This window comes from Acinetobacter sp. YH12100 (genome assembly GCF_013419135.1).
In the GTDB taxonomy this organism is placed as follows: domain Bacteria; phylum Pseudomonadota; class Gammaproteobacteria; order Pseudomonadales; family Moraxellaceae; genus Acinetobacter; species Acinetobacter pseudolwoffii.
In genome coordinates this window covers 114,498-158,721 of record NZ_VPAQ01000005.1, presented here as the reverse complement: position 1 = coordinate 158,721, position 44,224 = coordinate 114,498, and the positions used below count along the sequence as shown (strand labels likewise).

General features: G+C 42.8%; 45 protein-coding genes and 1 pseudogene (1 of these 46 running past the window's edge). 17 read left to right on the top strand and 29 right to left on the bottom strand.

From position 1 onward, the window contains the following. A pseudogene (locus FTU40_RS05575) lies at positions 1-104 on the top strand (IS982 family transposase); the annotation flags it as partial. Positions 105-124: 20 nt separating this feature from the next. Here FTU40_RS05575 and FTU40_RS05570 read toward each other — a convergent pair. The 5 genes from FTU40_RS05570 to yaaA all read right to left on the bottom strand — a co-directional run bounded on the left by FTU40_RS05570 (position 125) and on the right by yaaA (position 4,914). Beyond that, on the bottom strand, positions 125-469 hold the full coding sequence (locus tag FTU40_RS05570) for a hypothetical protein (protein ID WP_074383303.1): 345 nt from the start codon (positions 467-469) through the stop codon (positions 125-127). A 52-nt stretch (positions 470-521) separates the two neighbouring features. Beyond that, on the bottom strand, positions 522-1,523 hold the full coding sequence (locus FTU40_RS05565) for an adenosine deaminase (RefSeq protein ID WP_180040105.1): 1,002 nt from the start codon (positions 1,521-1,523) through the stop codon (positions 522-524). 76 nt (positions 1,524-1,599) lie between these two features. After that, a complete protein-coding gene (locus FTU40_RS05560) occupies positions 1,600-2,922 on the bottom strand; it encodes an NCS2 family permease (RefSeq protein WP_005097450.1) in 1,323 nt (440 codons plus the stop codon). Positions 2,923-3,358: 436 nt separating this feature from the next. Then, on the bottom strand, positions 3,359-3,520 hold the full coding sequence (locus FTU40_RS15120) for a hypothetical protein (protein ID WP_005097451.1): 162 nt from the start codon (positions 3,518-3,520) through the stop codon (positions 3,359-3,361). A 611-nt stretch (positions 3,521-4,131) separates the two neighbouring features. After that, entirely contained in the window at positions 4,132-4,914 is a 783-nt protein-coding gene (gene yaaA, locus FTU40_RS05555; protein ID WP_180040103.1) for a peroxide stress protein YaaA, read from the bottom strand. Positions 4,915-5,037: 123 nt separating this feature from the next. On the opposite strand from yaaA, the gene FTU40_RS05550 reads away from it, so the two are divergent. Further along, positions 5,038-5,670: an alpha/beta hydrolase gene (locus FTU40_RS05550; RefSeq protein ID WP_005097454.1), complete on the top strand. Its 633-nt coding sequence runs from the start codon at positions 5,038-5,040 to the stop codon at positions 5,668-5,670. A 32-nt stretch (positions 5,671-5,702) separates the two neighbouring features. Here the strand turns inward: FTU40_RS05550 and FTU40_RS05545 are convergent, their stop codons facing one another. From FTU40_RS05545 to pheA, 5 genes are all read right to left on the bottom strand, one after another. Next, entirely contained in the window at positions 5,703-6,122 is a 420-nt protein-coding gene (locus FTU40_RS05545) for a GNAT family N-acetyltransferase (protein WP_257223523.1), read from the bottom strand. A 110-nt stretch (positions 6,123-6,232) separates the two neighbouring features. Then, on the bottom strand, positions 6,233-6,595 hold the full coding sequence (locus FTU40_RS05540; RefSeq protein ID WP_159516052.1) for a hypothetical protein: 363 nt from the start codon (positions 6,593-6,595) through the stop codon (positions 6,233-6,235). 99 nt (positions 6,596-6,694) lie between these two features. Next, positions 6,695-8,941: a bifunctional prephenate dehydrogenase/3-phosphoshikimate 1-carboxyvinyltransferase gene (locus FTU40_RS05535; protein ID WP_159516053.1), complete on the bottom strand. Its 2,247-nt coding sequence runs from the start codon at positions 8,939-8,941 to the stop codon at positions 6,695-6,697. 3 nt (positions 8,942-8,944) lie between these two features. Beyond that, the gene (gene hisC / locus FTU40_RS05530) at positions 8,945-10,036 is read right to left on the bottom strand and encodes a histidinol-phosphate transaminase (protein ID WP_180040101.1); all 1,092 of its coding nucleotides are present in this window, start codon (positions 10,034-10,036) and stop codon (positions 8,945-8,947) included. Positions 10,037-10,102: 66 nt separating this feature from the next. After that, positions 10,103-11,212, bottom strand: a complete 1,110-nt coding sequence (gene pheA, locus FTU40_RS05525; RefSeq protein ID WP_005170229.1) for a prephenate dehydratase — start codon at positions 11,210-11,212, stop codon at positions 10,103-10,105. A 488-nt stretch (positions 11,213-11,700) separates the two neighbouring features. On the opposite strand from pheA, the gene FTU40_RS05520 reads away from it, so the two are divergent. Beyond that, the gene (locus tag FTU40_RS05520) at positions 11,701-12,219 is read left to right on the top strand and encodes a DJ-1/PfpI family protein (protein ID WP_005097462.1); all 519 of its coding nucleotides are present in this window, start codon (positions 11,701-11,703) and stop codon (positions 12,217-12,219) included. Between the two features lie 86 nt (positions 12,220-12,305). On the opposite strand, the gene FTU40_RS05515 is transcribed toward FTU40_RS05520, so the two are convergent. Next, positions 12,306-13,448 carry an acyl-CoA dehydrogenase family protein gene (locus tag FTU40_RS05515; RefSeq protein WP_005097463.1) on the bottom strand — a complete coding sequence of 381 codons (1,143 nt, stop codon included), beginning with the start codon at positions 13,446-13,448 and terminating at the stop codon, positions 12,306-12,308. Positions 13,449-13,600: 152 nt separating this feature from the next. Next, the gene (locus FTU40_RS05510) at positions 13,601-14,944 is read right to left on the bottom strand and encodes a dicarboxylate/amino acid:cation symporter (protein WP_005097464.1); all 1,344 of its coding nucleotides are present in this window, start codon (positions 14,942-14,944) and stop codon (positions 13,601-13,603) included. A 407-nt stretch (positions 14,945-15,351) separates the two neighbouring features. On the opposite strand from FTU40_RS05510, the gene FTU40_RS05505 reads away from it, so the two are divergent. Continuing rightward, complete coding sequence (locus tag FTU40_RS05505; protein WP_180040099.1) at positions 15,352-16,353, top strand: glycosyl transferase family protein; 1,002 nt, start codon at positions 15,352-15,354, stop codon at positions 16,351-16,353. Positions 16,354-16,437: 84 nt separating this feature from the next. On the opposite strand, the gene FTU40_RS05500 is transcribed toward FTU40_RS05505, so the two are convergent. Together FTU40_RS05500 and FTU40_RS05495 are read right to left on the bottom strand one after the other, a co-directional pair. After that, complete coding sequence (locus FTU40_RS05500; protein ID WP_005097466.1) at positions 16,438-16,710, bottom strand: YeaC family protein; 273 nt, start codon at positions 16,708-16,710, stop codon at positions 16,438-16,440. Positions 16,711-16,713: 3 nt separating this feature from the next. Beyond that, a complete protein-coding gene (locus FTU40_RS05495) occupies positions 16,714-17,652 on the bottom strand; it encodes an NAD(+) kinase (protein ID WP_005097467.1) in 939 nt (312 codons plus the stop codon). 192 nt (positions 17,653-17,844) lie between these two features. On the opposite strand from FTU40_RS05495, the gene mrcB reads away from it, so the two are divergent. Both mrcB and FTU40_RS05485 read left to right on the top strand, forming a co-directional pair. Next, positions 17,845-20,238, top strand: coding sequence for a penicillin-binding protein 1B (gene mrcB / locus FTU40_RS05490; RefSeq protein WP_180040097.1), 2,394 nt, complete (start codon positions 17,845-17,847; stop codon positions 20,236-20,238). 14 nt (positions 20,239-20,252) lie between these two features. After that, on the top strand, positions 20,253-20,798 hold the full coding sequence (locus FTU40_RS05485; protein ID WP_180040095.1) for a tetratricopeptide repeat protein: 546 nt from the start codon (positions 20,253-20,255) through the stop codon (positions 20,796-20,798). Positions 20,799-20,835: 37 nt separating this feature from the next. Here FTU40_RS05485 and FTU40_RS05480 read toward each other — a convergent pair whose 3' ends face one another. Beyond that, entirely contained in the window at positions 20,836-21,735 is a 900-nt protein-coding gene (locus tag FTU40_RS05480; protein WP_180040093.1) for an NUDIX domain-containing protein, read from the bottom strand. 139 nt (positions 21,736-21,874) lie between these two features. Between FTU40_RS05480 and hemP the strand changes: the two genes are divergently transcribed. Continuing rightward, positions 21,875-22,045: a hemin uptake protein HemP gene (gene hemP / locus FTU40_RS05475; protein WP_005170213.1), complete on the top strand. Its 171-nt coding sequence runs from the start codon at positions 21,875-21,877 to the stop codon at positions 22,043-22,045. A 76-nt stretch (positions 22,046-22,121) separates the two neighbouring features. On the opposite strand, the gene FTU40_RS05470 is transcribed toward hemP, so the two are convergent. The 4 genes from FTU40_RS05470 to FTU40_RS05455 form a co-directional block, all read right to left on the bottom strand. Continuing rightward, positions 22,122-23,447 carry a HAMP domain-containing sensor histidine kinase gene (locus tag FTU40_RS05470; protein WP_180040091.1) on the bottom strand — a complete coding sequence of 442 codons (1,326 nt, stop codon included), beginning with the start codon at positions 23,445-23,447 and terminating at the stop codon, positions 22,122-22,124. 2 nt (positions 23,448-23,449) lie between these two features. Continuing rightward, on the bottom strand, positions 23,450-24,115 hold the full coding sequence (locus FTU40_RS05465; protein WP_005170211.1) for a response regulator transcription factor: 666 nt from the start codon (positions 24,113-24,115) through the stop codon (positions 23,450-23,452). A gap of 153 nt (positions 24,116-24,268) precedes the next feature. Next, positions 24,269-24,646: a NirD/YgiW/YdeI family stress tolerance protein gene (locus FTU40_RS05460; protein WP_005097478.1), complete on the bottom strand. Its 378-nt coding sequence runs from the start codon at positions 24,644-24,646 to the stop codon at positions 24,269-24,271. A gap of 96 nt (positions 24,647-24,742) precedes the next feature. Continuing rightward, a complete protein-coding gene (locus FTU40_RS05455) occupies positions 24,743-26,500 on the bottom strand; it encodes a GspE/PulE family protein (protein WP_180040089.1) in 1,758 nt (585 codons plus the stop codon). Between the two features lie 210 nt (positions 26,501-26,710). Between FTU40_RS05455 and FTU40_RS05450 the strand changes: the two genes are divergently transcribed. The 4 genes from FTU40_RS05450 to FTU40_RS05435 all read left to right on the top strand — a co-directional run bounded on the left by FTU40_RS05450 (position 26,711) and on the right by FTU40_RS05435 (position 30,071). Next, on the top strand, positions 26,711-27,964 hold the full coding sequence (locus tag FTU40_RS05450; RefSeq protein ID WP_005170208.1) for an MgtC/SapB family protein: 1,254 nt from the start codon (positions 26,711-26,713) through the stop codon (positions 27,962-27,964). A 187-nt stretch (positions 27,965-28,151) separates the two neighbouring features. Further along, entirely contained in the window at positions 28,152-28,553 is a 402-nt protein-coding gene (locus FTU40_RS05445; protein WP_180040087.1) for a hypothetical protein, read from the top strand. A 61-nt stretch (positions 28,554-28,614) separates the two neighbouring features. Further along, complete coding sequence (locus tag FTU40_RS05440; RefSeq protein WP_180040111.1) at positions 28,615-29,484, top strand: IS982 family transposase; 870 nt, start codon at positions 28,615-28,617, stop codon at positions 29,482-29,484. Between the two features lie 95 nt (positions 29,485-29,579). Then, positions 29,580-30,071, top strand: coding sequence for a hypothetical protein (locus FTU40_RS05435; RefSeq protein WP_252357258.1), 492 nt, complete (start codon positions 29,580-29,582; stop codon positions 30,069-30,071). Between the two features lie 55 nt (positions 30,072-30,126). Here FTU40_RS05435 and tsaA read toward each other — a convergent pair whose 3' ends face one another. Beyond that, positions 30,127-30,831, bottom strand: a complete 705-nt coding sequence (gene tsaA, locus FTU40_RS05430; RefSeq protein WP_180040085.1) for a tRNA (N6-threonylcarbamoyladenosine(37)-N6)-methyltransferase TrmO — start codon at positions 30,829-30,831, stop codon at positions 30,127-30,129. A 105-nt stretch (positions 30,832-30,936) separates the two neighbouring features. On the opposite strand from tsaA, the gene FTU40_RS05425 reads away from it, so the two are divergent. Continuing rightward, positions 30,937-31,716: a ferredoxin--NADP reductase gene (locus FTU40_RS05425; RefSeq protein WP_005097483.1), complete on the top strand. Its 780-nt coding sequence runs from the start codon at positions 30,937-30,939 to the stop codon at positions 31,714-31,716. Positions 31,717-31,794: 78 nt separating this feature from the next. Here FTU40_RS05425 and FTU40_RS05420 read toward each other — a convergent pair whose 3' ends face one another. The 3 genes from FTU40_RS05420 to FTU40_RS05410 form a co-directional block, all read right to left on the bottom strand. Then, positions 31,795-31,971: a hypothetical protein gene (locus FTU40_RS05420; protein WP_005097486.1), complete on the bottom strand. Its 177-nt coding sequence runs from the start codon at positions 31,969-31,971 to the stop codon at positions 31,795-31,797. An 18-nt stretch (positions 31,972-31,989) separates the two neighbouring features. Next, on the bottom strand, positions 31,990-32,241 hold the full coding sequence (locus tag FTU40_RS05415; RefSeq protein ID WP_005097487.1) for a hypothetical protein: 252 nt from the start codon (positions 32,239-32,241) through the stop codon (positions 31,990-31,992). Between the two features lie 187 nt (positions 32,242-32,428). After that, complete coding sequence (locus tag FTU40_RS05410) at positions 32,429-33,052, bottom strand: cation transporter (RefSeq protein ID WP_100329024.1); 624 nt, start codon at positions 33,050-33,052, stop codon at positions 32,429-32,431. An 85-nt stretch (positions 33,053-33,137) separates the two neighbouring features. Between FTU40_RS05410 and FTU40_RS05405 the strand changes: the two genes are divergently transcribed. The 3 genes from FTU40_RS05405 (at position 33,138) to FTU40_RS05395 (ending at position 35,346) form a co-directional block, all read left to right on the top strand. Continuing rightward, entirely contained in the window at positions 33,138-33,548 is a 411-nt protein-coding gene (locus FTU40_RS05405) for a Cd(II)/Pb(II)-responsive transcriptional regulator (RefSeq protein ID WP_180040083.1), read from the top strand. A 131-nt stretch (positions 33,549-33,679) separates the two neighbouring features. Next, positions 33,680-35,089 carry a tRNA 5-hydroxyuridine modification protein YegQ gene (yegQ, locus tag FTU40_RS05400; protein WP_005097493.1) on the top strand — a complete coding sequence of 470 codons (1,410 nt, stop codon included), beginning with the start codon at positions 33,680-33,682 and terminating at the stop codon, positions 35,087-35,089. 2 nt (positions 35,090-35,091) lie between these two features. Then, positions 35,092-35,346, top strand: a complete 255-nt coding sequence (locus FTU40_RS05395) for a YfhL family 4Fe-4S dicluster ferredoxin (RefSeq protein ID WP_005097495.1) — start codon at positions 35,092-35,094, stop codon at positions 35,344-35,346. Between the two features lie 265 nt (positions 35,347-35,611). On the opposite strand, the gene ahpF is transcribed toward FTU40_RS05395, so the two are convergent. From ahpF to glyA, 6 genes are all read right to left on the bottom strand, one after another. Next, positions 35,612-37,177, bottom strand: coding sequence for an alkyl hydroperoxide reductase subunit F (gene ahpF, locus FTU40_RS05390; protein ID WP_180040081.1), 1,566 nt, complete (start codon positions 37,175-37,177; stop codon positions 35,612-35,614). 206 nt (positions 37,178-37,383) lie between these two features. Then, positions 37,384-38,301: a hypothetical protein gene (locus FTU40_RS05385; RefSeq protein ID WP_180040078.1), complete on the bottom strand. Its 918-nt coding sequence runs from the start codon at positions 38,299-38,301 to the stop codon at positions 37,384-37,386. Positions 38,302-38,334: 33 nt separating this feature from the next. Next, positions 38,335-39,468: a toxic anion resistance protein gene (locus FTU40_RS05380; RefSeq protein ID WP_180040076.1), complete on the bottom strand. Its 1,134-nt coding sequence runs from the start codon at positions 39,466-39,468 to the stop codon at positions 38,335-38,337. A 16-nt stretch (positions 39,469-39,484) separates the two neighbouring features. Further along, complete coding sequence (locus tag FTU40_RS05375) at positions 39,485-40,276, bottom strand: hypothetical protein (protein ID WP_005097500.1); 792 nt, start codon at positions 40,274-40,276, stop codon at positions 39,485-39,487. Positions 40,277-40,567: 291 nt separating this feature from the next. Further along, on the bottom strand, positions 40,568-40,972 hold the full coding sequence (gene rnk, locus FTU40_RS05370; protein ID WP_005097501.1) for a nucleoside diphosphate kinase regulator: 405 nt from the start codon (positions 40,970-40,972) through the stop codon (positions 40,568-40,570). A gap of 503 nt (positions 40,973-41,475) precedes the next feature. Beyond that, complete coding sequence (gene glyA / locus FTU40_RS05365; protein ID WP_005097502.1) at positions 41,476-42,726, bottom strand: serine hydroxymethyltransferase; 1,251 nt, start codon at positions 42,724-42,726, stop codon at positions 41,476-41,478. A 538-nt stretch (positions 42,727-43,264) separates the two neighbouring features. Here glyA and FTU40_RS05360 point away from each other — a divergent pair. Continuing rightward, the gene (locus tag FTU40_RS05360; protein WP_005097503.1) at positions 43,265-43,963 is read left to right on the top strand and encodes a DNA polymerase III subunit epsilon; all 699 of its coding nucleotides are present in this window, start codon (positions 43,265-43,267) and stop codon (positions 43,961-43,963) included. A gap of 100 nt (positions 43,964-44,063) precedes the next feature. Continuing rightward, positions 44,064-44,224 carry the beginning of a hypothetical protein gene (locus tag FTU40_RS05355; RefSeq protein WP_180040074.1) on the top strand. It continues 487 nt past the right edge of the window, so only the first 161 of its 648 coding nucleotides appear in the window; it begins with the start codon at positions 44,064-44,066; its stop codon lies off the right edge, out of view.

The window sequence follows — 44,224 nt, the reverse complement described above, 5'->3', positions numbered from 1 at the left end:
GTCATCGTTCGGTGAATAACTTTATGGTGAATATTATGGCTGCTATAGTGGCTTATTGCTTAAATCCAAATAAGCCAACTTTCCAAAACTTGCTAAAAAGCTAAAATATTTCATCGAACTCAGGTTAAATAAATTCCTTGAGACAACTTCTGAGACTGTTTGCAATCGCTTTTTGCGTCAGTTCTTTTTTGGCTGCTTCATCAACTGTGGCTTTTAACAAAGTTTTGGCAGGCACATCTTTTAACGCATGCTCACCTACACATGAACACACATTTTTCTCAAGTTCAACTTTACTGGTGTCCTGCATTAAGTAGGTCGAAACTTTCCAAACTTTGGAATTTTGCAGCTCTTTACTGCATTGATATTCAATCAAAGGTTTTAAAGTACGTTGTGTCAATGTCATATCCGCACTAGAACAGGCAGAAATCAACAATATGCTGAGGAGCAGAATTAAACTTTTCAATTTCATATTGGCCTATAAAAATGATAAAGGCAGAGCGAACTCTGCCTTTTGTAAAAACTTAAATCAAGGCACGGATCTGGTTGATCCATTTCTCTTTTTCAGCCTCTGGAATAAACGACGCTTCAAAGGAGTGCGTTGCCAACTGCTTTAATTCCTCGTTACTCAAGTCTAGCGCTTCAGCAATGGCAATAAAGTTGTCATTCATATAGCCACCAAAATAGGATGGATCATCTGAGTTGACTGTAACATGGACACCCTGCTGCAAGAGACGACGGATATTATGCTGCTGCATATCCTCGACCACACAAAGCTTCAGATTTGACAGCGGGCACACCGTTAAGGGCATTTTTTCGCGAATCAACCGTTGCATTAACTCAGAATCTTCTTCTGAACGCACCCCATGATCAATACGATTAACTTTCAGTAAATCCAGAGCTTCCCAGACATATTCTGCCGGGCCTTCTTCGCCCGCATGTGCTACGACCAAAAACCCTACTTCACGCGCTTTGGCAAAGACACGTTCAAATTTAGAAGGTGGATGCCCGACTTCACTTGAATCCAGACCAATCGCAATAATCTGGTCTTTATAGGGCAATGCCTGCTCCAGCGTTTCAAAGGCCGCCTCTTCACTTAAATGACGCAGGAAACACATGATCAAATGTGAGCTGATTCCAAGCTTGGCCTTGGCATCATCGCAGGCTTTTTGCAGGCCATTGATGACGGTCGCAAAAGCAATTCCACGGTCGGTATGCGTTTGCGGATCGAAGAACATTTCTGTATGCACCACACTGTCTTCGGCACATTTTTCAAAATAGGCCCAAGCCAGGTCATAAAAGTCCTGTTCATGGATCAGTACATTGGCCCCGGCATAATAAATATCCAGGAAGGACTGAAGATTATGGAAATTATAAGCCTGCTTAACTTCCTCGACAGATTTATACGGGATGGCAATCTGATTACGCTGAGCGATTGCAAACATTAGCTCAGGCTCAAAAGTGCCTTCAATATGAACATGAAGCTCGGCTTTTGGCAAAGCGCGAATCAACTCAAGACGGTTCATCACTTCTCCTCGTGAAACCTTTAAATAATAAAAAAGGGCGCAAACTCAGTTTACACCCTTTCTGAATGTAGAAAAATTAGCCACCAAACAGTGCGAATTTAAGCGTCCATAGAACAGCAATAATCCAGACCATATACGGTACAGTCGCAGCCTTACCAGTCAACAACTTGATCAGTGCATAGCTGATAAAGCCCATCGCAATACCATCCGCAATCGAATAGGTAAATGGCATAAATACGATGGTTAAAAATGCCGGTACTGCCTCAGTAATATCTTCCCAGTCAATATGGACGATACCCTGAATCATCAACACACCAACAAATAACAATGCTGGCGCAGTGGCAAAACTCGGAACTGATTGTGCAAGCGGTGCCAGGAATAAACAGGCAATAAATAGTAATCCAACCACCACGGCGGTTAGACCGGTACGACCACCTGCTGCCACACCCGCAGAAGATTCAATATAAGGCGTAGTTGAAGAAGTACCCAGTGCCGCACCAGCAACAATCGCTGATGAGTCAGCAAATAAGGCTTTCTTCAAACGTGGTAATTTCCCGTCTTTTAACAGACCTGCACGATGCGAAACACCGACCAACGTCCCGGTAGAGTCAAACAGATCGACCAGGAAGAAAACAAAAATCACCCCAATTAAACTGGCAGTAAAGAGGCCTTCAAAATCCATTTGCATGAATGTTGGAGCCAGCGATGGAATATGACCCACTACACCTTGGAATTCGTTATAACCTAGTGCCGTTGCAATGGCAGTCACCACCAGAATACTGATGATAATCGCACCACGGACTTTAAACTGGTGCATTACCACAACCAACAAAAAGCCAAAAAGTGCTAATAATACAGAAGGTTGTTTCAGATCACCCAAGCCTACCAGTGTGGCTGGATTATCCACAATAATTCCGGCATTTTTCAGTGCCACCAATGCCAGGAACAAGCCAATACCACCACCAATCGCGAGCTTGAGCGACATTGGAATTGCATTGACAATGGCTTCACGTATTTTAAACAGGCTAATGGCAATAAAGACCAGACCTGAAACAAAAACTGCACCCAAGGCGGTTTGCCAAGGCACCCCCATTCCCAGACATACAGAATAGGTAAAGAAGGCATTTAAGCCCATGCCTGGCGCCAGCGCAATTGGATAATTCGCAATCAGGCCCATGACTAAACAGCCAATCGCAGCTGCAAGACAGGTTGCTACAAAGACAGCCCCATGATCCATCCCTGTTTCGGACAAGATCATTGGATTGACAATAATGATGTAACACATGGTTAAGAATGTAGTTACACCAGCCAGAACTTCTGTACGGAAACTGGTTTTGTTTTCACTCAGTTTAAACAGACGTTCAAGCATATTTTCTGAAGATGGATTAGGAGTCGTCATGACCTAGCCCCTATTGAGTAAACTTTATGCTTCAAGCACGCCGTCAAATAAATGAAATTTCACAAAAAATTCATTTATTTTGAGGATGTGTTAGCAACGAATATGCCAGTATAGCCATTTGACGGGTTCAAATGTTTGAACAGCTTACAGCCCCAGGGCTATGCTATAAAAACCCCAAAAAATCTAAACAAAAAAGCTGCATAACTTTTATGCAGCTCTATTTAATGATATAAATCAAATGCTTAGAAAGATGAAGTTTGCTTCATCTTTATAGGTGGCAAATTATAACACATTGATTTCTGATTGCTTCTTTGATTTTATACTTTATTTAAAATCAATCTATTTAATTCGAATATTTTTAATATTTTATTATATTTATTATTGAGTTAATTTTATTAATTACGCTAAATTGAAAAAAAGAAAATTGATGCATGTGTTAATGTCGATGCCGATTAGAGTCTAACAATTTGCTGGAGTCACGCGCTTCATTCAAGACATGACGGATTTTTTCGTATTTTCTGATTTCTGCCTGTTTATGCACGCAGAATCCTAATACGCTGACCATTAACACAAAAACAGGAATAGCATGTATTTTCATTTTTATTATTCTGCTTTGTAACACTGTGCAATTATGCTAACAAAAAACCTAATAAACTTGTGACTTACTTTACATTTAACCCGATAGAATGCACTTCTTGAACCGTTTAGCGATATTTTTCTATCGCTTTATTTATTATTACTTAATTAATTTTTCATTCTTTCTCAAAAATCTCTTGCGCTAAATACTCCCCAAAGTTAATAAATTAAATATTTGAATATTAAATACTTATTTGTTTAAATAAAAATTTCTATTGGAAAGAAAAATATATAAATTAATGAAAATTCCCTGATTTAAAATATATTAACTTGAGCTATTTTATTCAGCTTTTCCCATAAATATCAGTTTCAATTTTCTGTAAAAAACAACTCAATAGATGAGATTTTACGCATTATTTCAATGAGTTCAGCGATAATTCTAATTTTTTATCTAACTTAAAATTTGCGAAAGACGCTAAAAACCACATTTGTACCGAAGTGCAGCCAATCAACTCCCCCGTGACACTCAATATTTAAAAAACGATTAAAGCTGGATAAATAACATTTCAATACTCATAGCTCCCAATACCGCCTAGAAACCAATTATTCTATGCGGTAGCGGAATAACGTTATTTATGCACTGATTTGTTCATCACGTTTAAATACCAATTCACCTTTAAGTGAACTATCGGCATCAAAATAATAGCCATCGGTATTGAATGCTTTGAGTTCTTCGGCACGTTCAATTCTATTTTCAACAATAAAACGTGCTATCAAACCACGTGCTTTTTTAGCATAGAAACTAATCACTTTATATTTGCCATTTTTCTGATCCAGAAATACTGGCTTGATAATCTCTGCCTGAATTTTGCGCTCGTTCACCGATTTATAATATTCATCAGAAGCAATATTCACCAAGATCTCAGACTGGGCTGCGGCTAAATCTTGATTGATCAGATCAGTGATGTGATGTGCCCAGAACTCGTATAAGTTATGCCCGCGAGAATTGGCCAATTTGGTTCCCATTTCCAGACGATATGGCATCATCAGATCCAAGGGACGCAAAAGCCCATATAAACCAGACAACATACGCAAACGCTGTTGTGCAAAGTGCAGATCTTCCTGCTTGAAGCTATAAGCATCCAGACCGGTATAGACATCTCCTTTAAAGGCAAAAATAGCCTGACGTGCATTGGCTAAATTAAAATCTGGTTGCCAGTCCTGAAAACGTGCTGTATTTAAATTGGCAATTTTTTCACTGACACTCATCAAACTGGAAATTTCTGTTGCAGAAAGTGTGCGACAAGCTTTGATCAAATCCTGCGAATGTTCTAATAATCTGGCTTGAGTAAATTGGTCAGTCGGTAATGGGGTATCGTAATCGAGCGTTTTGGCTGGAGAAATTAAAGCGAGCATGGCAACCTGGTCAAAAAATGATTAATCAAACTATATCAGTCTGCTTATTTTAATTCCAATTCATGTTTTTATTCACCATAATCGTTAAAATGCGCGATTCTCCTGTTAATCATCGGTATTTATATGTCCGAGCAAATTTTCCTTCAAGGACCTGCGGGTCAGATTGAAGTTTTTGTGGATTATCCTCAGGGTGAAGTGAAAGGATTCGCGGTAGTTTGTCACCCCCATCCCTTGCAAGGTGGTACGCCCCAGCACAAGGTTCCCGTTCTATTGGCACAAATGTATATGGAACGTGGCTGTGTTGTGTATCGTCCGAGTTTTCGCGGTTCTGGTCAAAGTGAAGGTATACACGACGAGGGCTTCGGTGAGACGGATGATGTATTAGAAATCATTCGGTTTGCTCGCAGTCAGCATATTGGGCTGTCTTTTTATGCGGGCGGTTTTAGTTTTGGTGCGCATGTCATGGCAAAGAGCTATGCAGCCTTACCTGTAGAACTGCAACCCAAACAAACTATTTTATGTGGCCTGCCAACTGCAACCGTTGCCGGTATTCGCCATTATGTTACGCCAGCAATTAAAGGTGATATTCTGTTCATTCATGGTGAGGGTGATGAAGTAACCCTGCTGTCGGATATGATTGAATGGGCAAAACCACAGCGTCATTTAGTGACCGTATTGCCTGGTGCCAATCATTTCTTTACCGGCTATTTAAAGCAATTGCGGATTGCAATGACTCGCTACTTAGCGCTTGGCTAGATAATACAACCCATCAGATGATGGGTTTTTTATTAAAAGACAAAATCGTCTGCAAAAATTTCATACATCACAGCCCGATATTTAGGCTTATCGATGTAACGGATAATTTTTCCGCCCAAGCGGTCTGCAATTTTACGGCTAGCCCAGTTTTCTTCTGCTACCGGATAGCTTAAGACTTGAAGCCCTAATGTATTGAAAGCATAGGCCACAATACAATGCACTGCTTCATGTCCATAATGATGACCATGCGCATTTTTACGGATCCAAATACCGACTTCAGGTATTTCATCATGAAGTCGATGTAAACCACATAGTCCAATAAATTCTTGTGTTTCAATATGACGGATCACAAATACATATTCTTCATGAGCTGCCATATTCTCTAGCCATTTTTGCCATCCTGTTGCAAATGCTTGTTCAGATTCTGGCAGACCCCATGTCATAAAATGCATCAGACTTGGGATAATCGCGGCATAAGCTTCTCATGCATCTGATGCACGAAACTAGCTGAGTATTAGACACTCACTTTGGCGTTGAGATCAAATTATAGTGGAGTTATGAATTAGTTCTTCCATTCAAACTCGCTAAAGCTTTCCTGCTCTTTGAGCGAGCTTTCTACTGCTTGTGCAAGCTGATTGAGCAGACTTCGTTCGGTAATACGATCGAGCCAATCTTGTTCTTCTTCAGGATATGAGGCAATTTCACAGACCAGATGCCCCTGCTCATCTCTGGTTTCACAACTCACAGATAAGGGCAATGCATGTTCATCCACGCTCACCGCAACCTGAGCACCACTTTGACTTAAGGTCTGAAAGCCATGTTTACCTAATGTTTCGGCAAGAAAATGCGCTACATATTCCTGGGTTTCCTGACCATCCCGGGGTTGCTGGCTTTGTGTATTGGCCATGAATTTTAATTTTCGCATCGCTACATCCTAATGGCTTTTTTCTTGTATGGGTTTAGCATAAGCAATATAAACAAAACAGCCAAGCAAAAGCTTGGCTGTTTCACATAATTTTAAAAATTATTCTGAAACTTGAATAGGCAAACCTGCAATTGAGGTCAGTTCTGTAAAGGTCGGGAAACTGGTGGCTACCGTTTCCGTACCGACAATCTTGATCTGCTCCGAATTACGTAAACCGGCAATCGAAAAACTCATCGCGATACGGTGATCATGATGCGATTCAATTTCACCACCGGTAAAGATTGGCGACCAGTCACCTGATTTGCCCTTCCCTTCGATAATAATGCCATCTTCAGTTGGGGTACAGTCAATGCCCATGGTTTGCAGGCCATCTGCCATCACCTGAATACGGTCCGATTCTTTTACGCGAAGCTCGGCAGCACCGGTCAAAATCGTCTGACCTTCGGCACACGCAGCAGCAATAAACAGCGCCGGGAATTCATCAATCGCCAATGGCACCTGATCTTCAGGCATATGAATGCCTTTAAGCGTACGCGTACCACGAATACGGATGTCTGCAATCGGTTCACCGCCAGCAATGCGTTCATTTTCAACGGTAATGTCCGCACCCATCTGTTTCAGGATTTCGATCACGCCAGTACGGGTCGGGTTGATACCAACAGCCTCTAAGGTCACATCCGAATTTTCAGTAATCGCAGCGCCGACCATAAAGAAGGCCGCAGAAGAAATATCAGATGGCACCTGGATATTGGTTCCGACCAGCTTTCCACCACCTTGTAATGAAATACGATTGCCTTCGGTTTTCACCTCATAACCAAATGCACGCAACATACGCTCAGTATGGTCGCGGGTTGGTTCAGGTTCAGTCACTGCGGTTTCGCCATTTGCCCATAGGCCCGCCAGCAAAATACCTGATTTTACCTGCGCTGATGCCATTGGCAAATCGTACTGAATGCCTTGTAGTTGCTGGTTACCTGTAATCGAGACAGGCGGAGTTCCACGTTCACCCGTGGTCTGAATCAGTGCACCCATTTCACGTAAAGGCTTGGCAATACGTTCCATTGGGCGTTTAGATAGGGATGCATCACCGGTCATCACTGAATCAAATTTCTGCGCTGCCAGCATACCGGACAGTAAACGCATTGAAGTACCTGAGTTGCCCATATAAATGGCAGACTGTGGCGCTTTAAGACCATGCATACCGACGCCATGAATGGTGACTTCACCATTTTTAGGGCCTTCGATGCTGACGCCCATGTCACGAAAAGCCTGCAAAGTTGCCAGTGCATCTTCACCTTCAAGGAAACCAGTCACATGTGTTGTACCTTCAGCGATGGCACCAAACATGATCGAGCGATGTGACACAGATTTGTCACCTGGCACGGTAAATTTACCTTGAAATGTCTTGGCACCCGGCTGAATGGTAAATTGTTGTGTCACTTTATTTTTCTCCATGAAAGGTTTCTTGGCGAGCATATGGTTGAAATGCTGGCGAGCTGCCTGCGCATGACCCAATAAGCCCATCAATGCTTGGGAATCTTCATCTTCGATCAATTTGCGAATCATCGCGAGCTGCTGTTCAAAGCCATCTACGGCATTCAGAACTGCTTTTTTGTTGGCAAAAAAGATATCATGCCACATTTGTGGATCACTGGCGGCAATCCGCGAGAAATCACGGAAGCCACCGGCAGCATAACGAAATATGTCTAAGTTGTCTTCACGTTTGGCCAGTTGTTCGACCAGATTAAACGCCATTAAATGCGGAAGATGACTGGTATGTGCCAGCACTTCATCGTGCTTGTCCACATCCATGCAAATCACTTCGGCTTTGGCCGCTTGCCACAGTTGAATCAGCTTCTCCACGGCCCAATCGCTACTGCTTGGCAGTGGCGTCAAAATTACCTTGTGATTGGCAAATAGATCGACTTTTCCTGCATGTACACCGGTATGCTCTGCACCTGCAATCGGATGACCCGGCACAAAACCTGCTGGAAGCTGGTCACCAAAGACCGCTTTAGCCGCATCGACCACATTACCTTTGGTACTTCCCACATCAGTAATAATGACATTTTCCGTCAAATACGGCTGAATCAGCTCAAGTACTTTTTGTGTGGCACGTACCGGCAAAGCCAGAACAATCAGATCTGCACCTTTGACTGCATCTACAGGATCGGCATAGCCTTCAGAAATCAGACCAAGTGCCTTGGCATCTTCCAAAGTCTTGGACGAACGTGTCGATGCCACAATGTCATTGGCCAAGTGCTCGGCTTGAATGACACGCGCCAGACTTGAACCAATCAGTCCAAGCCCGATAAATGCAACTTTTTCAAACAATGGCTGCGACATGAATTAAGCTTTTGCCTCTAAACCCAATACTGTAGCAAGCGCGCTTAAGAATTTCGCGTTTTCTGCTTCAGTACCAATCGATACACGAATGTGGCTGGAAATACCGACCGGACGTACAATCACCCCTTGTTTCAGCAAACCGTTGAAGGTTGCTGCGGGGTCTGCCTGTACATCAACCAGAATAAAGTTAGCACGAGAAGGCACATAGTCCAGACCCAAAGCCTTAAAACCTGCTTCAAGTTGCGCCATACCGGCTTTATTTACTTCGCGAGAACGCGCGATAAAGTCTTCATCTTTCAGTGCAGCCACCGCAGCGACCATGGCCAAATGATTGACGTTAAATGGCTGACGAATACGGTTTAAATAATCGGTCACTTCAACCGATGCCAAGGCAAAACCGACACGCAGTGCAGCCAGACCATAGCACTTCGATAAAGTACGGCTGACAATCAGATTTGGATATTGTTGCAGGAATTTCAGGCTATTGAAATTTTCCGGGAAATATTCCACATACGCTTCGTCTAGCACCACAATTACATTTGCAGGGACTTTTTGCATGAAAGCTTCAAATTCGGCTTCTTCGAACCAGGTTCCGGTCGGATTGTTCGGATTGGCAATGAAGACGAGTTTGGTATTGTCCTGAATTGCTGCTGCCATCGCTTCAAGGTCATGTGAAAAACCTTTGGCAGGTACTTCAATCGCTTGTGCATTAATGGCTTGAGTGACCAGTGCATAAACCGCAAATGCGTGCTGGCTATATACCACAGAATCGCTTGAAGAAACGAAGGCACGGGCAAACATTTCTAGCAAGTCGTTTGAACCATTGCCCAGCGTAATCTGATCATGATTAAAACCAAACTGAGTTTTAATCTGATCTTTCAGGATAAAGCCACCTCCATCTGGATAACGGCCAATTTCAGCAATTTCCGAAGCGACTGCTTCTTTGACTTTATCTGAACAACCCAGCGGGTTTTCATTGGATGCCAGCTTGACGATATCGGTAAGACCCAACTCACGCTCAAGCTCACTGATCGGTTTACCTGGCTGATATGGCTTTAATTTTGAGATGCCTGAATTGGCTGGAACAAACGACATTTTAGACTTCCAATTTTAGGTATAAAACAGTGGTCAGCACCCTCGCCCTGACCACGGATAGCTGACTTAAAGTACAGCTGCAGGATATGAACCGAGCACGCGAACTTCTTTAACTAAAGGACGAATTTCTGCAATTGCAGCTTTGACATGTTCCTGCTCAATATGACCTTCAAGATCAATGAAGAACACATAAGCCCATTTTTCCGGAAGTGCTGGACGCGTTTCAATACTGGTCAAGCTGATATTGTGCTTGGCAAATGGCGCCAGAATTTCCAGCAATGCACCAGCACGGTCATGTGCAGAAATCAGTAATGAGGTTTTATCATTGCCACTTTGAGGCACTTTTTCACGGCCAATCACCAAGAAACGTGTGGTATTTTCCGGATTGTCCTCAATATTGCCATGCATAATTTCAAGATTATAAATACTTGATGCAATTTCAGAAGCAATCGCAGCAGAATGCCATTCATTTTGAATACGGCGCGCAGCCTCAGCATTAGAATTTAAAGCCACACGTTCTACACCCGGATAATGCGCGTCTAGCCATTTACGACATTGCGCCAAAGTCTGCTGATGTGCATAAATCTGTTTAATACTATCTTTACGGGTATTTTCAGAAATCAGAAATTGATGATGAATCGGCAATTCAACTTCGCCAATCACATTCAGGTTCGAAGTTTTAAAACAGTCCAGGGTATGATTGACTACACCTTCAGAGGAATTTTCCACCGGCACCAAACCATAATGGGCACTGCCCGCCTCGACTTCACGGAAGACTTCATCAATTGTCGGTAAAGGTCGAACCACCGCATCATGACCAAAGTGCTTGAGTACCGCAGAATGGGTATAGGTTCCGACTGGCCCTAGAAACGCAATACTTTGCGGAGCTTCAAGCGCAAGACAAGCGGACATGATTTCACGGAACAGACGTGCCATGGTGGTGTCGGACAATGGCCCTTCATTACGCTCCATGACATTGCGCAACACCTGTGCTTCACGTTCTGGGCGGTAAAACAGCGGACTTTCTTCTGAAGCAAACTTTGCTTTTGCAACTGCTTCAGCCAAACGTGCCCGGCGGTTAATCAATTGCTGGATTTGCTGATCAACAGAATCGATATCCTCACGAATTTTTGCCAAATCAAGAGAAGTCGTGGTGTTTTGATCGTCGTTGATCATTGTTATGTCGCCCTTCATAAACCTTATCTGTTCAGTATAACAATAGTGAGCTTTAAAATGTTACGCAATATGACATTGCTAGATTAAGTCTTAAAAACAGACAGTTGGTTTTAACCACTCATCGCTTTTAGTCATATCTGGTAACATTTAGTTCAGCATTTTGGCTTGATTTACATTATCAAATTGTAAACTTAGCCTGTCCATCTTAACTGATTTTAATGAATATGAAATATCATTATTTCTTAATCTATATAGCGGTTTTAAGCATAAGAAAATTAAAATAATAGCTTTGTACTTGTCTTTTTTGACCTATTAAAATCTGAGATATCTTTCACAATAAAATGCACGCTCCTCACGCTCATTTCTCTTATTTAATATTGATTTTCCTAATTTTTTTACATGAAATTACTACTCTGTTACAAAGCAGAGACGTTTTTTCAACCTTTAACAGCTAGTCTAATTTAAATCATGAGTTGGGGGGATCAATCATGCCAAAAAGAATAGCAGTACTTATAACAAATAATTTTGAAGACCAAGAATACCTGGAGCCAGTGGCTGCCTTGCTGGCTGCCCATCATAGCGTCTGCAATATCGAACTTAACGCAGGCAAAGTGGTCTATGGGCTGCATGGCTGTTCTGCCGTGACCATCGACCGTGGCATCGAACAAATCAGTATTGATGACTTTGATGCCTTGCTGATTCCAGGGGGCGAATCTGCGGTTTCTCTCTCTACCGATGTTCGGGTGCTACAGTTCATCCATGCCTTCAATCAGGCCAAAAAAGCTATTTTCAGTTTATGTGATGCATCCTTATTACTGTGTGAAGCAGATGTGCTGAAAAATCGGATTATTACCAGTATCCGGGCGCATGCGAGTCGCGTACAGCATGCGGGTGGAACCTATTATGATGTAGAACTGGTAAATGATAATAACCAGTTGATCTCATCGCGCCTGCCCAACGATCTGCCCATTTTTATTCATGAATGTTTGAATGTCTTAAAATCATAAAATTTAAAATAGAATCACTGTCTCTTTGCTATAGCTTGCCTGTAAAAAAAAGAGTCCTTAAAAAGGACTCTTTTTTCATTAATCGATTAACGTCCTAATAGACCACGGGCTACAATTTCTTTCATGATTTCATTGGTACCGCCATAAATCCGTTGAATACGGGCATCGACAAAGAAGCGTGAAATTGGATATTCAGTCATGTAGCCATAACCACCAAAGAGCTGAAGCAGATTGTCAGCAATCTTCATCTGCATATCGGTAGAAAAACTTTTCAATGCCGCTGCAGTTTCGACATCCAGTTTCCCTTGCATATAAAGCTCAAGATTCTGGTTATAAAAAGCTGCGGTCGCCAATTCATCAATTTTCGCTTGTGCCAAAACAAAACGAGTATTCTGGAATTGACCGATGGCCTGACCAAAAGCCTGACGCTCTTTCACATATTGCGTGGTCACATCAATAGAACCACGAATTGCACCCAAGGCTGTTGCTGCGATGGCGGTACGCTCACGCGGTAATTCCTGCATCAAATAAGTAAAACCCTGCCCCGGTTGACCGAGTAACTGGTCTTTCGGCACCTTGACATTGTCAAAGAACAGTTCCGAAGTATCTTGCGCATGCAGGCCAATCTTGTCCAGATTAGTGCCTTTTTTAAAGCCTTCCAGATGCGTGTCGGCCAGTAACAAAGAAACGCCTTTGGCACGCGCTTGCGGATCGGTTTTGACTGCCAGTACCACCAGGTCGGCATGCTGACCATTGGAAATAAAGGTTTTTGAGCCATTTAATACATAGTAATCATCCTGCAAGATGGCACTGGTACGCATGGCTTGCAAGTCTGAGCCGGCACCTGGCTCGGTCATACCAATCGCACCGACCACTTCACCGCTCACCATTTTCGGCAACCAGTGTTTCTTCTGCTCTTCAGTTCCAATGTGCAAGATATAGGGTGCAGCAATATCCGAATGACAGGACAATCCTGTAGAAATGGCACTGTATCCGGCACGTGCAGACTCTTCAATCAGCATCAATGAATAATCGGTTGGCACCCCATAGCCGCCATATTCCTCCGGAACATCGACACACAAGAAACCATTTTCACCAAGTGCATTCCAGACTGAACGTGGCATCAGGCCTTCGTGCTCCCATTGTTGATAATACGGTGCGACATGTTCATTCATAAAGCGTTTAAAATTGTCGCGGAATAATTCTAGATCGGCATCGTAGGCAAGCATTCTGTTGTCCTTATACTGTTTATCGTTTTATTTCCTGTTTTACAGACTATCTACTTTCAGCTTTACTGTCATGTACTGGCATCTATCTTTTACTAACTTTGCAGTCAATAAAAAAGGAAGCCGAAGCTTCCTTTTTCTTTCAAACATTAGAATTAATGGGCGTTATTGCCTTCTTGCGCCATTTTTTCATCAATTTCTGATGGATTTGCCAATGCATAGTTCAGCTTGTCCATATCGAGCTGGCCTACCCATTTTGCAACAACCAAAGTCGCCAAAGAGTTACCCACCAGATTGGTCAAGGCACGCGCTTCAGACATGAAACGGTCAATACCGAGAATCAAGGCCAGACCTGCAACAGGAATATTACCCACAGCAGCCAAGGTTGCTGCCATCACAATAAAGCCAGAACCCGTGACACCTGCCGCACCTTTAGATGAAATCAACAGTACCAGAAGAAGGGTAATCTGATGAGACAAATCAAGTTGTGTATTGGTCGCCTGCGCAATAAAGATCGCAGCCATGGTCAAATAGATTGAAGTTCCATCTAGGTTAAATGAATAACCGGTTGGAATCACCAGACCTACCACTGATTTTTCAGCACCAGCAAGTTCCAGTTTTTTCAACATACGTGGCAATACTGATTCTGAAGAAGAAGTACCCAGTACAATCAGCAGTTCTTCACGGATCAGACGAATCATCTTCATGATACTGAAACCCGCAAAACGCGCAATTGAACCCAGTACGATGAAAATAAACAGTACGCAGGTGATATAGAAACAAATGATCAACTGTGCCAGCTGAGCAAGCGAACCAATACCATATTTACCAATGGTAAAGGCCATCGCACCAAATGCACCGATTGGCGCCAGTTTCATTATCATGTTCACAATATTGAAGAATACATGTGAAATCTGGTCGATGAGTTTCAGGACTGGCTTGCCTTGATCACCCAGCTTATGCAGCGCGAAACCAAAAATGATCGCGAACAACAGAACCTGTAGAATTTCGCCTTCCGCAAATGCGCCTACCACCGTATTTGGAATGATATTCATCAGGAAGTCGATCGTCGACTGTGACTCACCTGTAGCGACATATTTGCTGATGCCCGTGGTATCCAGTGATGCAGGATCAACGTTCATGCCTACACCTGGCTTGACGATGTTAATCACCACCAGACCGATGACCAACGCAATCGTGGAGACGATTTCGAAGTAAAGTAAAGCAACACCACCAGTTTTACCCACTGATTTCATGCTTTCCATACCCGCAATACCGCTGACCACGGTACAGAAAATCACCGGTGCGATGATCATTTTGATCAGGCGGATAAATGCATCACCCAGCGGTTTAAGCTGTTCACCCAAGCCAGGAACATACTGTTCTACACCATTGATAATTTGCGTACCACTCGGCGAGAAATGCCCGACCAGAATACCTGCAATAATAGCCACAATCACCTGAAAATACAGTGACTTATAAATCGGTTTTTTCGCCATAATAAATCTACTTGAACGATATCTGAAAATAAAAAGACCATTTTGAGAAATGCACTGATCTGTTCATCTGCTCTGAAGATGAACTGGATCAAGTCTCAATAGGCTCAAGAGAATGTTCAAAATGAAAATCAGCCACGCATTCAATCTGACGCGCAGCATCAGACCAAAGTATTAAATGGGAGAAAGAGATTAAGAAAACTTAAACAAACTCTAAAAATTGTCTGAATTTTACTGAAAAATCCCATTAAATGTGCATAAAGTCTTATGCAATTGCCTGCTTTTTGCTCGCATTGAATTAGACATTAGTCGATAATCAGATTTAAATGCCTGTTTTCCGTATACTGAAAGCTTTGTTAATTTTAGACCCTCCTCATTGACCCCAATATTTGCTGCAAGCTGTATAAGTTATGAATACCAAAAGAAATATTTATAAAGATTTCGAACATCCCTTTGCCCAATATGTACGCATCGTGGGGAAAGGAAAAAATGGCGCCCGCTCCCTCAGCTATGATGAAGCCTATCAAGCCTTTAGCATGATTCTGAAAGATGAAGTGCTCGATGTGCAGCTAGGGGCGTTCTTGATGTTATTGCGGGTCAAAGAAGAGTCTGTAGATGAGTTAGCCGGTTTTGTTCAGGCCACACGCGACCAGCTTGAATTTAAGCAGCTGGATGTCGATCTGGACTGGTCCTCTTATGCAGGCAAGCGCAAGCATTATCCATGGTTTATTCTGGCAGCACTGACGTTGGCCAAGCATGGTTATACTATTGTGATGCATGGTGCCGCTGGTCATACCATGAACCGGGTTTATACCGAACAAGTGTTAACTTGCTTAGGCTATCCAATCTGTCAAAATGATGATGAAGTGGAGCAGCAATTACAGCAACGACATTTTGCCTATATCCCGTTAGAGGTGATTTCTCCGATTCTGGCAGATCTGATTGGCCTACGAAATGTAATGGGACTGCGCTCCCCGATTCATACGCTGGCTCGTTTAATTAACCCGTTTAATGCCAAAGCAACGCTGCAAGCAATTTTCCATCCGGCGTATCGGGGTTCGCACCAACAGGCGGCTTTCCGCTTAGGTTATAAAAATAGTGCGGTAATTAAAGGTGAAGGGGGCGAATTTGAGCGTAATCCGGATGCCAAAACTTTGATCTGCGGTATTAAAGATGGCGAACTGTACGAATATGAACTACCGAAACTGACTGACAATCGTAGTCCGGTTGAGGAAGAACTGGATCTGGCCTTATTTAAAGCAGTATGGGATGGTCAGCAAAGCCATGAATATGGCGAGATTGCGGTTACGGAAACCATGGGCATTGCGTTGTATAGCATGGGTGCATGTAAAAGCTATGAAGTTGCGATGCAAAAAGCCAAAGAATTATGGGTGAATCGTCACACCGTTTAAACTTTGAAATGTGTAGAAAAAAGCATTGTTCCTTCATTGAACAATGCTTTTTTAAATATCTCTCGACTGACTCGACGTCAGTGCTTAAACAAAACGGATTGGCTTGAATTCCGGTTCATTCTTGTGATGATCATCATCACATTCCTCGCCTTCTTCTTTAGTACCGCGATCGATAAAACCGCTGCGCTCATTTTCAGGCAAGTTTTTCATTTCCCAGGCATAGACTGCCTGCATACAAGTCTGGCGTTGTTCCTGAGTTAGGGCTACACCATTTGGCCACTTTCCAATTTCAATTGCTGTTCTTAGGCGTTCAACAATCTCAGGATTGAGTACGGCAAGCATTTGTTCAATATTCATGATTTAATCCTGCTTAAAATAATCAAAGTCCTGATTCCACCCCAGTTTGGTTCGACAGGCATTATAAAAGTCATAGCCCGGTGGATGCAGAAGATTCAGTTTAAAGGGATGCTTGCGAATATGGACGCTATCGCCAACATTCAAAGACACACTGTGTTGTCCATCCGCACTGACCATCGGCAGTACGCGATTTTCACGAATCAGTAATTTAATTTCGCTGTGTCCACCGACCACAATCGGGCGTGAAGACAAGGTATGCGGATGCATCGGCACCAGCGCAATCGCATCCATACTCGGATGGACAATTGGCCCGCCCCCAGAAAGTGCATAAGCCGTAGAGCCGGTCGGCGTCGATACAATCAGGCCATCACTGTGCTGACGATAGACATACTGTCCGTCAATATTCAGTTCAAAATCGATCATATGCACCGATTTTCCTGAATGCAGTACCACATCGTTCAGTGCAATCGCATCGTAAATCACTTCGCCTTTGGAGCGAATTTCGACTTCGAGTAAAAAACGTCGCTCAGTCTGAAAATCACCTTTTAACACCTGATCCAACTTAAAGATGACTTCGGTTGGCTTAATGTCGGTTAAGAATCCCAGACGCCCCCGGTTAACGCCGATCACAGGAGTATTGTACTTGACCAGTGCGCGTGCTGCATGCAAAAGCGAACCATCCCCTCCTACCACAATGACCAGATCAACGACTTCACCAAGTAAAGCACGACTGACAGTTTGGGTATTGTTATATGGAACGAGTTCAGCTGTCGCTGCATCAAAAACAGGATGTAAGCCTAAATTCAGAAGATGATCATGAATAAGACATAAGGTTTCAACCACCGATGATTTATCAGGACGTCCTATTAACCCGATATTTCGAAAGGTTTTATGGGAAATTTGCACCAGTGTCGTCGCTCCGCTACGGATCTTGCATATCATAGCATTAAGCTATACCTGGATGATAATTTATAACAGGATGCTAGCTCGTCGCAAATTATTTGAAATATATTTGAATTAAGGAGAAATTGTGGGCTTTGATTTTAATTTTAAGCGCATTTATTGATTAAATATTGCAAAATGATTAAAAGCTTCGCATGATTAGTACAATTTCACAGGATCTTATAAGTATTTATGAAATCTGAACGTGGCATGGGGTTTTTTGCCTTAATTTTCTCGATTTTAGTCATTTCCATCTTTGTCGTATTTAGTATTTACCTGATTAAATTAGATAATATTGTACGCGAAAAATTTGAAGGTCAACGCTGGGACATTCCGGCGAAAGTCTTCGCACGTCCAATGGAAGTGTACGTCAATGCCCCAGTCAGTCAGCAGGATTTCCAACAAGAATTAAAATTACTCGGTTATAAAAACTCGGATAGTTATGCCAAGTCGGGCAATTTTGTCACTACGGGAAATACTTTATATGTACATACCCGTGGCTTTGATTTTGGTGATCGGGTTGAACCGGAACAAGTTCTGAAAGTGAGTTTTAATGCTAACCAAGTGACTGAGGTCAGCGCCACCAAGCCATCTTCTAGCGGTATTGCCCGACTGGAACCCTTATTGATTGGTGGAATTTATCCACAGCATAACGAAGACCGGGTACTGATCAAACTGAATAAAGTGCCTAAACCATTGATCGAAGCGCTCATCGCAACTGAAGACCGTAAATTCTATGAACACCATGGCGTATCTCCACGCGGTATTGCACGTGCTGTTGTCAGTAATATTACCGGTGGCAAACGTCAGGGTGGCTCGACTTTAACCCAGCAACTGGTGAAAAATTTCTATTTAACGCCTGAGCGTACCTTAAAGCGTAAAGTCAATGAAGCCTTTATGGCCATGCTGGTTGAATTACATTATGACAAGAATGAAATTCTGGAAGCTTATCTAAATGAAGTGAATCTCGGCCAAAATGGTAACTATTCAATTAATGGTTATGGCTTGGCTTCTCAGTTTTATTTTGGTCTGCCACTGCGTGAACTGAATATTTCCCAGCAGGCTTTTTTAGTCGGTCTGGTACAAGGCCCAAGCTTGTATAACCCATGGCGTAATCCTGAAAGTGCGAAAAAACGCCGTGATATCGTCCTGAATAATATGCTGGTGATGGGCTATCTAAGCCAAGAACAATATGAAAAAGAAACCGCACGTCCATTGAACGTGATTTCAAAACCAACCTTGGGCCCTGCACGTTTCCCGGACTTCCTGGATATTGTGCGTCGTCAATTACGCACTGACTATCAGGAAACTGACCTGACCAATCAGGGTCTGCGTATTTTCACCACGCTGGATCCTTTGGCTCAAACCCGAATTCAGGACAGTTTTAAGCAGACAGTCGCACGTTTAACCAAATCTAATCCGGGCCGTTTAAAAGACTTGCAGGGTGCAGTTTTGGTATCACATCCGGAAAATGGTGAACTGGTTGCAGCAGTCGGCTCGACTCAAGACTTTACCGGTTTTAACCGTACAGTAGATGCCAAACGTCAGGTGGGTTCATTATTAAAGCCTGTGATTTACCTGAGTGCACTGGAATCAAATCGTTACCATTGGGCCAGTCCGATTGAAGACAGTGAAATTAGTGTACAAAGTGATGGTAAGACCTGGACGCCGAAAAACTACAGTGGCCGTGGACATGGTGTCGTACCGATGTCACAAGCGCTGTCACAATCCTACAATCTGTCTACTGTACGTTTAGGACAAGAATTTGGTCTGTCTACCTTTATTAATCATCTGAAAAAATTTGGCGTCACTTCCGATATTCCATCCTATCCGTCTATTTATTTAGGTGCGGTGGATATGTCGCCAATGGAGGTGATGAATATTTATGGTAACTTCGCCACAGGTGGCTTTAAATATCCAACCAAGTCAATTCGTTCTGTGGTCGATGCCAATGGACGGATACTCGACCGTTATAGCTTAAGCGTACAACCGACCATTGACCCGGCTTCAGCCTATGCCCTGAATTATGGCCTGCAACAGGTCATGTCGAGTGGTACAGGCCGCGCAGCTTATAACAGTCTGCCGAGTAATCTGAATCTTGCAGGTAAATCAGGCACCACCAATGATAGCCGTGATTCATGGTTTGCCGGCTATTCAGGTAATTATATGACCGTGGTCTGGCTGGGTCTGGATGACAACAAAGTGACTGGTTTAACCGGTTCCTCTGGTGCACTTCCAGTCTGGGTCAATGTCATGAAACAGCTCCGCCAGAAGCCGGTCAATCTGCCACAACCGAATGAAATTCAATGGCACTGGCTGGATCGTTATACCGGCTTGTTGTCTGCGCCAGGCTGTGAAGGTGCCATGTATATTCCGATTTCGCAGCATTCGCTACCGAATCAGGCCACCCCTTGCGGTCTCTCGCGCTACGTGACGGAACCAGTGACCATCGACTCGGAACCTTCTTCTTCCAATCCGGACGAGATGGATGATATCAGCCGTTATATACAAGAAAGTGAAACAGAAATAGAACGCGATCTTGCCAACGAAACCCGTATCATCGCGAGTGGAAGTTATAGCCATTAATTGAGTCTATGTTTATGTTACAAAAAATCATCCCTGGCCTGCTCATCCTCAGTTTGGTGGGCTGCCAAAGCTTTCCAGAACCAGAAAAGCCGACTGCTCCAGCCAAACCTGCAACAGAAAAGCCTAAACCACAGACCCCAGACGGCGTCGTGATTACGCCTTATGACCGTCCTGAAATCAAACGCCAGAAAATTGTAATTCCTGAGCAAAAGCCTAAAAACCAGAAATTTGATGATGGCCGTAATCTGCCTGCTTTCAAGCGTCTTATGCAGCAAACCCAGCAGGCCTATGCCAAACAGCAATTTTCTCAAGCTGAAACCGCAGCTGTACAAGCCCAACGCCTGGCACCTCAAGCGCCTGAAACTTACCTGTATTTAGGTATGATCGCTAATCGTAAAAATCAAGCTACACGTGCAGATGCGTTTGCCTTGCGTGGCTTGAGTTATGCACAATCCAATGCGATGAAGAAACAGCTTTGGCAGGTCCGTTTAAAAGCAGCACAACAGCAAAAAAATACCAAAGCAATTCAAAACGCCCAGCAGGCTTTAAAAGGACTTTAGTCTCTGTCTAAATGCTTACTAATGGAAAGCAGCTTACCTAGATATTGCGTATACCGGCAATACCGTAAGCATGCTGGCTCTGTGCATAGCTCAGATCTTCTGTTTTCAGCCCGCCCAAAGCGAAAACCGGAATCTGTACCTGTGCTGCCATCTGTTTAAATTGTTCCCAGCCTAGTGGCGAAGTATCCGGGTGCGTTTGTGTTGCAAGTACAGGACTGAGCAAAGCCGCTTCACAGCCCACCTGCTCAGCCTGCTGTAATGCCGCCAGATCATGACAGGCTGCAATATAACGATAACCTCGCATCAACTGGCCGGGTTGCACAGCCATTAATTGCGATTGTTTCAAGTGAATGCTTCGAATCGTTTGCTGCTGTAATTCATTGAGCTGTGACCAGAGTTCCTGATTAATCATGAGCTTGGAAAGCTGTTCAATCGGAAGCTGTTGTAATTGTATGACCCGTTCAGGTGTGATTTCAACGCGCCAATATAGCATCTGATCTGGATCAAGTTGATGTAAAATCGCCAGATCATCTGCGATCTTAATACGTTGTGGCCATTGCAGCTTTTGCAGCATGGACTGGTTGGCTTTGGGAAAATTCAGACTGCTCAGCTGTTCACGCGCATACCAGCTCCAGGGTGGTTGAATTCCTGACAATTGTGACTCAGACACTGACGCATGAAATATATGTAGGTTGACAATGACATCTTCATATTCATGACAGATAAAATCGAATGCATGCCACTGATCCAGATCAATCCCGACCTCTTCCAGCACTTCACGTCGACAGGCTTCAACCGGTTGCTCACCCGATTCTACTTTTCCACCTGGAAATTCATATTTGTTGCCTTGATGCTGACTGGCTTTTCGCCACCCCACAAGCACTTGATTTTTATGAAATAAGATTGAAATCGCAACATGAATATTGGGTTTAGACATCATTTTACTGCACTCGAAGTTTTACAGATTGTAAGCAAATTGCTCTATTTTATAAATTACAGAATTATTCATTGACAGACCTATTCGATAATGATTATCATTTAAATCAATCCAAAACAGATACCACGGAGTCGATGGAATGAACGCACCTTTTAGCTTGTTTAGCCGTAATAACGATAGCCATCATGCACTACCCATGCTGCACTCAAATAATCTTTTCGCACTTGGGCGTGAAATTAGAATTATGCATGCTGGTGAAGAATACCGTTTACGCCTGACCCGTAATAATCGCCTGATCCTCACAAAATAACGATAACACTCTAATCATAATAAACGTGGGAACCAGCAGTATGAATCAGCGCATACTGCTTTTTTAGCGAACTGAATTAAGATTTGGCAAAACTGAGTATAACTTTCAGTCCACCCAAATCAGAGGCCGCAATCTCAATTTCTGCTGCGTGTAATTGCATAATTTTACGGCAAATCGACAACCCCAAACCCGACCCTGAGGTACGTGTGCCTAAAGCACGATAAAATCGTTCTCCCAGATGTACCAATACTTCCCGTGCTATGCCTGTTCCCGAATTTTCAATCACTAAGCGCAAACGCCCTGCGGCATCAACATCTGTTTTTATCTCAATCCTACCTCGTTCTGGGGTATAGCGAATTGCATTATCCACCAAGTTACGAATGCAGCTAAAAATTAATTCTGCATTTGCCATGATCTGGCCGTCGTCTATGCTCAGCTGCCATTTGATCTGTTTCTCTGCGGCAAAAGGCTGCAACGCCTGTAATACCTCCTGAACAATCATTTTCAGATTTACGGCCTGTTGCGGCAACTGCTCTGCTTTTTCAGGATCCAGACGTGCCAATAAGAGTAAATTCTCCAGCACTTGCGTACCACGATTGACATCATTCTGAATCAGTTGCAGGGCTTGCGGCAACTGGGCATCGTGCTGATATTGACGTTTCAATACCTGCAAACGCATCTGAATGGCAGAAAGCGGCGAGCGTAATTCATGCGATGCATCGGCAGTAAAGCGCTGTTCGGCCAGCAGTGATTTTTCCAGCCGGTTCAGCATGGCATTTAACTGCTGCACAATCGGTTGCAATTCCGTGATTTCAGGATCTGGACTGTTGACCGGACTTAAATCTTCGGCCGACTTGGAACCTATGGCGCGGGAAATATTATTTAGAGGTTGTAATTGACGTTTCACGACCACATGTAAAATCAGCCATTGCAATAACCAGAGTATCAGTAAAATTCCGGCAAAACTGAAGGTGGTTTGCCATAACTCGTTAAAACGTACCGATAAAGGCTGCAGTACTTTGGCCTGCAAGCCATCCTCTTTAGCAGTTAAAATCCGGATAAAACGGCCATTTTCATAAGCAAACTGAAAGCCACTGTGTTCATTAACCCGCACACTGTTAATCAAATCATCATCGATGGACGTGGTCAAAATATCCTGATTGAGCAATAGCGCATATTGAATATCGAATTGCTCGCTGATTTCATCGACCTGATCACCTTTGGCCTGTCTGACATCCCCAAGTAATAACTCGGCAATCTGTTCCATCAAATCGTCATGCAGCTGAATGGCTTGATAACTTGAAACCCCGAGTAACAGCAACCACGCCAACAATCCTGCCAGCATGGAGCTCAGCATGGCATTCTTGATCAGGCGAGTTTGCAGGGAGACTGGTGCAGACATATTTATGCCTCGGGTTTATGCATGCGATAACCCAAACCACGGATGGTTTTAATCATCTGGCTGCCAATTTTTTTACGTAACTGGTAAATAAACACTTCAATGGCATTACTTTCAATTTCATCCCCCCAGGCATATAGCGATTCTTCCAGTTGCTCGCGGGTAATGATATGTTCCGGCTGCTGCATCAGTTTATATAAAATCTGAAATTCTTTCGCGGTCAGACCAATTGCCTGACCAGCCTTATTCAGAGCCTTGGCCTGGGTGTCCAGACTTAAATCCTGCCATTTCAGAATATGATTTGGCGTTTTCTGTTTCAGTCTTAACTGCGCACGCACCCGGGCGGAAAGCTCTTCCAGGCTAAAAGGTTTGACCAGATAATCATTGGCACCAAGATCCAGTCCCTCAACCCGATCATCAATACTGTCCCGGGCGGTAATAAAAATTACCGGTGTATCTTTCTGTATGCTGCGCAGGCTTTTTAGAATATCGTCTCCCGTTGCATTGGGAAGTCCACGATCCAGTAACACGCAGTCATAGTGATGTTGTTCGATGGCCAAAATGGCATGATCGCCACGCTCGACCCAGTCAATCACATAGCCGTCCATTTCCAGCCAGGTCTGAATACTTTCTGCCTGAGACTGATCATCTTCTGCCAAAAGAATACGCATGCTGTGCTCCGCTTTGCCAATCTGTCTATCTTGCCCTGAAAAATGTCCAGACTCAAAAAAACCACATGCTTTTTTGTATGATTTGCATGTGGTTTTTTACAACCCTCGAATCCAGAGCAAGCTTCAGATTCAATTCAGCTGTTCATATTAAAATTAGAAACGAAGCTGCTCGACATCAATTTCAACGCGTTTTGCCGGTTTGTAATCAATATCCACTTCACCAATAATGGTCACTGGGGTTTTGGCGGAAATCGGTTTGCCCTGCCAAAGTTCATCATCAATTTCTACGGTGATGCTGCCGGTGCTGTCACGGAACTGATATTTTTCATCACCGACCGCTTTAACCACATAGCCTTTAAGCTGAACATTGCTATCATCTTTCATGCCCAAAGCCTGTTTAACGGTAGTGACTTGAGCAAAAGCGGCCTGATTTACCACGGGCTGATTCACAGTTTCGTTACTCGCTACAGCTGCTGTCGCGATTGAACCCATCAGGGTGGCTGCTAAAACGGTATTCATCATCATTTTCATTACATATACCTCTATGTGTATCTGTGCTTGGTTTCGATAATGCAATTAAAACAGCCGAAGATGAGCTGAATCTTAAGAAACCCTCATTTTCAAAAATTAATTTAAGGGCACCACTCTCAAGACTTCTTCCAGTGTGGTCATTCCTTCCATGACTTTACGTGCGCCGGCAATACGCAATGGTTCTACCCCTTCTTTTTTGGCCTGCTGGCGTAACTGGTTCAAATTGGCATCGGCCCCAATCAACTGCTTGGTTTCCAGACTCAGGGGCATAAATTCATAAATCCCGACACGACCTTTATAACCGGTGTGACGACATTCCTCGCAGCCTACTGCTTTAAAGACAAATTCCGGACGTGGTAGTGGATAATCTGCCGCCAGATGCTGCCATTCCTGTTCATTCAAGAAGCTTTCCTGCTTGCAATGCGGACACAGTTTACGCACCAGACGCTGGGCCAATACCCCGAGAATGGTGGCTGCGGTCAAAAATGGTTGTACGCCCAGATCATGCAAACGGGTCAGACTCGACGGCGCATCGTTGGTATGTAAGGTAGATAGCACCAGATGGCCGGTCAGTGCCGCCTGGATCGCCATATTGGCAGTATCCTGATCACGAATCTCACCGACCATGATAATGTCCGGATCCTGACGCATCAATGCGCGCACGCCATCAGCAAAACCGAGATCAATGCCATTATTGACCTGCATCTGGTTAAAGCTAGGTTCCAGCATCTCGATCGGGTCTTCAATGGTACAGACATTCACCTGTTCAGTCGCCAGCTGCTTCAAGGTTGAATAAAGCGTCGTAGTTTTACCGGAACCAGTTGGCCCTGTGACTAGAATAATGCCGTGACTATGACTGGTCAGCGTATTCCAGTCATTGAGCAGATGCCCTTCAAAACCGAGTTGCTGGAAACTTCTGACCAGTACTTCCGGATCGAAAATCCGCATTACCAGCTTTTCACCAAATGCCGTCGGCAAGGTCGACAGACGCAATTCGGTTTCCTGTCCTTTCGGTGTCCGGGTTTTCAGGCGGCCATCCTGCGGTTTACGTTTTTCCGCCACATTCATCCGGCCCAGAATCTTGATTCGGGAAATCACCGCTGTCAGCGTATTGGCCGGCATGTTATAAATGGTATGCAACACCCCATCGATTCGAAAGCGAATCTTGCCCGTACCTTTGCGCGGTTCCATATGAATATCACTGGCACCCTGCTCAAAGGCAAATTGCAGCACCCAGTCCACCAGTTTGACAATATGCTGGTCATTGGCATCCGGATTTTGCGAATCACCCAGTTGCAGCAAGGCTTCGACGCCTTTGTTTTCCCGGTCATAGGCAGAGGATTTTTGTGAACCACTGACCGCACGACTGACCTGATAATATTCAGTAATATAACGTTGTAACTGTTCCGGATTCAGTAATACCCGTTGTATTTTTTTCGGGGAAATATTTTGCTCGAGATTCGACACCCATTCGGTTTTATAAGGCTGATCCGTGGCGATCAGAACTTTGTCTGCCTGAATTTCTACTGCCAGAATACGGTTACGTAATGCATATTCCTGTGACATGACATTGGTCAATGCCTGCACATCAGCTTTGAGCGGATCAATGATATAGAACATCAAGCCGGTTTTTTCTGCCAGCCATTGACATAAACGGTTCAGGGTGAGTGTCGTTTGAGAATGGGATTGATCGACCAGATGAAAATTGGCGATCCACTGCAAAGGATGCCATTTTAATTGTTCACGTTGCCGATGCGTCGTCTGTACCAGCATTCGGTCGCGTTCACTGATTTTACCGTCTTTAAAAAGTTGCTCTAAACACCATGCCGTATCAATTTCAAAGTCAAATTTCATTATTATCAGTCCCCAAACTTGCCTCCACTATAACAAGTTTTTGCAGTTTTTCGCATGCTCCCGACCTGTCGAATGTACGTTTCTATTTCAATCTCAAAAAGAAAGTAAATAATGAATTTAGATCGCCACTGCAACATTTTTGGTCTATGCAAACTCTATCTGGTCGCATATATTTTTAAATAATCAACTCTTAGCTTGCTGAGGTCACAGATGGATTTGACTGCGGTTCCCCTGCATGCGCATTCTTTTCATGAACTGCTCACGATACTCACCTCGGCATTGGGCTGCGGCCTGCTAATTGGTCTGGAGCGGGAACGGCATAAGCAACGCGAACAGCAACCAAGTTTTGCCGGCTTACGTTCCTTTGCGATCTGTGCTTTATTGGGCGCACTGTGTTTCCTGTTTGGAATCGTGATTGCTGTAATAGGTGCTTTGATCGTGGGTGGTATGGTCATTTTATCCATCAAAAATCAGCCAGATGACCCAGGCATTACCACAGAGCTTGCATTTGTGATGACCTATTTTATTGGCGCCATGTGTTTGTGGAATATTCCTCTGGCAGCCGGTCTTTCTGTGCTCTTAACCGGTATTTTGATGGCCAAACATACCATGCACAATATTGCCGGAAAATGGATCAAAGAAGCCGAGTTCAGGGATGGACTGTTATTACTGGCCTTGATTTTGATTGGTCTGCCGCTTACCCCTGACCGACCTTTTTGGGGCGAAGTGCTTAACCCTTATCTTATTTTAAAATTACTGACCTTAATTTTAGTGGTACAAGCTCTGGCGCATATTGCGAAACGCTTTTTTTCGACTAAAAATGCCCTGATGCTATCCTCCATCGCTTCCGGTTTTGTTTCCAGTACAGCCACCATCGCACAGTTGGGCTTACAGGTCCGTAAAGGTGAAATGGATGCACGATCGAATGCCGGCGCTGCACTGATGTCCTGTATCTCGACTATTGTTTTGCTATTGATTGTGGTCGGGGGCGTATCCTGGAGCTGGCTTAAAATCCTGCTCTTGCCCTCTTTAGTTGCGGTAATCCTTCTGGCAGCCTGTGCATTTTTATTACTGCGCAAAGCAAAACCTGCTCCGAGCATGGAGTCATCAGACAGCCAGATGTTTAGCTTAAAAGAAGCTGTGATTATTGCAGTGACTTTAACACTCATTCAGGCTGGAGTTTACGGACTAGAGGTCTGGCTCGGGGATGCCGGCTTACTGGCCGGGACCTTGCTCGCCTCTCTGTTCGAGATTCATGCCGCGATGGCCAGTGTCGTCGTTCAAGGCGACCCCTCCAATATGCGTCTAATTTATGCCCTGCTTTTAGGTCTGGGTGCTCATGCCCTGGCCAAGTCAGCTAATGCCGCTTTGACCGGTGGCTGGAAGTTTGTCCTTTATTTTGCGCCTGTGCAGATTTTGCATATGGCGGTTTTGATCGGGCTGTTGTGGTGGATGACATTTTGATTGTTAAGTATATTTAAATAGTTAATTTTTATATATTTTGCAAATTTAATTTTGATATTTATTCGCTATAATTAGTCTGCTTTATTTTAAAAAACAATTTTATTACTACGATTTTTTATAGGGATTTTTATGAAATTTAAGAATTTATCACTCGCAGTTTTTAGTGCATTCATGCTAAGTGCTTGTGGTGGGGGCTCATCTTCTGATTCAAACCCTGGTACAGGTAGCCTTAATCTTACCACCCCCATCATTTCAACAATGGACTACATTTTTTGTTGATGAATATTCTGATGAAACTTTAGATTATGAAATTGAGCAAAATACTTTTGATCAAGGAAACTTATACTTTAAAGTCGAAGAAACCACAGGTTGGGATGAGAGCAATACATTCTCTTTAACCGAAAATGGATTATACGATACAGGTAATATGCATCCTAAATATGGACAGTTAAATGGAATAATAAAAACAAATGCCACTACATGGCAACTAGCACCCTACTCCTCTATTAACTCAAAAGATCTTCAAACTATAATTAAATTTAAAGAAATTGATATTAGTACCCGAATCGCGGATAAGAAATTGACTTGAAAAATAAGAGGACTAGAGCCATCAGTTGAGTTACCACACCAAACTCACAACTCTCGTCCTGATGTTCAATAGTACCGAATTATTCTGCGTAATTGATGATTTTTTTCTTAAATTTGAATCAACTTATTGGGAGTTTCTCAAACAAAACCGTGGTTCCTTAAGAATCAGAACTGCTCAACTTACAATTTCAGAAATCTGCTTTATTGCCATTTGGTACAAATGCTCTCATTTCAATAATTTCAAAGCCTTTTTCAGCTGGTTAAAAGAAGATAAAAGCCATTTATTTAAGTACTTGCCTTGCTATCAAAGGATGATTCATCTGATCAATATGCATGAATTAGCTCTACACGCTTTACATGTGGCACTGATGAAAGGCCAAGGTACACAATATTTATGGACTGATTCAACAACTCTGCCAGTTTGTAAAAATCAACGTATTCAGCGTCATAAATCATTAATCCAAATTGCATCACGTGGTAGAAGCTCAATGGGCTGGTTTTATGGCTGTAAATTACATATTGCAATGAATCAATTTGGTGAAATTGCCTGTTCTGCTTTATCGAATGGACATGTTGCTGACATAAAAATGGTTGAGCAATTGGTTGCTGGTATAGAAGCAAAACTTTACGGGGATCGGGGCTACATCAGCCAAGAATTAAAAATTAGATTGAAAGATCAAGATATTGATTTAATTACTTATCATCGGAAGAATATGCAGGCTATTCAACTCTGTGCATCAGATGAATATCACCTAAGACAACGCAATAAAATAGAAACATTATTCAGCTTATTGAAGGGGCAATACAATTTAGTGACGAGTAAAGCACGTAGTCTTCATGGATTTCTGAGTGGAATTTACGCCTCACTATGTGCATATCAATTAACCCATCGAAATAAGCCAACAATTCAAATTAAGGAATCATCGGCTTAAGCAGGATTCGGGTTATTAGTGGTAAAAATATTGCTCCAATACTTAGTCCCAATAATTATTTAACACTTAAATATAATTTACTTGATACCTATACAATGGGGGAGTTAGGTGAAAAATTCTACACCTTAACAAGTAATGCAAAATTCCCAGCAAACTCAAAATGTATTCAATTTCAAGATATTTCAAATTCAAAAGAATATATTGAATTATATAAATATTCACTTGAAGAAGATATACAAGATTACTTAAAAACAGAATGGGCCGATGTATCCACTGATAGTAAAAACTATTCTAAAAAAACCTTTAAAGATGCAATTGCTTATTTAGATCTCCGAGAAGATCAGCAATGGGGTCTAGCAGAATATAAAAGTAAATATTATGAAGTGGATTACCATCCAGCAGGAAAGGAATATGATTTCAAAAACTTATTATCAGAACTTCAAAGTTTGATAACTTCTGCAAAAGATAATCATGAGAAACAAGTTCGCCAAGAACTTTATGATTTGACTCAAAATGCATGTAATGCATTTAATGATGTAGCTTCAAGCGAAATTAGAAAACAAATGAATAACGTGATCAGTAAATAATTTTCATCGTTTACTTGATTAATAGCTAAGTTAGCTAAGTCGGAGGTACAGGAACTTAAAGTTCCTGTATTTTTACCCTATCACCGACTATTTTAAACCTCACATCTAAATCCGCAAACTTCATTCCATAAACCCGTTCCTCATCATCCTGATACGCTGGTCTTGGATCTAAAGATAAGACAGCTTCTAGTTCCTGAATCGTCTGCACAGAAATTTTTCCATTTCCTAGTAATTGTTGCTTTTGCTGCTCCGCTTCATCACACCAGATGACGGTTTTACGTGATGGTTCATCCTGTGCATAACCGCTTTGTGCTTCGATGATAGCATCCGAATATTGAATATAAGGTTTGATATCCATAATTGGCGTGCCATCCAGCAAATCACTCCCCGTGACATACACCTGAACATGCTTGCCAACCTTTCTCACTTCTTTGAGTTTGACCACAGATAAACCAATCGGTGATGGACGATACATGCTGCGTGTAGCAAACACGCCTATTTTCTTGTTACCGCCCAAACGTGGCGGACGCACTTGTGGACGAAACTGGCTATTGTCCTGGTTTTTATTGTCATGAAATTGCCAGATCAGCCAAAGATGACTAAAAGCCTCAATTCCTTCAAATGCCAGCAAATCATTATAGGGGCCGACCATTTCGATATAACTTTCGACCTGCACCAGATTGGGCTGCCGTGGAATACCAAATTTTTCTTTATAGGGTGATTGCATATAACCAATAATCGGCAACTTAATTTCAGTCATCATCACTTTTTTTGATAAGCTCAATTAAATATATTCAGTTTATAGAGAATGGATTTAGTTTAGAATAGCAAGTTGTTCTAATTTGATAACTTATTGAGACCTTTAATGGCTGCTTTTAACGTCGAAAAGATTACTCACGTCCACCACTGGAATGATACTTTATTCTCTTTTAAAACGACTCGTGACACTGCTTTACGTTTTAAAAACGGTCAGTTTGTAATGATCGGCCTTGAAGTCAATGGCAAGCCCTTAATGCGTGCATATTCAATTGCAAGTGCCAACTACGAAGAAGAGTTAGAGTTTTTCTCAATTAAAGTGCCGGATGGCCCACTGACTTCCATTCTACAAAAAGTAAAAGTCGGCGATGACATCCTGATTTCTAAAAAACCGACAGGTACTTTGGTGCTAGATGACCTGAACCCAGGCAAAAACTTGTATCTTCTATCTTCAGGCACTGGCCTTGCACCATTCTTGGCGACCATCCGTGATCCTGAAACTTATGAACGTTTTGAAAAAATCATTATCGTGCATGGTACCCGTTTCATTTCTGAACTGGCTTATCAAGATTTGATTTTGAATGAAGTACCAAATCACGAATTCTTCTCTGAACTCGGCGCGAAAGAAAAATTAGTGTACTACCCGACTGTGACGCGTGAAGAATATCCGAACCAAGGTCGCGTTACGACTGCAATTGAAACCGGCGAACTGTTTGAAAAAATTGGTCTGCCACGTTTTAACCCGGAAACGGATCGCGCTATGCTGTGTGGTAGCCCGGCCTTCCTCGACGATGTGGCTGCACTTCTAGACCAACACGGTCTAAAAGAGTCACCTAAAATGGGTGTTCTAGGCGATTACGTGATTGAACGTGCATTCGTGGAAAAATAAAATCTGATTTTAGATGATCAGAATTAAAAAAACCGAAGCTTCAAGCTTCGGTTTTTTATTTGAATCGGCGTTAAAAAATTAACGATCACGACCTTCCTGATTGGCAGAACCTGAACAGCCTGCGCCACCACCAATGATAAAACCGCTTTCTGCCTTACATGAACCGATCATACGGCCATGCGAGTCAAATGTAGTCACTGTCGATGCACAGCCTGTTAATACCAGTGCCAGTGCAATAAGTGCTGATAATTTCATGATATTCCCCTGTATTCTTTATGGCTTTAAATTAATCTGGTTTTGACTTGGCAGTGCTGGCAACAAACCCGTCTTGGCATCCACGCTATTGTAATTCACACCCATCGCATTACCTGAACCACCACAATGGGCACTTGCAGTTGAAAGCAGACCGCGTGTTGCTTTACATGATCCAATCACCTGACCGGTGGCATCATAAGTGATGACCATAGAGCTACAGCCCGTCATCAGCACCATGGCCGCAAGTGAAAGTAGTTTTATGAAGTTCATTGTCCCCCCTCAAAAACAATAAAAATTAAATGGTTAAGTTATATTGCTATTCTATAAATTTCGCGGATGATTCTTTCTAAAATTAGTGGATTTGTAAAGCTTTATTTTTCATCTATTTAAAATATACAGGCCATAAAAAAGCTGCCCGTTAAGCAGCTTCTTTATGATTAAACTTAAATATTCAGAATCAGGCTGACTCATGTCCTAATGCCCGTTCTGCCAGTGCCTGCTTCACAATCTGATAACCCGCAGTTAAACCAAGACTCGCCATAATCATCGCCACTATTATATCTGGCCACAGACTGCCTGTACCAAAAACCCCGACTGCTGCCAGAATCACGGCAGCATTGCCAATGGCATCATTTCGGCTACACAGCCAGACTGACCGCATATTGGAATCACCTTCGCGAAAAGCATAGAGAATGACTGCCGTAAATACATTTGCCAGCAATGCCAGTACGCCAATCAAGCCCATGGTCAGTGCCTCTGGCGGAATGCCTTGCAGATAGGCATAAATGACTTTGCCCATGATCACCAAGCCAAATAAGGCCATGGTCATTCCCTTGAGCAAGGCGACTGTTGCGCGCCAGTACAGACTTGCACCGATGACCGCCAAAGAGACGCCATAATTGACGGCATCACCAAAGAAGTCCAAGGCATCGGCCCACAAAGCCGATGAATGTGCATAGGCCCCACCAATCAGTTCTACCACAAATAAAGTCAGGTTCACCACCAAGGCAATCCATAACGCCGTTCTAAACTTACTGTCAGGTTTGGGTGGAGCAGGTTCATGACTACAGCTACAGGCCATGTTGATCTTCCATACTTTCGTGCAAAAAATGAGTTAAAATAATTAGAAACTATGGACTAACTCCAAGGTCAAGCAGGAGCGAGCAATGTCGGTCTATTTAATTTCAGAAATAGCCAAAAAGACTGCTTTAAGCACAGATAGCATTCGCTTTTATGAGAAGAAAGGCTTGATACAGCCGAATTTTCGAGCAAGTAATCACTATCGTTATTATGGTGAAGAAGCCCTGAAAAGGCTGCTTTTTATCAAACGCTGTCGTGCTTTGGACATGTCCTTAAAAGAGATTGAAGCCCTGATTAAACTCGAACAGAATCCGCAGCAGGAATGCGGTGCAGTGAATCAGCTCATCGACCAGCATTTAGAAGATATCTCCAAAAAAATTAGGGAATTACAGCTATTCGAACAACAGCTGATTGCACTTCGCAAAAGTTGTAATGTCCCGACCACCATTGATCATTGCCAGATTTTAAAAATGCTCGAACAGACTGAAAATAATTGAATATTGAATAATTTTAGTGCTTCATTTCACTCAAAATAAAACATTCTTTTTATTCTAAATGGCTTATTTCCGAGTAATTTACTGGGTTGAATCCAAATTTTAGATGGTTAGAATAAAGCCGTACTTTTTATATGTCTTTCGATTCCATCATGAGCCTGACGACCGTTACTGAACTCCTCTCACCTGCCGGTTCACTGAAAAATATGCGCTATGCCTTCGCCTATGGTGCAGATGCAGTCTATGCAGGTCAGCCGCGTTATAGTTTGCGCGTTCGTAATAATGAATTTGATCATGACAATCTGGCGATTGGCATTCAAGAAGCCCATGAGCTAGGTAAAAAGTTCTATGTGGTCGTCAATATCCAGCCGCATAATTCCAAACTGAAAAATTTTATTCGTGATCTGGAACCTGTGGTGGCGATGCAGCCGGATGCGCTGATCATGTCTGATCCGGGCCTGATCATGATGGTGCGTGAACATTTTCCAGAAATGGATATTCATCTGTCTGTGCAAGCCAATGCAGTGAATTGGGCAACGGTAAAATTCTGGAAAAATATGGGACTCACGCGCGTGATTCTGTCACGTGAATTATCGATTGAAGAAATTGCTGAGATTAAACAGCAAGTACCGGATATGGAGATTGAGGTTTTCGTACATGGTGCGCTGTGCATGGCTTATTCCGGCCGTTGCATGCTGTCTGGTTATATGAATAAACGTGATGCCAATCAGGGTGCGTGTACCAATGCCTGCCGCTGGGAATACAAAGTTCTGGATGCGAAGGAAGATGAAACTGGTGATGTGATTCCAGTGAAAAATCTGGATTCAGGCTGCTGCTCTCAAGATGCCGACGAAGCACATATGCAAGCACAGCATCAATTTGATGAACCGGTATTATTACAACGTAATGATGAAGACATGTTTGCTGCCGAAGAAGATGAACATGGCACTTATTTCATGAATTCTAAAGACTTACGTGCGGTACAACATGTCGATCGTCTGATCAAGGTCGGGGTACATTCCTTGAAGATTGAAGGCCGGACCAAATCCTATTTTTACTGTGCCCGTACCGCACAAATCTATCGTAAGGCCATTGATGATGCGCTTGCGGGCCAACCATTTGACCCAGCATTGATGACGCAATTAGAAGGTCTGGCCAATCGTGGGTATACCGAAGGTTTCCTGCGCCGTCATGTGCACAGTGAATATCACAATTATGAAAATGGCTCTTCAAGTTTTGACCATCAACAGTTCTGCGGTGAAGTCTTAGAACGTAACGGTAACTCCATCAAAATTGATGTAAAAAACCGTTTTGTCGTGGGTGATTCCTTAGAGCTGATGACGACGCAAGGCAATATCAGCTTTGTTTTAACCGAAATGAAAGACAAAAAAGGCAATCTGATTTCTGAGGCTAAAGGCTCAGGTCATATCGTCGAGATTCCGGTTCCAGCAGATGTAGATATGCAATATGCACTGCTCATCCGCAATCTGCCGACATCGACTATAGATATTTCGGCATCGTCACTGGCTTATCAGGGGAGTTAAACATGGCGCTGCTGATTACCGACAAATGCATCAATTGCGATATGTGTTTAGCAGAATGTCCAAATGATGCGATTTATGAGGGTGCGAAAGTCTATGAGATTGATGTGAACCGTTGTACGGAATGTGTCGGCTTTTATGAGCGCCAAACCTGTGTAGATGTATGCCCAATTGAGTGCATTGTGCCACATCCTGAGCATGTAGAGACGCAAGAGCAACTGTTAGAAAAATTTAAAGTCTTGAATTTGTTCCAGTCTTAAGTACTGATCAAACATTGGAATAAATATTGCATTGAATAAAGACAACCTTGGGGAAGGCTGAATAATAAGAGTCAAAACAAAAACAGTACAGAGGAAAGAAACAGCCAGAAGCAATTGGGGATGCTTCTGGCTGATCTAAAAAAGGAAGCAAATATAACAATAAAAAAAGGAACTCTGGTGTTAGCGTCCGGAGTTCCTATAAAAAGGTATAACAAAGATAATCGAGATCGAGTACCAAGGTTTTGGGGAACCTTGGTGCTATTTTTTACTGACCTGAACGGATGATGTAATCAAATGCAGACAGTGATGCTTTCGCGCCTTCACCTGTGGCAATGATGATCTGCTTATACGGAACAGTAGTACAGTCACCCGCCGCAAATACACCTTTCACATTGGTCTCGTTACGCTCATTAATCAGGATCTCGCCACGATTTGAAAGTTCTACCGCTGTTGCTTTTAAGAAATCGGTATTCGGCAACAAACCAATCTGTACGAAGATTCCTGCAAGTTCAACGGTGTGCTCTTGGTCAGTCGTACGGTCTTTGTATTTCAGTGCAGTCACTTGTGAACCGTCACCCACCACTTCAGTCGACAAAGCATTTTTAATCACCGTGGTGTTTGGCAAGCTTGTTAATTTGTCTTGCAATACCTGATCCGCACGCAGTTTGCTATCAAACTCAACCAAAGTCACATGCTCTACAATCCCTGCAAGGTCAATCGCAGCCTCTACACCAGAGTTACCCCCACCGATTACCGCAACACGTTTGCCTTTGAACAATGGACCATCACAGTGTGGGCAGTAGGCCACACCACGGGTTTTGTATTCCTGCTCACCCGGAACGTTCATTTCTCTCCAGCGTGCACCTGTAGACAGGATGACCGTTTTCGATTCAAGTTTGGCACCATTCTCTAAAGTGACTTCTACCAGACCATTCGTTGTTTCATCTGCACCTTTGATGTTAGATACACGTTGCAGGTTCATGATGTCAACACCGTATTCTCGTACGTGTGCTTCCATTTCAGCAGCAAACTTAGGTCCTTGGGTTTTTTGAATCGAGGTATAGTTTTCGATGTCCATGGTGTCCATGACCTGACCGCCCATGCGCTCAGCTACGATACCGGTTTTAATGCCTTTACGTGCAGCATAGATCGCAGAGGTATTCCCTGCAGGGCCACCACCAATCACCAGTACATCAAAAGCGTCTTTAGCATTGAGCTTTTCAGCCTCTTTTGCTGCAGAGTTGGTGTCCAGTTTTGCCACGATTTCTTCCAAAGTCATACGACCCTGACCGATATGCTGGTTGTCCTGGAACACCATCGGCACCGCCATGATTTTGCGTTCTTCCACTTCATCCTGAAAGAAGGCCCCATCAATCATGGTGGCTGTTGTACCCGGGTTGTAAATTGCAATCAGGTTTAAGGCTTGAACCACATCCGGACAGTTATGGCAGCTGAGTGATACGAATACATCAAAATCAGATTTGATTCCTAAACCTTTAATCGACTCCAGAACTTCATCCGATACTTTTGGTGCATAACCAGAGGTTTGCAGCAAGGCCAGAATCAGTGAGGTGAACTCGTGACCCATTGGCAGACCTGCGAAGTAGACCCGTGGCTCTTCACCTGCTTTGGCAATACCAAAGCTTGGTGCACGTTGGTTCTGGCCATCAAAACGCGCAGTGACTAAATCAGATAATGCAGCGATTTCCTCTACCAGTTCTTTGATTTTTGCAGATTTGTCGGAATCATTTAAAGTCGCAACCAGTTCAATCGGGCTTTCCAGACGTTCGAGTAGTGTTTTTAATTGAGCTGAAGTATTTTGGTCTAACATTGCTAAGCTCCAAAGGAATAAATATTTATTTGATAAAGCGATATTAATGCATAAATCAAAATAGGTAAAACAGTTTGTTTTTATATTATAAATCGTTTTTTTAGATCATTGGTTTGATAATTATTTTTGGTATTTTCAACTTTTAATTTTTATACTGTTTCATCAGCAGATAAAAAATGCTCCTAAACAGGAGCATTTCTAAAATATTAATTTATCCGTTGCTCGATACGCAAGGATCGGCCTTTGATTGAATTGGCCAAGAAGAACAGAACCAAACTCAGAAATGCCGATAAAATGGCCACTCCAATAATCACCAGATAGGTGATCTGACTCAACTGGTTTGCCTGTTGTACTTGCGTATTTACACTCTTGGCAACCGGTGTCATGGCTTGACCATAGATCTGTTGCTGCATGGTCCAGAGTTGTTCTGGCTTAAAGCCATATTGCTCAAATTTTGCATCCTGCTTTTCTGCTTCTACCAGATTGAATACATAAGGTTTTGCAGCCGATAAATCTTGCGGTTTATGCAAAAGTGCTGTTTGTGCCAGTAAATAAGATTTTACCGGTGTGGCAATCTCTGAATCGGCGAGGTATCGTGCAATTTCACTGTCATTGATATTGCTATCGTAATACACCACCTGCTGATAAGCATCATCCCGGTCATTCCGTAAATCATGCTGCCAGTAAGTTAATCCCGACCAGATCACGATAAAGGCAATTAGCCAGGCGACAAATTTCAGCACAAAAGACTGAAAGCGCACATAAAAGAAACGCAGTTTCTTTAATAGGCCAATGATAAAAAATGCACCGATAAAAGAAGCAAAAATTTTAATAATCAGCCAGCCAAACCAGCTCAGTAAACTAAAAAAATAATCCGGACTATCACCAATGCTGGCCAGCGTGGCATCTACACTGACCGGTAAATGTAACTGCTGCACTTCGGTACTCAGGCCAAAAAAGCCATAGACCAGATCCTGCTGAAAAAATAGACCAATGATGGAGGCAATAAATACCGTAGAACTGGTGATACCTAATAACATCAAATTGCGTTGACGTTTCTTGAGCGCAACCACGCCTTGCTTGATCTCACCAGGAGACACCGCATATTCATCTAAGGGAGGCAATCTTTACTCCTTTTAGATCTTCAACCACAATGTTTAGTTGGGCTTTGATCCGCTCGTACTTGATTCAATCACCAAGTGATTCAGATTATCCTGTAAAGCCTTCAAACGCACGGTTGCTTCTGTGCGTTTTTGTACACCTTCTTTCTGAATCTGAATCACATCATTGACTGTTTTAATGAGGGTGTTTTGCACATGTTCAAGCGTTTCGATATCAATTACCGAGCGCTGATTGGCTTTTGCGGTATCGACAGAGTTCTGATGCAATAGATCTGCATTACGGCGCAGCAGTTCATTGGTGGCATCATCAATGGTATTGGCCAGCTGGACACTGTTCTTTTGTTCGCTCAGAGAAATGGCCAGACTGATCTGGTTTTTCCATGCCGGTAAAGTAATATTTTTAATGGCATAAAACTTGTCGACCAGCATCAGGTTGTTGGACTGAATAATCCGGATCATCGGCAAGGTTTGCATGGCAGATTGCTGCAAAACCTGCAAATCGCTGACCCGTTTTTCCAGATTATTGGCCAGATGGTTCAGATCATAAATTTTCTGTGTTGTGCTCTGATCTTGCGGCAAAGCGGTTAAAGCGGAGATTTCCTGCTGTAGCTCCTGCTCACGTAAACGGCCGGCAGCAATATGTACCCCGAGCTGTTTATATTCATCCTGTACCCCGTCAAACATTTTATCCAGGGTATCTACACGCGCTTTCAAACCGGACTGCGAGGTTTCAATTTCTTTGACCAGTACATCGAGCTGCTCTTTGGTGGTATTGAAATGTGCATCAAAGTTGCCTTTTGCGCCTTTGAACTTGCTAAGGAGATTGCCAAAAAAACCTGAACTTTTCTTTTGACTTAAAATGCTGCTGGTATTCAGTTGCTGGGCCACCTGCACCACCTGATTCAGTTTCTGCCCTGTCGCATCCAGATCTCTATTTTGGACCAGATTCAGTAATTCATCAGTATAGGTCGAGGTTTTGGTCGCAATATTTTTACCATACTCAGCCACGCTGTTATGACTCATATCCTGCAATTCTTTACGTGCTGCCAGTACTTCCTGAAAGTCAGCAGGTTGCAAGCCCAGTTCTTTCAGATCCATTTGCTGAAATTTTTGTTCGACCAGTTCATTCGAGCTTTCAACAGGTAAATTTACTAAATCAGACTTGGTCATGGTTCACCTTATATTGTTATGTTTTCGAGGGTTTCTCGAGGGATTTTTTTAACGTTTTAATCAGACTTTCACGGCTATTATCAAGTTTTTCCAGATCACTTGTCGAGTGCTTGCTCTGGCTTTGTTGGACATGATATTGCCAAGCCGGAATCAAGACCTGTTGCGCTTCTTTAAAGCGGTCTAATAAGCTAAAGGACAGCTGCTGTGAAAGCTGCATCTGGGTAATGGCAATGTCATTACTGCTTTGCAAGGTACGCAGTGTATTGATTTTCTTGGAAAGCCGCTCAGAAAAATTATCCAGTGGATGCTGGTTTTTGATGAACAGCGGATATTCTGATAAAAACTCGTCTGCCGCGACAATATGCTTGGCCATCTGCTCACGTAGACCCAAAAGCTGCTGAAAACGGGCCTGAGATTTCTGGATTTCAATCTGTAACTTACGACTTAGGTGATCTGCTTGATCGAGTAAACGGTCCAGTCGCTGATAATATTCAACCTGACTCGAACCATAATCCAGATCGATCCCAAGCCATTTTTGTAGTGCATTAAATTTACGTTTTTTCAGATATTTTTTAGATTCTGCCAAAGCCTGAATCAATTGCTCAATGGTCTGGCTCAGCTGTTGGGTCAAATGCGGATCGACCCCATTTAATAACACCGATTGTGCCTGAATCAGAGAATCCGCATAATGATTCAGTCCATATTGATGGCTCAGTACAGGCACAAGTTCATTACGTTTGATCGCCAGTATTTCTTCACGATCAAAAGACATGTCAGTCAAGGCGGGTAAAGCTTCAAATCGCGACATGACGAAGACTGTATCCTTTTAGAGAGATTAAATAAAAATCTTGAATATCCTCGAATGTAGCAAAAAAACAGACCACGTTGTGTATATTTATCCAGAAATTCGTTACATCACTTTAACTAAATCCATGTTTTATCTTTATTTTAATTATATTTTTTGCAATGAAAGCAAATGTGTTTGATAAATTTTGCTGTACTGCTAGCTTAGTCTGATGAAACTCTTGAACATCAATCATAAATCATAGATGAAAAAAGCCATATTACTATGGCTTTTGAGCATGCGTTCAAGACAATATCAGAGATAATCCCCGGTACTCTCTGGCTGATAAAGCACTTTTTCAATGGTCACTTTCATGGTGTGGCCATCTGGTTGTGGCCATTCAATGGTTTGACCTTCGGCTAAGCCCAGAATGGCTGCGCCTATCGGTGCAATCACATTTACCTGACCTTTATCACCTTTAAACTCATGTGGGTAAACCAGTGTGACTTCCACAGGCTCTGGAGACGGTGCAATAGTCAGTAACACACGCGAATGCATGGTGACAATATTACTTGCGATCTCCGCGGGGCCAACTATTTCAGCACGTGCCAGTTCATCTTCCAGACGAATCATGGTTTCGCTCAGCTTGGTCTGATGCTCAAGCATGGTTTCCAGACGATCTAAATCCTGCTGAGATAAAATAATAGTGGTTTTATTCATCCTGATTACCTTTGTTAGATACCTAAATAAAAAATTAATGAATCAACAGCCAACAGGAACACCAAATACAGGTTGTGCCCATATTTGAATGATTCCTATAAATACAATGTTCAGATTTAAAGAAAATGATCTCAGTCACAGCGCTTATTGCACCAACACCTGAGCTCGTCTGAAATTTGCATAAAAATTTTCAGGTACTAAGCAGAATGTACAGGGTGGATCTAAAAAGCTGGCAATGAATAAATCAGTTCTTTTAAATATTTAAAAATGAGATTAGTCTATAAAAGACTTTAAGCCAGATTCAGAAAAACGCAATATGATTTTGTTGATGACTCATTTTCTTGTCCTATCAACATCAGCTATTAAATATTAGGCCTGAATCATGGTGCGATATAGATATAGTTTAACTCGAATTTCGCTAAACCAAATCCTGATTTTTTCTCGTCATTTTAACAGCTATAAAAAAAGCTCCCGGTTGGGAGCTCCTTTCCGATTAAAACCGATTATGCATAAACTGGGAATTTAGCACATACAGTTTCAACCTTCGCTTTCACCGCGTTAATGACCGTTTCATCACCTTTCGCATCCAGAATGTCAGCAATCCAGCCTGCAAGGTCACGTACTTCAGCTTCACCGAAACCACGGGTTGTTACTGCAGGTGTGCCGATACGGATACCTGAAGTTACGAACGGAGAACGTGGATCGTTTGGTACAGAGTTTTTGTTCACAGTAATGTGAGCAGCACCTAACCAGGCATCCGCTTCTTTACCTGTGATATCTTGTTTGATTAACGACAACAAGAACAAGTGGTTCTCAGTACCGCCAGACACAATATCATAACCACGAGCGATTAGTACTTCAGCCATGGCTTTTGCATTCACCACAACTTGTTTTTGATATTCTTTGTATTCAGGCGCCATCGCTTCTTTAAAGCAGATCGCTTTCGCTGCAATCGCGTGAACCAAAGGACCACCTTGGTTACCCGGGAATACAGCAGACTGTAATTTTTTCTCGATTTCTTCGTTTGCTTTCGCAAGGATTAAACCAGAACGTGGACCACGAAGTGTTTTGTGAGTCGTGGTCGTTGTTACGTCAGCAATTTGCACTGGGCTTGGGTAAACGCCAGCAGCAACCAGACCTGCAACGTGCGCCATATCAACAAACAGGTAAGCACCCACTTTGTCCGCGATGTCACGGAAACGCTGCCAGTCTACGATTTGGCTGTATGCAGAGAAACCTGCAACGATCATACGTGGCTTGTGTTCCACCGCTAAACGTTCAACTTCTTCATAGTCGATTTCGCCAGTTTCTGGGTTTAAACCATATTGAATCGCGTTATATGTTTTACCAGAGAAGCTTACTTTTGCACCGTGAGTCAAGTGACCACCGTGAGCAAGGCTCATACCCAAAACTGTATCGCCAGGGTTAAGAAGCGCTAAGTAAACCGCTGAGTTTGCTTGTGAACCAGCATGTGGCTGAACGTTAGCATAATCAGCACCAAAGAGTTCTTTAGCACGGTCAATCGCCAATTGTTCGATCACGTCTACGTATTCGCAACCGCCATAGTAGCGTTTACCTGGGTAGCCTTCCGCATATTTGTTAGTGAGTTTTGAACCTTGAGCTTCCATGACTGCTGGTGAGCAGTAGTTTTCAGAAGCGATTAGCTCAATATGAGCTTCTTGACGAGCATCTTCATTCGAGATTGCTTGAGCTAATTCTGGATCAAATTCAGCAATAGAGATATTGGCAAACATTAGCGAGGTCCTATTGATTTAGGGCTTTTAAGCCGTGCTAAGATTGGCGCGTATTGTAGCATGAAGTTTTGCATTTTCGATCATGAACTTTCTGCAGTTTTTTATAAATATTGCTCCAGCCTTTAGAAATCATGACCAATTTAAGTAAAATCAAATTATTGAATTGGCGTTAAAGTTTTTAACTTTTAAAATTTTGAGCATTTTTTATTCCTTCACTATCTAGTCTTGCTTGAAATGTGAAAAGACTGGTTTTCTCGAGCGCTCTGCAAGCATTTTAAAATGAGATTCAAGCTAAGTTCCGCTTACCTTTTTATCCTCTATAAACCTAGAACAGCAACTGCGTGTTAACCCTTAGAACATTTCAGGTGTACCGCTAAATCTTTTCCTGCATGAGAGTTCTGAGCCTTAACCTGCAGCAAGATTGGATTTATTAACAGCATTCTTTGCGCTAAAAAGTATATTTTTTAATATTCAGCCTAATCTTTTTCCCAATTTATCGTTAATATGAGTCTGTCTCTTCTTTTATGGTGCTCAACGCATGCAGGCCATTATTCTTGATACCGAAACGCATACTTTAAATGGTCAACCCATTGAAATTGCCTATGCGCCTGTCGCAATTGTAGACCATAAAATCAGTATGGATAAAAGCCGCCTGTTTGATCAGCTCTATTCATGTGACGAACCCATTTCTTTTGCCGCCATGGCGGTGCATCATATTCTGGAGTCTGACCTGGAAGGTCAGCCACATTACAGTACCTTTCGCCTGCCAGATGAAACGATTTATATGATTGGCCATAATATTGATTATGACGTTCGTGCTGTCGAAAAATGTGGGGTAGATACCTCGAAAATTAAAGCGATTTGTACACTGGCTTTAGCACGTCGGGTCTGGCCCGATGCAGAAGCACATAATATTTCTGCACTGATTTATATGATTACCAAAGGCAGTGAACGAGCGCGCGAAATGATCCGTAAAGCGCATCGTGCCGATATGGATATTATTTTAACTGCCAACATCCTGATGCATATCGTACACCACCTGAAAATCAACAGTATGCAGGAACTGTTCGATGCTTCTGAAGATGCCCGAATTCCACGTACGATTAACTTTGGTAAACATCGCGGTAGCGCAATTGCAGAGCTTCCTGCCGACTATGTGCAATGGCTATTGCGCCAAGATGAACTGGATCCTTATTTGCGTAAGGCTCTCGAAAATACCGCGATTAGTACGCTTTAAACCCCTTAAAACAAGTATCTGTTTTTTAATATATTCTTCATATTATTGTAATTATCCCAGACTATGCTCTAGCTGAATTTAGTGAACAACTCATTCAGCTATGATGCATTTTTATAAAACTCCACGTGGGGTCGAGGTGCTACAGAATCGCTCTATCCCCTTGACCGCACGCCAACGCCGCTTATTGGTGCTAATCGGCAGCAAAGATTTTGATCTGTTACATGAGAGATTAAAGCAGCAACTAGCTCCCGCCGAGCTTTT

Coding starts and splice junctions, on each gene's coding strand:
- FTU40_RS05570 (WP_074383303.1), bottom strand. CDS start 469: ATGAAATTGAAAAGTTTAATTCTGCTCCTCAGCATATTGTTGATTTCT.
- FTU40_RS05565 (WP_180040105.1), bottom strand. CDS start 1,523: ATGAACCGTCTTGAGTTGATTCGCGCTTTGCCAAAAGCCGAGCTTCAT.
- FTU40_RS05560 (WP_005097450.1), bottom strand. CDS start 2,922: ATGACGACTCCTAATCCATCTTCAGAAAATATGCTTGAACGTCTGTTT.
- FTU40_RS15120 (WP_005097451.1), bottom strand. CDS start 3,520: ATGAAAATACATGCTATTCCTGTTTTTGTGTTAATGGTCAGCGTATTA.
- yaaA (WP_180040103.1), bottom strand. CDS start 4,914: ATGCTCGCTTTAATTTCTCCAGCCAAAACGCTCGATTACGATACCCCA.
- FTU40_RS05550 (WP_005097454.1), top strand. CDS start 5,038: ATGTCCGAGCAAATTTTCCTTCAAGGACCTGCGGGTCAGATTGAAGTT.
- FTU40_RS05545 (WP_257223523.1), bottom strand. CDS start 6,122: ATGCATTTTATGACATGGGGTCTGCCAGAATCTGAACAAGCATTTGCA.
- FTU40_RS05540 (WP_159516052.1), bottom strand. CDS start 6,595: ATGCGAAAATTAAAATTCATGGCCAATACACAAAGCCAGCAACCCCGG.
- FTU40_RS05535 (WP_159516053.1), bottom strand. CDS start 8,941: ATGTCGCAGCCATTGTTTGAAAAAGTTGCATTTATCGGGCTTGGACTG.
- hisC (WP_180040101.1), bottom strand. CDS start 10,036: ATGTCGTTTGTTCCAGCCAATTCAGGCATCTCAAAATTAAAGCCATAT.
- pheA (WP_005170229.1), bottom strand. CDS start 11,212: ATGATCAACGACGATCAAAACACCACGACTTCTCTTGATTTGGCAAAA.
- FTU40_RS05520 (WP_005097462.1), top strand. CDS start 11,701: ATGCCAAAAAGAATAGCAGTACTTATAACAAATAATTTTGAAGACCAA.
- FTU40_RS05515 (WP_005097463.1), bottom strand. CDS start 13,448: ATGCTTGCCTACGATGCCGATCTAGAATTATTCCGCGACAATTTTAAA.
- FTU40_RS05510 (WP_005097464.1), bottom strand. CDS start 14,944: ATGGCGAAAAAACCGATTTATAAGTCACTGTATTTTCAGGTGATTGTG.
- FTU40_RS05505 (WP_180040099.1), top strand. CDS start 15,352: ATGAATACCAAAAGAAATATTTATAAAGATTTCGAACATCCCTTTGCC.
- FTU40_RS05500 (WP_005097466.1), bottom strand. CDS start 16,710: ATGAATATTGAACAAATGCTTGCCGTACTCAATCCTGAGATTGTTGAA.
- FTU40_RS05495 (WP_005097467.1), bottom strand. CDS start 17,652: ATGATATGCAAGATCCGTAGCGGAGCGACGACACTGGTGCAAATTTCC.
- mrcB (WP_180040097.1), top strand. CDS start 17,845: ATGAAATCTGAACGTGGCATGGGGTTTTTTGCCTTAATTTTCTCGATT.
- FTU40_RS05485 (WP_180040095.1), top strand. CDS start 20,253: ATGTTACAAAAAATCATCCCTGGCCTGCTCATCCTCAGTTTGGTGGGC.
- FTU40_RS05480 (WP_180040093.1), bottom strand. CDS start 21,735: ATGTCTAAACCCAATATTCATGTTGCGATTTCAATCTTATTTCATAAA.
- hemP (WP_005170213.1), top strand. CDS start 21,875: ATGAACGCACCTTTTAGCTTGTTTAGCCGTAATAACGATAGCCATCAT.
- FTU40_RS05470 (WP_180040091.1), bottom strand. CDS start 23,447: ATGTCTGCACCAGTCTCCCTGCAAACTCGCCTGATCAAGAATGCCATG.
- FTU40_RS05465 (WP_005170211.1), bottom strand. CDS start 24,115: ATGCGTATTCTTTTGGCAGAAGATGATCAGTCTCAGGCAGAAAGTATT.
- FTU40_RS05460 (WP_005097478.1), bottom strand. CDS start 24,646: ATGAAAATGATGATGAATACCGTTTTAGCAGCCACCCTGATGGGTTCA.
- FTU40_RS05455 (WP_180040089.1), bottom strand. CDS start 26,500: ATGAAATTTGACTTTGAAATTGATACGGCATGGTGTTTAGAGCAACTT.
- FTU40_RS05450 (WP_005170208.1), top strand. CDS start 26,711: ATGGATTTGACTGCGGTTCCCCTGCATGCGCATTCTTTTCATGAACTG.
- FTU40_RS05440 (WP_180040111.1), top strand. CDS start 28,615: ATGTTCAATAGTACCGAATTATTCTGCGTAATTGATGATTTTTTTCTT.
- FTU40_RS05435 (WP_252357258.1), top strand. CDS start 29,580: ATGGGGGAGTTAGGTGAAAAATTCTACACCTTAACAAGTAATGCAAAA.
- tsaA (WP_180040085.1), bottom strand. CDS start 30,831: ATGACTGAAATTAAGTTGCCGATTATTGGTTATATGCAATCACCCTAT.
- FTU40_RS05425 (WP_005097483.1), top strand. CDS start 30,937: ATGGCTGCTTTTAACGTCGAAAAGATTACTCACGTCCACCACTGGAAT.
- FTU40_RS05420 (WP_005097486.1), bottom strand. CDS start 31,971: ATGAAATTATCAGCACTTATTGCACTGGCACTGGTATTAACAGGCTGT.
- FTU40_RS05415 (WP_005097487.1), bottom strand. CDS start 32,241: ATGAACTTCATAAAACTACTTTCACTTGCGGCCATGGTGCTGATGACG.
- FTU40_RS05410 (WP_100329024.1), bottom strand. CDS start 33,052: ATGGCCTGTAGCTGTAGTCATGAACCTGCTCCACCCAAACCTGACAGT.
- FTU40_RS05405 (WP_180040083.1), top strand. CDS start 33,138: ATGTCGGTCTATTTAATTTCAGAAATAGCCAAAAAGACTGCTTTAAGC.
- yegQ (WP_005097493.1), top strand. CDS start 33,680: ATGTCTTTCGATTCCATCATGAGCCTGACGACCGTTACTGAACTCCTC.
- FTU40_RS05395 (WP_005097495.1), top strand. CDS start 35,092: ATGGCGCTGCTGATTACCGACAAATGCATCAATTGCGATATGTGTTTA.
- ahpF (WP_180040081.1), bottom strand. CDS start 37,177: ATGTTAGACCAAAATACTTCAGCTCAATTAAAAACACTACTCGAACGT.
- FTU40_RS05380 (WP_180040076.1), bottom strand. CDS start 39,468: ATGACCAAGTCTGATTTAGTAAATTTACCTGTTGAAAGCTCGAATGAA.
- FTU40_RS05375 (WP_005097500.1), bottom strand. CDS start 40,276: ATGTCGCGATTTGAAGCTTTACCCGCCTTGACTGACATGTCTTTTGAT.
- rnk (WP_005097501.1), bottom strand. CDS start 40,972: ATGAATAAAACCACTATTATTTTATCTCAGCAGGATTTAGATCGTCTG.
- glyA (WP_005097502.1), bottom strand. CDS start 42,726: ATGTTTGCCAATATCTCTATTGCTGAATTTGATCCAGAATTAGCTCAA.
- FTU40_RS05360 (WP_005097503.1), top strand. CDS start 43,265: ATGCAGGCCATTATTCTTGATACCGAAACGCATACTTTAAATGGTCAA.